58 protein-coding genes and 3 pseudogenes are annotated in these 57,671 nt (G+C 34.4%); 14 read left to right on the top strand and 47 right to left on the bottom strand.

Annotated elements, in window-relative coordinates:
* Positions 1–28: 28 nt before the first annotated feature.
* The 3 genes and pseudogenes from mmgD to BWGOE10_RS11125 form a co-directional block, all read right to left on the bottom strand.
* Positions 29–1,150, bottom strand: a complete 1,122-nt coding sequence (gene mmgD, locus BWGOE10_RS11130; RefSeq protein ID WP_002099992.1) for a citrate synthase — start codon at positions 1,148–1,150, stop codon at positions 29–31.
* A gap of 414 nt (positions 1,151–1,564) precedes the next feature.
* Positions 1,565–1,758: pseudogene (locus BWGOE10_RS33350) on the bottom strand (cytoplasmic protein); the annotation flags it as partial.
* Positions 1,759–2,005: 247 nt separating this feature from the next.
* A complete protein-coding gene (locus BWGOE10_RS11125; protein WP_070142514.1) occupies positions 2,006–3,151 on the bottom strand; it encodes an MFS transporter in 1,146 nt (381 codons plus the stop codon).
* A 234-nt stretch (positions 3,152–3,385) separates the two neighbouring features.
* On the opposite strand from BWGOE10_RS11125, the gene BWGOE10_RS11120 reads away from it, so the two are divergent.
* Positions 3,386–3,667: a hypothetical protein gene (locus tag BWGOE10_RS11120; RefSeq protein WP_070142512.1), complete on the top strand. Its 282-nt coding sequence runs from the start codon at positions 3,386–3,388 to the stop codon at positions 3,665–3,667.
* Between the two features lie 91 nt (positions 3,668–3,758).
* On the opposite strand, the gene BWGOE10_RS11115 is transcribed toward BWGOE10_RS11120, so the two are convergent.
* Positions 3,759–6,266: a transglycosylase domain-containing protein gene (locus BWGOE10_RS11115; RefSeq protein ID WP_070142510.1), complete on the bottom strand. Its 2,508-nt coding sequence runs from the start codon at positions 6,264–6,266 to the stop codon at positions 3,759–3,761.
* Positions 6,267–6,732: 466 nt separating this feature from the next.
* Here BWGOE10_RS11115 and BWGOE10_RS11110 point away from each other — a divergent pair, with 466 nt between their 5' ends.
* Entirely contained in the window at positions 6,733–6,942 is a 210-nt protein-coding gene (locus BWGOE10_RS11110; RefSeq protein ID WP_070142508.1) for a KTSC domain-containing protein, read from the top strand.
* 71 nt (positions 6,943–7,013) lie between these two features.
* Here the strand turns inward: BWGOE10_RS11110 and BWGOE10_RS11105 are convergent, their stop codons facing one another.
* From BWGOE10_RS11105 to BWGOE10_RS11090, 4 genes are all read right to left on the bottom strand, one after another.
* The gene (locus BWGOE10_RS11105) at positions 7,014–7,226 is read right to left on the bottom strand and encodes a YqaE/Pmp3 family membrane protein (protein WP_002065263.1); all 213 of its coding nucleotides are present in this window, start codon (positions 7,224–7,226) and stop codon (positions 7,014–7,016) included.
* A gap of 297 nt (positions 7,227–7,523) precedes the next feature.
* Positions 7,524–8,186 (bottom strand): DUF6944 family repetitive protein, encoded by a 663-nt coding sequence (locus BWGOE10_RS11100; RefSeq protein ID WP_070142506.1) that lies wholly within the window; start codon positions 8,184–8,186, stop codon positions 7,524–7,526.
* Positions 8,187–8,439: 253 nt separating this feature from the next.
* Entirely contained in the window at positions 8,440–9,147 is a 708-nt protein-coding gene (locus tag BWGOE10_RS11095) for an SDR family oxidoreductase (RefSeq protein WP_070142504.1), read from the bottom strand.
* Positions 9,148–9,463: 316 nt separating this feature from the next.
* Positions 9,464–9,790 (bottom strand): hypothetical protein, encoded by a 327-nt coding sequence (locus BWGOE10_RS11090; protein ID WP_070142502.1) that lies wholly within the window; start codon positions 9,788–9,790, stop codon positions 9,464–9,466.
* A gap of 212 nt (positions 9,791–10,002) precedes the next feature.
* Here BWGOE10_RS11090 and gerPF point away from each other — a divergent pair, with 212 nt between their 5' ends.
* Complete coding sequence (gerPF, locus tag BWGOE10_RS11085) at positions 10,003–10,218, top strand: spore germination protein GerPF (RefSeq protein ID WP_001141569.1); 216 nt, start codon at positions 10,003–10,005, stop codon at positions 10,216–10,218.
* Between the two features lie 277 nt (positions 10,219–10,495).
* Here the strand turns inward: gerPF and BWGOE10_RS11080 are convergent, their stop codons facing one another.
* The 4 genes from BWGOE10_RS11080 to BWGOE10_RS11065 form a co-directional block, all read right to left on the bottom strand.
* Positions 10,496–10,831, bottom strand: a complete 336-nt coding sequence (locus BWGOE10_RS11080) for a YolD-like family protein (RefSeq protein WP_070142500.1) — start codon at positions 10,829–10,831, stop codon at positions 10,496–10,498.
* 635 nt (positions 10,832–11,466) lie between these two features.
* Positions 11,467–11,688 (bottom strand): hypothetical protein, encoded by a 222-nt coding sequence (locus tag BWGOE10_RS11075; protein ID WP_002157948.1) that lies wholly within the window; start codon positions 11,686–11,688, stop codon positions 11,467–11,469.
* Between the two features lie 468 nt (positions 11,689–12,156).
* The gene (locus tag BWGOE10_RS11070) at positions 12,157–13,008 is read right to left on the bottom strand and encodes a peptidylprolyl isomerase PrsA (protein ID WP_070142498.1); all 852 of its coding nucleotides are present in this window, start codon (positions 13,006–13,008) and stop codon (positions 12,157–12,159) included.
* A gap of 144 nt (positions 13,009–13,152) precedes the next feature.
* Entirely contained in the window at positions 13,153–14,148 is a 996-nt protein-coding gene (locus tag BWGOE10_RS11065; protein ID WP_070142496.1) for a glycoside hydrolase family 25 protein, read from the bottom strand.
* Between the two features lie 566 nt (positions 14,149–14,714).
* Here BWGOE10_RS11065 and BWGOE10_RS29825 point away from each other — a divergent pair.
* Positions 14,715–14,909: a hypothetical protein gene (locus tag BWGOE10_RS29825; RefSeq protein ID WP_081338112.1), complete on the top strand. Its 195-nt coding sequence runs from the start codon at positions 14,715–14,717 to the stop codon at positions 14,907–14,909.
* Positions 14,910–15,264: 355 nt separating this feature from the next.
* Here BWGOE10_RS29825 and BWGOE10_RS11060 read toward each other — a convergent pair whose 3' ends face one another.
* Positions 15,265–15,768: a MepB family protein gene (locus BWGOE10_RS11060; RefSeq protein ID WP_070142494.1), complete on the bottom strand. Its 504-nt coding sequence runs from the start codon at positions 15,766–15,768 to the stop codon at positions 15,265–15,267.
* 219 nt (positions 15,769–15,987) lie between these two features.
* On the opposite strand from BWGOE10_RS11060, the gene BWGOE10_RS11055 reads away from it, so the two are divergent.
* Positions 15,988–16,200: a hypothetical protein gene (locus tag BWGOE10_RS11055; RefSeq protein ID WP_070142492.1), complete on the top strand. Its 213-nt coding sequence runs from the start codon at positions 15,988–15,990 to the stop codon at positions 16,198–16,200.
* A 92-nt stretch (positions 16,201–16,292) separates the two neighbouring features.
* Here the strand turns inward: BWGOE10_RS11055 and BWGOE10_RS29820 are convergent.
* The 3 genes and pseudogenes from BWGOE10_RS29820 to BWGOE10_RS11045 form a co-directional block, all read right to left on the bottom strand.
* A pseudogene (locus BWGOE10_RS29820) lies at positions 16,293–16,850 on the bottom strand (ABC transporter permease).
* Between the two features lie 776 nt (positions 16,851–17,626).
* Positions 17,627–17,812: pseudogene (locus BWGOE10_RS11050) on the bottom strand (hypothetical protein); the annotation flags it as partial.
* 516 nt (positions 17,813–18,328) lie between these two features.
* The gene (locus BWGOE10_RS11045) at positions 18,329–18,550 is read right to left on the bottom strand and encodes a hypothetical protein (protein ID WP_070142490.1); all 222 of its coding nucleotides are present in this window, start codon (positions 18,548–18,550) and stop codon (positions 18,329–18,331) included.
* A gap of 76 nt (positions 18,551–18,626) precedes the next feature.
* Between BWGOE10_RS11045 and BWGOE10_RS11040 the strand changes: the two genes are divergently transcribed.
* The 5 genes from BWGOE10_RS11040 (at position 18,627) to BWGOE10_RS11025 (ending at position 21,755) form a co-directional block, all read left to right on the top strand.
* Entirely contained in the window at positions 18,627–19,235 is a 609-nt protein-coding gene (locus BWGOE10_RS11040; protein WP_002012636.1) for a hypothetical protein, read from the top strand.
* Between the two features lie 291 nt (positions 19,236–19,526).
* A complete protein-coding gene (locus BWGOE10_RS33345) occupies positions 19,527–19,613 on the top strand; it encodes a hypothetical protein (protein WP_236735962.1) in 87 nt (28 codons plus the stop codon).
* 102 nt (positions 19,614–19,715) lie between these two features.
* Complete coding sequence (locus BWGOE10_RS29815) at positions 19,716–20,060, top strand: tyrosine-type recombinase/integrase (protein ID WP_236735961.1); 345 nt, start codon at positions 19,716–19,718, stop codon at positions 20,058–20,060.
* Between the two features lie 73 nt (positions 20,061–20,133).
* A complete protein-coding gene (locus BWGOE10_RS11030; protein WP_025150916.1) occupies positions 20,134–20,448 on the top strand; it encodes a thioredoxin family protein in 315 nt (104 codons plus the stop codon).
* A gap of 425 nt (positions 20,449–20,873) precedes the next feature.
* Positions 20,874–21,755 (top strand): cation diffusion facilitator family transporter, encoded by an 882-nt coding sequence (locus tag BWGOE10_RS11025; RefSeq protein ID WP_070142486.1) that lies wholly within the window; start codon positions 20,874–20,876, stop codon positions 21,753–21,755.
* On the opposite strand, the gene BWGOE10_RS11020 is transcribed toward BWGOE10_RS11025, so the two are convergent.
* The 5 genes from BWGOE10_RS11020 to BWGOE10_RS11000 all read right to left on the bottom strand — a co-directional run bounded on the left by BWGOE10_RS11020 (position 21,742) and on the right by BWGOE10_RS11000 (position 24,488).
* Positions 21,742–22,380, bottom strand: coding sequence for a phosphatase PAP2 family protein (locus BWGOE10_RS11020; RefSeq protein ID WP_070142484.1), 639 nt, complete (start codon positions 22,378–22,380; stop codon positions 21,742–21,744). The genes BWGOE10_RS11025 and BWGOE10_RS11020 overlap by 14 nt on opposite strands.
* A 77-nt stretch (positions 22,381–22,457) precedes the next feature.
* Positions 22,458–23,213: a sporulation protein gene (locus BWGOE10_RS11015; RefSeq protein WP_070142482.1), complete on the bottom strand. Its 756-nt coding sequence runs from the start codon at positions 23,211–23,213 to the stop codon at positions 22,458–22,460.
* Positions 23,195–24,016, bottom strand: coding sequence for a serine/threonine protein kinase (locus BWGOE10_RS11010; protein ID WP_070142480.1), 822 nt, complete (start codon positions 24,014–24,016; stop codon positions 23,195–23,197). The genes BWGOE10_RS11015 and BWGOE10_RS11010 overlap by 19 nt, the downstream gene beginning before the upstream one ends.
* Positions 24,016–24,198 (bottom strand): hypothetical protein, encoded by a 183-nt coding sequence (locus tag BWGOE10_RS11005; protein ID WP_000473368.1) that lies wholly within the window; start codon positions 24,196–24,198, stop codon positions 24,016–24,018. Before BWGOE10_RS11005 ends, BWGOE10_RS11010 begins: the two co-directional genes overlap by 1 nt.
* A 110-nt stretch (positions 24,199–24,308) precedes the next feature.
* Positions 24,309–24,488 carry a YozD family protein gene (locus BWGOE10_RS11000; protein WP_002012644.1) on the bottom strand — a complete coding sequence of 60 codons (180 nt, stop codon included), beginning with the start codon at positions 24,486–24,488 and terminating at the stop codon, positions 24,309–24,311.
* A 149-nt stretch (positions 24,489–24,637) separates the two neighbouring features.
* On the opposite strand from BWGOE10_RS11000, the gene BWGOE10_RS10995 reads away from it, so the two are divergent.
* On the top strand, positions 24,638–24,793 hold the full coding sequence (locus BWGOE10_RS10995; RefSeq protein WP_002018281.1) for a DUF3930 family protein: 156 nt from the start codon (positions 24,638–24,640) through the stop codon (positions 24,791–24,793).
* A 4-nt stretch (positions 24,794–24,797) separates the two neighbouring features.
* On the opposite strand, the gene BWGOE10_RS10990 is transcribed toward BWGOE10_RS10995, so the two are convergent.
* The 10 genes from BWGOE10_RS10990 to BWGOE10_RS10945 all read right to left on the bottom strand — a co-directional run bounded on the left by BWGOE10_RS10990 (position 24,798) and on the right by BWGOE10_RS10945 (position 34,234).
* Positions 24,798–25,460 (bottom strand): hypothetical protein, encoded by a 663-nt coding sequence (locus BWGOE10_RS10990; RefSeq protein ID WP_002119090.1) that lies wholly within the window; start codon positions 25,458–25,460, stop codon positions 24,798–24,800.
* Between the two features lie 177 nt (positions 25,461–25,637).
* Complete coding sequence (locus BWGOE10_RS10985; protein WP_070142478.1) at positions 25,638–25,853, bottom strand: YozE family protein; 216 nt, start codon at positions 25,851–25,853, stop codon at positions 25,638–25,640.
* Between the two features lie 72 nt (positions 25,854–25,925).
* Entirely contained in the window at positions 25,926–26,198 is a 273-nt protein-coding gene (locus BWGOE10_RS10980; RefSeq protein ID WP_002202113.1) for a YokU family protein, read from the bottom strand.
* Complete coding sequence (gene ablA / locus BWGOE10_RS10975; RefSeq protein ID WP_002148177.1) at positions 26,195–27,613, bottom strand: lysine 2,3-aminomutase; 1,419 nt, start codon at positions 27,611–27,613, stop codon at positions 26,195–26,197. The genes BWGOE10_RS10980 and ablA overlap by 4 nt, the downstream gene beginning before the upstream one ends.
* A gap of 210 nt (positions 27,614–27,823) precedes the next feature.
* Positions 27,824–29,209 (bottom strand): arginine utilization transcriptional regulator RocR, encoded by a 1,386-nt coding sequence (gene rocR / locus BWGOE10_RS10970; protein ID WP_098786551.1) that lies wholly within the window; start codon positions 29,207–29,209, stop codon positions 27,824–27,826.
* Between the two features lie 192 nt (positions 29,210–29,401).
* Positions 29,402–30,301 carry a putative beta-lysine N-acetyltransferase gene (gene ablB / locus BWGOE10_RS10965; protein ID WP_070142473.1) on the bottom strand — a complete coding sequence of 300 codons (900 nt, stop codon included), beginning with the start codon at positions 30,299–30,301 and terminating at the stop codon, positions 29,402–29,404.
* On the bottom strand, positions 30,298–31,566 hold the full coding sequence (locus BWGOE10_RS10960) for a peptidase (protein ID WP_070142471.1): 1,269 nt from the start codon (positions 31,564–31,566) through the stop codon (positions 30,298–30,300). Before BWGOE10_RS10960 ends, ablB begins: the two co-directional genes overlap by 4 nt.
* Positions 31,567–31,581: 15 nt before the next feature.
* Entirely contained in the window at positions 31,582–32,244 is a 663-nt protein-coding gene (locus BWGOE10_RS10955) for a CoA transferase subunit B (protein ID WP_070142469.1), read from the bottom strand.
* Positions 32,229–32,927 (bottom strand): acetate CoA-transferase subunit alpha, encoded by a 699-nt coding sequence (atoD, locus tag BWGOE10_RS10950; RefSeq protein ID WP_070142467.1) that lies wholly within the window; start codon positions 32,925–32,927, stop codon positions 32,229–32,231. Before atoD ends, BWGOE10_RS10955 begins: the two co-directional genes overlap by 16 nt.
* Entirely contained in the window at positions 32,924–34,234 is a 1,311-nt protein-coding gene (locus BWGOE10_RS10945; RefSeq protein WP_070142465.1) for an aspartate aminotransferase family protein, read from the bottom strand. Before BWGOE10_RS10945 ends, atoD begins: the two co-directional genes overlap by 4 nt.
* 802 nt (positions 34,235–35,036) lie before the next feature.
* Here BWGOE10_RS10945 and BWGOE10_RS10940 point away from each other — a divergent pair.
* A complete protein-coding gene (locus BWGOE10_RS10940) occupies positions 35,037–35,786 on the top strand; it encodes a DUF4397 domain-containing protein (RefSeq protein ID WP_070142463.1) in 750 nt (249 codons plus the stop codon).
* Between the two features lie 33 nt (positions 35,787–35,819).
* Here the strand turns inward: BWGOE10_RS10940 and BWGOE10_RS10935 are convergent, their stop codons facing one another.
* The gene (locus BWGOE10_RS10935; RefSeq protein WP_070142461.1) at positions 35,820–36,938 is read right to left on the bottom strand and encodes a BA2291 family sporulation histidine kinase; all 1,119 of its coding nucleotides are present in this window, start codon (positions 36,936–36,938) and stop codon (positions 35,820–35,822) included.
* A gap of 254 nt (positions 36,939–37,192) precedes the next feature.
* Here BWGOE10_RS10935 and BWGOE10_RS10930 point away from each other — a divergent pair, with 254 nt between their 5' ends.
* The gene (locus BWGOE10_RS10930) at positions 37,193–37,585 is read left to right on the top strand and encodes a YueI family protein (protein ID WP_070142877.1); all 393 of its coding nucleotides are present in this window, start codon (positions 37,193–37,195) and stop codon (positions 37,583–37,585) included.
* 35 nt (positions 37,586–37,620) lie between these two features.
* Here the strand turns inward: BWGOE10_RS10930 and BWGOE10_RS10925 are convergent, their stop codons facing one another.
* Together BWGOE10_RS10925 and BWGOE10_RS10920 are read right to left on the bottom strand one after the other, a co-directional pair.
* Positions 37,621–39,045: an aldehyde dehydrogenase family protein gene (locus tag BWGOE10_RS10925; RefSeq protein ID WP_070142459.1), complete on the bottom strand. Its 1,425-nt coding sequence runs from the start codon at positions 39,043–39,045 to the stop codon at positions 37,621–37,623.
* A 144-nt stretch (positions 39,046–39,189) separates the two neighbouring features.
* Entirely contained in the window at positions 39,190–40,545 is a 1,356-nt protein-coding gene (locus BWGOE10_RS10920) for a hemolysin family protein (protein ID WP_070142458.1), read from the bottom strand.
* Positions 40,546–40,908: 363 nt separating this feature from the next.
* Between BWGOE10_RS10920 and racA the strand changes: the two genes are divergently transcribed.
* The gene (gene racA, locus BWGOE10_RS10915) at positions 40,909–41,451 is read left to right on the top strand and encodes a chromosome-anchoring protein RacA (protein ID WP_070142456.1); all 543 of its coding nucleotides are present in this window, start codon (positions 40,909–40,911) and stop codon (positions 41,449–41,451) included.
* A 102-nt stretch (positions 41,452–41,553) separates the two neighbouring features.
* Here the strand turns inward: racA and BWGOE10_RS10910 are convergent, their stop codons facing one another.
* The 13 genes from BWGOE10_RS10910 to gntK form a co-directional block, all read right to left on the bottom strand.
* A complete protein-coding gene (locus tag BWGOE10_RS10910) occupies positions 41,554–42,150 on the bottom strand; it encodes a hypothetical protein (RefSeq protein ID WP_002085820.1) in 597 nt (198 codons plus the stop codon).
* Positions 42,151–42,468: 318 nt separating this feature from the next.
* A complete protein-coding gene (locus BWGOE10_RS10905; RefSeq protein WP_070142454.1) occupies positions 42,469–44,319 on the bottom strand; it encodes a hypothetical protein in 1,851 nt (616 codons plus the stop codon).
* Positions 44,309–46,126: an AAA family ATPase gene (locus BWGOE10_RS10900; protein ID WP_070142452.1), complete on the bottom strand. Its 1,818-nt coding sequence runs from the start codon at positions 46,124–46,126 to the stop codon at positions 44,309–44,311. The genes BWGOE10_RS10905 and BWGOE10_RS10900 overlap by 11 nt, the downstream gene beginning before the upstream one ends.
* Positions 46,127–46,233: 107 nt before the next feature.
* Positions 46,234–46,494 (bottom strand): hypothetical protein, encoded by a 261-nt coding sequence (locus tag BWGOE10_RS10895; protein ID WP_002085825.1) that lies wholly within the window; start codon positions 46,492–46,494, stop codon positions 46,234–46,236.
* A 76-nt stretch (positions 46,495–46,570) separates the two neighbouring features.
* Complete coding sequence (locus tag BWGOE10_RS10890) at positions 46,571–47,998, bottom strand: basic amino acid/polyamine antiporter (protein ID WP_070142450.1); 1,428 nt, start codon at positions 47,996–47,998, stop codon at positions 46,571–46,573.
* 212 nt (positions 47,999–48,210) lie between these two features.
* Positions 48,211–49,722, bottom strand: coding sequence for an ABC transporter permease/substrate-binding protein (locus BWGOE10_RS10885; RefSeq protein ID WP_070142449.1), 1,512 nt, complete (start codon positions 49,720–49,722; stop codon positions 48,211–48,213).
* Between the two features lie 3 nt (positions 49,723–49,725).
* A complete protein-coding gene (locus BWGOE10_RS10880; RefSeq protein WP_070142447.1) occupies positions 49,726–50,673 on the bottom strand; it encodes an ABC transporter ATP-binding protein in 948 nt (315 codons plus the stop codon).
* A gap of 102 nt (positions 50,674–50,775) precedes the next feature.
* Complete coding sequence (locus BWGOE10_RS10875) at positions 50,776–51,333, bottom strand: YdcF family protein (RefSeq protein ID WP_070142445.1); 558 nt, start codon at positions 51,331–51,333, stop codon at positions 50,776–50,778.
* Positions 51,334–51,396: 63 nt separating this feature from the next.
* Positions 51,397–52,626 carry an MFS transporter gene (locus BWGOE10_RS10870; protein ID WP_070142443.1) on the bottom strand — a complete coding sequence of 410 codons (1,230 nt, stop codon included), beginning with the start codon at positions 52,624–52,626 and terminating at the stop codon, positions 51,397–51,399.
* A gap of 1 nt (position 52,627) precedes the next feature.
* On the bottom strand, positions 52,628–53,164 hold the full coding sequence (locus tag BWGOE10_RS10865; protein WP_000780366.1) for an NADPH-dependent FMN reductase: 537 nt from the start codon (positions 53,162–53,164) through the stop codon (positions 52,628–52,630).
* Positions 53,165–53,308: 144 nt separating this feature from the next.
* A complete protein-coding gene (gene gnd / locus BWGOE10_RS10860) occupies positions 53,309–54,205 on the bottom strand; it encodes a phosphogluconate dehydrogenase (NAD(+)-dependent, decarboxylating) (RefSeq protein WP_070142441.1) in 897 nt (298 codons plus the stop codon).
* Between the two features lie 18 nt (positions 54,206–54,223).
* The gene (locus BWGOE10_RS10855) at positions 54,224–55,573 is read right to left on the bottom strand and encodes a GntP family permease (protein ID WP_070142440.1); all 1,350 of its coding nucleotides are present in this window, start codon (positions 55,571–55,573) and stop codon (positions 54,224–54,226) included.
* A 14-nt stretch (positions 55,574–55,587) separates the two neighbouring features.
* Positions 55,588–57,126, bottom strand: coding sequence for a gluconokinase (gene gntK, locus BWGOE10_RS10850; RefSeq protein ID WP_070142438.1), 1,539 nt, complete (start codon positions 57,124–57,126; stop codon positions 55,588–55,590).
* Positions 57,127–57,671: the final 545 nt, after the last annotated feature.

Genomic DNA, 57,671 nt, shown 5'->3' with positions numbered 1-57,671 from the left:
GGCGGCGCTAACAACTCCCCAGTTGTTTTTATTTACTAAATGCATGTCGCTCGCCAATATAATTTACACGTGGACGGAACAAACGATTGTTCGCATGTTGCTCAATAACGTGCGCACATAGTCCTACTGTTCTAGAGCTAAAGAAGATTGGTGTGTACAGTTGAATTGGGATACCAAGCATCCAATATACTGGTGCTGCATAATAATCAAGATTCGGATAAATGCCTTTTTCCTTCTCCATGATTTTCTCTCCAGCTTCACACATTTCATATAGTGTATAATCACCTTTTACATCACATAGCTGTTTTAAAGCTTCCTTCATCATAAGTGCTCTTGGATCCATTTTCTTCATATAAACACGGTGTCCAAAGCCCATAATTTTTTCTTTGTTATATAGTTTTTTCTGTAGTAACTCTTCAAACTTCTCAACATTGCCAGCCTCTAAAAGCATGTACATAACAGCTTCATTTGCACCGCCATGTAAGCTTCCTTTTAAAGATGCAACTGCACCTGTTAGAGCACCGTATAAATCCGATTGTGTTGACGCAATTACACGCGCTGTAAATGTAGAGTTTGGCATTTCATGTTCACTATATAAAACAAGGGAACGATCAAAGATCTTCTCCTCAAGTTCAGTCGGTTTCTTCCCAGTTAACATATAGAAGAAATTCGCACTATATGACAATTCCTGAAGAGGCTCAATTGGCTCCTCATTATTTAAAATATGATAGCTATTCGCTACAATATTTGGCACTTTACTTAAAAGCTTGTACCCTCGACTTTTATTTACTTCTAATGAGCGGTTTTCGATATCACTATCGTAACCAGCTAATGCAGACACACCTGTACGTAACCCATCCATAGGATGCGTTTCTTTAGGCAATGCCTTTAGCACATTAAATACACCTTCTGGCACTGCATATTCTTCTTTTAATTTCTTTTCAATTGTTGCTTTTTCATCCTCATTCGGTAGATGTTCTTCTAATAACAGGTGCACAATGTCTAAATACTCTTTTGTTTTTGAGAGTTCGATTAAATCATACCCTTGAATTACAATTTCACCTTTTACTGTGTCAAGAAACGAAATTTTCGTCTCCGCTGCTACTACACCATCTAATCCCGGGGAAAATTTTTCTTCAGCTTTCATCATTATTTCCTCCAATCCTAATAGATCTTCGTGCACATAACTGTAAGCCTTTACAATACTGTGAAACTACATTTCTATTTCAATGTATCAGAGTTTTTAGAAGATTTCAATTTATTTTATAATGATAAGTTTCCTATACTTTTACCGATGTAATAATACAATTTTTCAAAAATAACTTTCATCTTTTATAAAGAAAGGACGGACATCCGTTTGCAATTTTTTAAAACGAAATATAACAATTATCCATATAATCCCACTAAATATACCTTTAACCTCTTTTTCTTTAACAAATATAAAAAAACGAGCTGCATTCATGCACAGCTCGTTTTTTATAATATTTATTTCATATTCCCATAAATATAATTCTTATATAAAATTTATTTATTTTTAATAAAATTATTATTTTACATAATTAAATTAAATTTCTTCCGTTTCTTTACGATAGCTTACAACTAATTCATAGTTTTGAAAGTACGAAAGATCATCAAAATCTATAAAAATAAACTACCGTCTTTCTCAACTGACACTATTTCCCCATCTAGTTTCTCAGAAACAATTCCTAAAGAATCTCCGAGCTGAATTGAGCTATTTCCTCCGCACATTACAATAAAGTGAAAATTTAATCAATTGGAGTTTTGTTCATCCCCACTGATTATTAGCCTTCACCAATCGGGCGTTTACGGGTAGCAGGGCTTCCGCCTAACTTCTTTGCTCCAGCCGAATTTTGAGATGGGAGTCTTACTGCCCGCAAATAGCGGGATAAATCAAATCGATTCATCATACTTTTATACACAATTCTTCCTTAAACCATCGTAGAGCATCATGTTCAATTGAAATTTTCACCTTCGCTCTTCCTGTTTACGCAAAATCTTTTTTGCCTAATCGTTGTTTTACAAAAATGACAAATATAATTAAAGCTATTAATCCTGAAATTGCACTACCTGCGAATAAAATACGGTAACCAAACATTTGTGAAACAACTCCAAGTAAAATCGCACCTAATCCAATCCCTAAATCAAAAGCGGTAAAGAATGAAGCGTTAGCAACTCCTCTTTTACTAGGATCAACAATTGTCAGCATCGCTGCTTGTAAAGCGGGCTGTGCTGAACCGAATCCAACACCATATAATGCCGCTGCAATCATTACACCTGTCAAACCATTTGAAATAGTTAATACAACTATCGCTAAAATAGTAATACATAGTGCCGGGAGTATGATAAATACTTCTCCATATTTATCTAATAATTTACCTGAAATCGGCCTTACAATTGTTAAGGCAATTGCATATACAAGAAAGAATGTCCCAGGATTCACATCAATTGATGATGCAAATAACGGTAAAAACGTTGTAATTCCTCCATATGCAAATGATAAAAAGAATACAACAATCGTTATTGATAAAACGGATTTTTCAAACAGCTGAATTTTCCCATTTTCTTTTTGTGGCGTGAATGGCATTTTCGTTATTAATGATAATGCGACTGCCATAAAAGATAAAATCGTAGCTAAAAGGAATAGACCATGAAATGAATAATTTTGTACAACCCATAATCCAATCATCGGGCCAATTGCCATCGCGATTGTCATCGCCATGCCATACCAGCCCATTCCTTCACCACGACGTGAATCTGGAATAATATCAGTTATCGCTGTCCCAACTGCTGTTGTAGAAACAGCCCACGTCACTCCGTGAATAACGCGTAAAACAGCTAAAAGGACAATAGTCGCTGCTAAATTATACGAATACATCGTTATCCCAAAAAAGATGAGTCCGAAAATAATAAAAGATCTTCTACCATATTGATCTAACATTCCTCCAATAATCGGTCGTATTACAACCGCCGCTATTGTAAACACTCCCATCATCAGTCCAACTTGTGATTCACTTCCACCTATCTCTTTAATAAAGAGCGGGAGCGTTGGAACAAGTAAATAAAACCCTGTAAATAAAAATAACATCGCGATAGTCATTTGAATAAATGATTTCGTCCATAATCGTTCCATTTAAATTCCTCCATAAACACGTAAAATATTACAATCAACACATCAATTGTATATTTTTCATGTTCCTTGTCCCTCCGCTAATAGACGTATCTTTTCATAATAAATGGTCCACCATCAATTTAAGTTGGTCTTACGACTTTATACCTATGTTTTAAGCAAAAACCCTATATATGTACCTTTATATGTTCTAATAGAATATACTATTTTATTATTAAACTTAGGAGTGATCGTTTCATGTGGGTATCACCAAGAATAATTACTGCGGTTCCGTCAGTTCCTTCAATACATGTCCCCGCCGTTCATACAGCTAGTTCCGATGTTGGTATCGAGCTTCCTGCTGCTTGGCAACAATTCCAAACTCCTGGCCAATTCACCCCTTCTTATTGGAATCATGGTACACATCCTAGTAGTACTGGCTTTTATAACCCAAGCTATCCTCCAATACCTCCGACTCAAATTTTTTATCATTTCCCATCAATTTACTTTCAAAATTTCTATGGTACTTTTAATATTTAAAAAAATTGTAAGAAATCACGACCTTTTTAAATACAAAAGCACTTAAGGAACCGCTTTTTGCGATTCCTTAAGTGCTTTTCAAATACATTATTTATTGTCCATTATTGGCAGGGACTTCTCCTGTGTTCCCGCCAGTAGTTGGTGGCGTTGTTGCTGGTGGGGTTGGAGTTGTATTCCCTTGACCTCCTCCACCGTTATTCGGTGGCGTTGTATTCCCTTGATCCCCACCGTTGTTCGGTGGCGTTGTATTCCCTTGGCCTTCACCGTTGTTCGGTGGCGTTGTATTCCCTTGGCCTCCACCGTTGTTCGGTGGCGTTGTATTCCCTTGGCCTCCACCGTTGTTCGGTGGCGTTGTATTTCCTTGACCATTTCCATTATTTTGTTCATTTTGCTTATTTAATTCATCTTGTTTCTTTTGCTCTTCTTGCTTCTTTAGCTCTTCTTGTTGCTTAAGTTCATCTTGTTTCTTTTGCTCTTCTTGTTTTTTAAGTTCTTCCTGTTTCTTTAATTCTTCTTGCTTTTTCTCTTCTTCAGTTTTTTGCTGTTGATTTTGTTTTGGTTGTTCCGTTGTATCCGGTACGCTCGTATTTGGAGATGAATCACGTTTTTCACCTTTTATACGTAACTCACTACCTTCTTGAATAACACTACTTGGCATTTTAAAGCGTGATTTATCTGTAGCCATCTCGCTCATCATTTCTTTAAAGATCAACTGTGCAATTTTCGTATTTTTACTACTAATATACTCGTCTTTACCATCTTTCGTATATCCAGTCCATACTGCCATCGTATATTGCGGTGTATATCCTGCAAACCAACTATCACGAGTTGCACTTTCTGGAATTCCATATTGTGCTAGTTGTTTTGAAGAATAGTTAGTTGTACCTGTTTTACCAGCTACATCTAAAGAGGCCACATTTGCCGATGTACCAGTACCTGATGTAACTACAGAACGAAGCATATCAGTAATCATATATGCTGTAGAATCCGCCATAACTGGTTTTGTTTTTTGTCCAAAACTTTGTGACTTGCCATCTGGATAAACTACTTTCTTAACAAAATGCGGCTTTGTATACTTACCGTCATTCCCAAATGCCGCATAAGCACCTGCAATTTCAGTTGGTGACGCTTCATTTGTACCGATTGCTGTTGATTCTGTCGGTGCTACATTAAATGTAATACCTAATTTCTCAGAGAACTCTTTCGATTTACTAATACCTACCTCTTTAGCTGTTTTAATAGCTGGGATATTACGTGACTTTGTTAGTGCTTCACGCATTGAGATTGGCCCTAAATGACTTCTATCTGCATTTCTCACTTCTTGGCCAGTTGAATACTTAAATGGAGAGTCATCAATTTGATGATAAGTAGCCCATTTTAAATATTCAATTGCAGGAGCGTAATCAAAAATTGGTTTCATCGTTGAACCAGCTGCACGATCTAATTCAATCGCCATATTATGCCCTTTAAATACTGCTTTATTTTCACCGCGCCCACTACCTATAGCACGAACTTCTCCTGTTTTCGTATCCATAAATGTGAAAGCACCTTGGAATTTATCATTTGGGTAATCAATAATATTTGTATTTAAAATATTATCAGCCAATTTCTGTGCGTTCGGATCCAATGTTGTATAAATTTCTAAACCGTCAGAACCAATATTAGCATCTGGTAGTTCTTTTTCTACTTCTTTCACTACTGCATCCATAAATGCAGTATATGGCATCGCTTGTAGTTCAGCTGCACTCTTAATATTTTTATCCACTGGTACTTTCGATGCTTCTTCCATTTCTGCCTTTGTAATATAACCATGTCGATTCATTAAGTTTAATACAGTATTTCTTCTCTCTGTTGCCCTTTGAACATTTTCTGGTTTCGATGGATCATAGTTATTCGGCGCTTTCGGTAAACCAGCTAGCATCGCAACTTCTGGTAATGTTAAATCTTTCAATTCTTTACCGTAGTAGTTTTGTGCTGCTGTTGCGATTCCATATGAACGGTTACCTAAATTAATTTTATTTAAATACATCTCTAATATTTCATGTTTTGAATATTGTTGTTCTAGCTTATACGCTAAATATATTTCCTGAACCTTACGTTTTGACGTTTTTTCCATCGATAAGAAGTAGTTTTTAATAACTTGCTGCGTTATCGTACTTCCACCTTGTGAACCGTAATCTCCTTTAAGACTAACTAAAACTGCACGAGCAGTACCTTTAAAATCCACACCGCTATGTTCATAAAAACGTGCATCTTCTGTCGCTAAAAATGCTTCTTCTACTAATTTAGGGATTTGGTCATACGTAACATTCGTTCTTTTTTCTTTCCCATATTCATATACCAAATTCCCGTCTTTATCATAAATTTTTGAGGATAACGGATTAACAAGTTTTGCTTTCTCAAGTTTTGGTGCATCCTTTATCATAACGAAAAAGGTAGCAACCCCTGCCACTAAACCTACAATACCAAGTAGTAAACAACTGATTAAAAATTTACGAAAAAACGATGTTTTACCTTTTGGTTTTGTTTTTTTAGAAGTTGGCTGTTTTTTCTTTTGAACTTGTCGTCGCTCCTCTCGAGAACGATAATTTTCTGACATGTTACTTTCTCCTGCCTTTCAATTCTCCCGTTGATTTACTTGAAAATATTGAGGTCACTTTCCCAAATACATTTAATCAAGAAAGTATATTGACCTGGAGCATTCAATATTTTCCCAATTCACAGATTATACATTTTAGAATACTTCTTATACAAACTATTTTCACTTCTATTTTTTCTAATAATACTGCCCCTTAAAGCATAGAATGTAAGAAGTGAATTTTTAATACCTCGTATAAATAATATACCTTTTTTTCAAATGGTCAATATTTTCTTATTTATAAATCAAAGGTGAAATAAAAATAGCACAACGATATGTACTTCGTGTGAACTTCCTTATAATTACGTATAATGAACATTTGATATATTACATATAAATATAATACCTCTTTAATTATTAGGATTTCAACACGACAATCCCCTTATCTACAAGAAACCATCTAAAATGAAACATAAGGAGTTGCGTAATGATGAAGCTATCTCCCGTTATTTCAAAAAATGTAGTTGCTGTTGGCTATAATCCTTTTTCTATGATTTTACGTATTCAACTAAAGAATGGTATGTATGATTTCTTTAATGTGCCAGAAAGCATTTACACCGGTTTATTAAACGCACACTCTAAAAGTTATTATCATAATACTTATATTAAAAATTCTTACCGCTATACTAAAATTTAAACTTGATTGGCATACAAAAAAGAAAGGCGAATCAAATCCCCTTTCTTTTTTTGTATGTTTCCACTCGCAATTTACCTTCTATTTCTTTTATTAATTTCATCGTACGCTTGAACTTGTCTTTTAAGTCGCCTGTCGGCTTTTTTATCATGTACGACAAGAACTGCATGTATCGCTCCTGGAACCCAAAAAATTAAGGTTAAAATGAAATTAATAATCGCTTGAAACGGCTTTCCGCAAAATAAAACAGCTACCGGCGGAAGTAGAATTGCTAATAAGTACATCATGTCTGAAAAACTCCTTAATGTTTATTTTTCAATTCTTACCCATCCATCTCCTATACTATCAAACCTATGAAATCATGTTATTTCTAAAGACGTATATAAGAACTCATCATTACAAAAATCAAATATAATAGTATAACTAAATGAAGAGCCTCTCACTAACGTTAACAAGCTATTTTCACCTGTTCGTTTATATGTATATTCTACGCCTATATGAAAAAGCCTACAAAAAGAATTATCACATCAATCTTGTCCTACTTCTAAAATTGAAATACTCCAAACTTCATTTAAATGAGTATTTCATTGCCTTTTCTTAGATTCCAATCTTTGTTCCTCTACTATTTCTGTTAATCCAATTGCTGAAATTACAGTACCTATTGCCTGTATCCAAATACCTATTAGCCCTATTATACGTTGATCTTCTTTATCTATATTACTGTCTTCATTTCCCTCTTCTTCTTTTGATATATTGTGAATACCTTCATATGCTTGTAATCCTGCACCTAAACTTTGCATTGAATTCCCTAATACAATAATCCACTGTATTCCATTTATCTCATTCAATGCTACTTCTACTCCTAAAAAAGCTCCAATTGATTGCAAACTATTTCCAGTAATTATAAGGAAATCATTTTCTTTTATTTGTTCATTTAGATTAAAATACGTTCCTATTACATTAGAAATATTACCTAAAGCTAATAACTCAATCCCCGTTTTCGCTAACGCTTTATTTTTATTATCAATAGTTACATTTTGCTTCTCACATTTATCTTCATCTTTCACATCAATAGTTGCTATAATTTGTAATATATATCCGAGGGCTTGTAATGAACTCCCTACAATAACAAGATCCGACTCAATCTTTTCTTCTCCTGCAAACCCTCTAGTTGTTCCAATAGCTGCTATAAGATTTCCTCCTACTTGAAACCATGCCCCTGTCAATTCTAAATCGCGTAGGTTCATTTCGCATCACCTATATTTAAATTTTCTAGTACTTTCGAAACAAACAAATATCACCTTTAATTCATTATTTTATTTTTTATATGTAATTTTGTGCATCACATAATGTATTAATAATACAAAAGAGCACCTTTCAGGCGCTCTTTTTGACAAGGGCTTTCTCGATAAATGTCTAATTTGCAAATGCTTTTTACATACTTCAATATATGCTTGTCCTTCAAAAATGTGCATATTACATTTAATACCTATCTAAATATTAAATGTATACCGGACATGTCAATGAGTCTCCGTTTTTATCTATTGATATATTTAATATATAATGAATTGCTTTATGTGACCACATTTCAGGTGTAGGAGATTCTTTTACATATTGAGGTGCACATAAGTGAAGCATTGGAGTGCTAATACTTCCACCTGGATCTAAAGCAACTACGGCCATGCCATTTGGCAGTTCCATTGCCATTGACTGCGTGATACCTTCAATAGCAAACTTCGAAGCACAATATGGCGCAAGTTCAGCCTCGCCTTCTCTTCCCCAACTAGAGCTCATATTAATAATAATTCCTTCTTTCCTAGCTATCATCGCCGGGACGAACGCCCTAATGACATTTACTACCCCGTTCACATTTACACTCATTACACTTTCAAATTCTTGAGCGGTAACTTTCCATAGCGGTGCATTTTGATTAACAATCGATGCATTATTTATTAACATATCGGGAGCCCTATACCTATTTAGAATACGACTTGCCCATTTACTAACTTGGTGATGATTTGAAACATCAATTATTTGAAAATCATGTGAAGCACCGTAATATTTATTAAGCTCTTCAATTTTATTTTTTGAGCGTCCACACCCCGCTATGTTCCATCCCAATTCATGAAACCTATCAACCATTGCACGTCCTAACCCTTGCGTTACTCCAGTAATAATTACAAGTTTTCCAATGTCTTTTCGCTCCAACTTCATCTCCTCCTTTCAATTTAATATTACTCTTTTTATTCTTATTCAAATTCTCACTTAAGTATCAATTCATTTCATACTTTAGAAGTATTTTTGATACTACATATTACAAACAAAAAGAGTAACCATCATGATTACTCTTTTTGTTTATATCTTTATTATTTTTAAATTGTATCTTCTCTCTCCTACATTTCTCACATCGATAAATATAGGCTACACCTTAATGAAAATATATTTATGTTTATGGTTCGATTTATCCAAATACTTCTCAATCCACTTTTTCAACTTGACAGAGCCCAGCTCTATCCAAGCAGTTCTACCTAGTCTTAAACACGCTTTTATTTAAATTCTCAATCTCATTTTGCAACTTTTTAAATTGCTCAAAATGCATTGTTATAGATTGAATACTATTCCTTTCAACATTTTGCTTCACTAATAAAACGCCTGTATCGTGAAAAATCGCTTCAAGTTCTTTCCTTATAGATACTTTCGTAATATATGCTGTTTTAATTGCCGATAAAATTGCTATTTCATTAGGACAAAATGCTTTTTCGATCAATGTAACATCATTACTATAAATAAAAGCAACAAGTTTACTTGATTCTGCATCTGTTAAATCCACTGTTTTTACAACATTATCCATTACATTTTGCCTCCTTTAATTCCGTATATATTAATTATTCAAATTTATTCTTTTAAAAATTCAACTCTTCGTTAATTTTAACATACTTTTTGCTCGATTGATTAAACAAAGCTTCAACCATTTTTCTATTCCGGAATATTTGTCAAATGAACCAATTAGACTATACCTTCATATAGTAGTGCAAACAATTACTTATAAAGTAGGTGAAAATTATGCCCTCAGTTGTGGGGAATTTAGTTGTACAAAATAGTAACGGATCTTTCAACTTAGGTGATTTCTACAACGTCTCTCCAAAAGAGAATACGAAAGCTTATAACGGCTCTGGCGCATCTAACGTTGGTTTCGTAGTGAACACTTTTAGTGGGGTTAGCGCGACTAATACATTTGATTCTGATTTAGCAGATCAAAACCAAGTTGGTACGGCCTAACCAAGTCTGTAATCATTTTTGTATAACATTTTTAAATTTGTCTATACTATACTCAGGCTGATAAACAGCTATCGTCGATTTTTTGAGTACCAATCTTTTCTCCCTTTCCCTGGGACTAAGCAGCTAGCTTGCATCTAGCTGCTTTTTCATTTAGTTCTTCAAAAAAATTAGATTTTTACAGGCAGCCTGACCCACAGCCGAATTTTGAGGTGTGAATCTACCTGTCCGCAAATAGCTGGACAAATTAAAGAAGCTAAACTTCAAAATCCAGCTTCTTTTAAGTTACATCAATTATGTCCCTTGCAGCAAATATATATGTTTTATAAAATGCATCTGTACATTTTACAATTTGTTGAATTGGATTTATATGAACCACTGTCATATAACTTGTAAGTATGTATCCTTCTTCAAAATATGTCACTAACATCTCTTCTTCAGACAATAATGAAGTTAATAATTTGTCTGAAATACTTTCTTTCACTTCATTCGTTAATAACGGCCTTTTGACTTTTAATTTCTCTCCAATAATTTTTCTCATACTTAATAATTGTTCCGACATTACTGTAAACGGAACCCACTCTCTTCCTTTTTCCTGTATCTTTACATAATTCATTTTCTTTACTCCTCAATTTTCTATATCTATCCATTCATAAGAATAGAAATTTCACTTCTAAATACACTTTATCTATCTCTTATTTAATATGTAGCGTAGCTTTCAAATTCAAAACTATTTATGAATTTGTAGAAATCTCCACTTCCAAAAGAACACTTGTTCTAAATATACACGAACGAACGTTCTTTCGGAAGTGCAACATGTAAATTTTTCAAACAAAATGCAACTTTAATCTATGAAGTTTATTCATACTCATTGATTACTCCCTTTTATTAATCAACTTTCTTTGCACTTCCTATCGCACCATAGAATACATGCTGCAACAATAAAAGCGACTCCACCTAATGTGAAGTCGCTTTTATTGAACTAATTATATTTCTAATTTTACTTTTCTATCCTAACCATCGTTCTTTCTGGAATACAAATTTCAGCTATATCTCATTAACCATCCTTTAACAAAAGCATATACTTTTATTATGAACGAACTCACAAAGCTTTAGAAACTTATGATGTAAAACAATTCATTCCTCATAAGTTTCATACATATCGACAATTACTACCATTTATCCCGCTATTTGCAGGCTAATAATTAGTGAGGACGAACAAAACTCAAATTGATTAATATTTCACTTTCTTTATTGAATAAGTTTAGGTTGCATAATAATATGTAATTCTCTCTCTGTTTCTGTTTTTTTCGGATTTCGATAGTATTCCAGTTTATATTCTAATACTTCATACTCAACCATCCCAATCTTTATCCCTTTTGTTTCCTTTAATACAGCTAATAGAACGCTTATATTTTCATTAGATGATTCAAAAATTTTCCCTCCGCCTTCTCTCTTAAAAATAACTTTCATATATTCTCCCCCAAGTTAATTTAATAATCTAGTAAATATAAAAATATTCATCCTATTTTAATAAATAATTCATATCATCATTAAGAACATCCTTTTGTAATAAATGTTCAACATTTCACTTCCTATAAAGTTAATTTATACTCCAATAAATATGATATGTACCATTCTTTAAATTATGTCCTCTATTCAATTTCTAAGAAAATATATTTAGTTTATATTTAACAAAATTAATTAACTAAAACATTATCATTTCAACATTTTGCGAAGTAATTACTTATTCCTTTTTATTTACACCAAAATTTTCTATTGTAATTCTTAATATTTAAATGTAATATTGTATTGTCTTACTATCTATTTATAACTCACACACTAACGAGAAAAGGGAACTCTATATGAGTTCCCTTTTCTATTGAAAATTAAAAAACAGAAATATAGCACTATGCTAAATCTCTGTTTTTCTTCTAAACTTTACTTCTCATCTAAGAATTTAAATGTATCTTTAAATTCATTATCTGTTACTTTAATATCCGCTTCTTTCAATAGATCATTGATTACTTGTTGTTTCCATTTACCTGTCGCATCTTGTAGTCTATGTTGTTCTAAATCTTTTCGAATCGAATCTTTCACTTCATCAAATGGTTTCAATTCTTTTTTATCCGTCACTTTTATAATATGATAACCAAAAGATGTTTTTATTGGCTCACTTACTTGTCCTGCATCTAATTTATACGCCGCTTCCTCAAATTCTTTCACAGTTTGACCAGGAGCAAAACCAGCTATTTCTCCGCCCTGTTCCTTTGAACCAGTATCTTCCGAATATTGTTTCGCTAAAGCAGTAAAATCTTCACCATTATTTATTTTCTCTTTTACTTCTTTCGCAGTTTTTTCATCTTTCACTAAAATGTGACTTACCTTCATTTCTGGTTTATGGTTATCTTTCACATCTTTATCTGTGACAGTCGCTCTAATCGCTTTCTCAAGTGCAATTTCTGGCTTCATTCTCTCTTTTAATTCATCTTCATTTTTTAATCCTACTTGCTCTAAAGCCACTTTAAACTTGTCACCCATTTGTTCCTTCGCTGCTTCTACTTGTTTTTTAGCTTCTTCATCTGAAACTTCATATTTATCTAGCAATGCCTTATTTAACATCATTTGAGATAAAGTACTTTTTCCATATGTTTGCCTTAACTCTTTACTTAACTCTTTCTCTGTCACGTTTCCTACTTTTGATGTTGCAACATTTTCTGAGGAACCACACGCAGACAATGTTAGCGCCACACACGTAATAATAGTTCCCATAAATAGCTTTTTCTTTTTCAATTCAAATACCTCACTTTGATAAATGTATATTAGGAACTATACAGCGCTATTGTGAAATTAATGTGTTTTCCACAAGTATTTCTTTTCATGTCAGAGACAAGCTTTATTAAATACAAAAGCCGGCATGAAGCCGACTTTTTAACATCATTTAATCTGCACATGTTCTTCTTTGATCCATTTGTTTCCACCTATATCGACATATCCATCTTGACGATTCCAAATACGATAAGGGACCTTCCCATCGACCGCACCTGTATCATTCCCGTTTGGTCCATCGTACGTTCTAATTTCATATCCAGGTGTATATTTTGAATATGCATAAAACCATTGTACATTAAAATGCTCTAACTTAGCCCATTGTTGTTCACTACCTAAACAAATCATATCTTTTTCGCCACCTCCCCAATAACCTTTATAGATTAAATATGGGATTTTTTTCGTAACCCTTCCTGTAAACTGTGGATTCGCAGGATTTTCATATAAATTAATGCCGTATCCATCATCATATTTTGAAACTGCAATACCAATTCCATTTGGTTGCTTACTATCTCCAATACTAGATTGATTTGTTTGATTTGAACCTATAAACCAAGAAAGACCTTTATTCCCCATTAATTGATTCAAATCACATTTTCCAATACCAGGAACATTTCCTGAATCAGTATATTGCCAAATATCACAAGGATATGCTGGTTTATTCCCTCCGTAACGAGGAATCCAAATAAAATCAGCATCAATATTGCGAGCTCCAAATGATACATAAGTGTGATGTCCTACATATAAACCAATTTTTTTTGCACCTAATCGGCGTAATTCATCAATAAATGCTTGAGTCCCGCCTTCCATATCTACCATTGTTTGAACTTCTACATCTGCCACCCAAAATTTAGCGGTTTTATCACCACGATTCCAAAAATCTTGCGCTTCTTTTTTTGCATCTGAAATAGATATAAAACGGCAAAATGCATAATTCCCAAATGGAATACTACGTTTCTTCATTTCTTTCACATAACTTTGATACATAAAATCGGCCGTATTTGAACCATCTTGAACTCTAGCAATAACTAAATCTAGCTGAGACGCTGCAATATCCCAATTAATATTTCCATTCCATTTCGAAATATCTACAATATAACCCATTACTAATCAACTCCTTTTTATTATCTTATTCAAAGCTTGTATTATTGCTAGACCCATATGCCTAATAGCAAGCTTCTATAAGACAAATAAATATATTTTCATCATTTTTTAAAACTAAATAATTTCTTTTTATCCATAATAAACAAGTTCTTCTTTTTTGCATTTGTAAACGATAGACTTGCGTTTATTTCATACTAAATATTGGGATGAAATTACAAATAATGTGCATACTATATATAAGCAATTTTTGCTTATACTCATGAATGAGCTCCAAGATTTTTCAATCTCCCTGTAAAAAGGCAGCTAAAAAAAGCTGCCTTTTTACAATTTATTATATAGAGACAAGTTAATTAGCGCTTATTCCCTCGTATTAGTCTGTTTTAAAGCTTTTTATAAACATGATATATATTTTTTTACAACACTATTTTGATACGTACTAGAAATTACATCAACTCATACAGTATATGTAATAATCAACTACAATAAAAATTACATATTATATTAATATGTCTTCCTAATTAAAAGGAAATAAACATATAACCTCTGTTATGTAAGGAGTTTATTTAATGAAAAAAATCCCTATCGTATTCAAAGTTCCCCCGAATTCAAAGCTAAAAGTTACATTCTACGGCCCTTGTAACGAAGTAATTACAAATGTATCTTTAATTAATCAACTACTCACCCCTACCTGCCAAACTGTATCTCAATATCCAGACTTTAAGAAATATGTAACTGAAGTCCGATCATTATTAAATTGTTAATCGTATAATTTTATGATTTATCATTTCGAACGGTACGATAACAAAATAGTAAAAAGAGCCGCATCTTTCAAAAGAAACGGCTCTTTTTCATTTCACAAAAACATGACTTCATTAAAAAACTAAAATAATTCATTAATTGATATTCTATTGATATTTTGTTGATATTTTTCACATATTAATGAAATGAGCATATATTATCGTATGGAGATTCTCCACTCATAAAACCTATCTTTTTTTGAGCATACTTTGTTTGTATGCTCCTTTTTTATTCTTTACTTAACAGATTATCCTGTTAACATTTCCAAATATCCATCTGAACAAACATTGAATATTCCAAAAAATTTCTTATTATGCGCTATGAATATAAGTTTAATAGTTTATCTGTAGCTACATTTTCAGCATCACTTAAATCGACAAAATAATGAAGTTGCCACAATTGACTCTTCTTAGCTTGATTACTAGTAGGTTTATCCCAAATAGGGTAAACCCTCATAGCCATTTTTCCTTTTTGATTTTGAGTTTTTAATATTTTTTCTTTTAGAAGAATCTCTTTTGGAAAAATAAATTGTCCTAGTTTATTATCCGCTATACAAGTGATAACTAAAAGGTTAGGAGCCGAATCATAAAAAAATGCCTGATTGCTCATGGAGGCATTCTTCTCCCAAAAAGAAACAAATTGTCCAATCTTATTAGGCGTAATTTTTGATACCCTAAATCGGATGCTTCTATTATTTAGCTGGAATACCCCTCCTGCATATTCTGAATTTTGCTTTTCTTCTTTTCGTTTAGTAATTAATAGATTATTAGGTTTGTAAATCATTTCATCTAGTTTTTCAATTATATTACTAAAATTTGTCATGTAAACGCACCTTTTTATTTTCCAGTATACCAAGAACGTTCGTTCTTGTATATTAAACTTAAACAAATGTTGGCTTTGAATAGTCTTTCAAAGATTATTTTATCTACTCCATCCATAACTTCAAATTTACTTTTATAGTATTTATTACATTACTCTTCCAATTCCTTGTATTTTTCATTATTATATTAATATATTAATAAAAAACGAGGTACATATTACATGAATCCATCCAAAATTGACTTCGGCTCCATAGAGCAACCTTTATTCCTATTAATTTTATATCTTATCGCAATTCTTTTAACACTCGGCATTACATTTAGTATATGTCATTCCCTTTTACTAAATTTAAATGCACCGAGATGGCTAGCAAAACTGTTAGCTATCGTATTAACTCTAGGTGTTGCTTATCAAGTATTTATGAATTTATTCTAATACAAAACTTTCTAATTGCCTGCAGATAAAAGGCCCTATCATAAAGTAGGGCCTTACAAAAAAGATAGTCAGTAAATAGTCTTTTATTCTATTTATTTAATTGGAGATGGGAATCTCGCAGCTTCAAAATACGTACTAATGAAACCTGGATTTTTTCGGGAAATAAATCCATCTACATTACTCTCAGCAAAAATTCCAACTATATCTCTTGCCTCTAATTGAAGTATAGTAGAAACACTTACGACATTACCGAAATTTATTGGACCAAAAAGTCGTTATCTATAGCAATTTCTGAATTTCCATTCACCCGAACTTCTACACGCGCTCTATAATTTAAATTTGTATCGTTCAGAAAGAAACCAATCGTCCCAATTACGGAACAAACTCCTCTAGTCTTCGGAGTAAAATTTGATGTTGCTGGGTTATATTCGTTCGCTAAATCAAAATGTTACTGCAAATACTTTAACAGAAGTATTTGCAGTAACATTTTGATTTGCTGTACTAACAGCTCTAAACTCAGATAGCTTATTCTCCTTATGATCGCAAGAGCAGTCATCACATTTTTCACCGCACTTATTATAGTCGCTTCTTTTTTTACAACAATTATAATGCTTCTTTTCATTCCCATTACAATTGTAGTAGTAAGTCATAAAAATCGCTCGTTTCTAAGATACTACTGCATACCATGTATGCTAGACTTCGAAAGTTTGGACAAGTTGTTGCTGTTACAAAAATAAAAAGGCAGAGCGCTCATTTAAAATGTTGCTTATTTCATTAGTACTAAACAGTATGTTTCACCAACTCGGATTTTCAGGGGAAAATGCCTCCTCCACGCAATATTATTATTAAATAAATTATTTCGTCCAATGAGATATGCAATATTTCATATTTTATTATTCCAATATCCCTTTATTATCGTTAAGATGTAAACAACCTCTTAAAATCCCTTTAAAATCAACACTTCTTCTATGACAAATACTTTTCCACCCTTTACAATTTCTTTTAAGCATTATATTACAATATTATTATTGTGAATTATTGACCTATACAAACGTATAATTTTTGTGTATTCTATGGACAAGGAGTAAGGTAAGAGTTACTCTTTGCCATTTTAGGAAGGGTCCTGTTGGAGACAACAGGGCTTTTTTCATGAACTAAATCGGTAAGATCCCCTTACCAGTAAGCTTTCTTTACCTAAACATCATGCATTTCTTTTTGCATACACCGCTACTCTTCTTCGACTGTTTCGTTTACAATCATCAGACACTATTTAACAGTACATAGTTCATTTATCCAGCGCTTTCAAAACAGCTTGTACACCGTTAAAATACTTCATGCACTACAAATAAATTATCCGTTCTTGTACAGGGTGAGTATAAATTTTGGAATGTCCTGATATTAAATTACTTACAAGGTTTCATACCACTTATACTTTTGGAGACGGGAATCTTGCAGCTTCAAAATGCGTACTATCTTCTACATTACTAATAACTCCAGCTACGCTACTTTGTGCAAAAATCTCGACTAAATCCCCTGCACTCAATTGAATTATGGATGAAACAGCTACAACATTAGCAAAGTTTATTGGACCAAAAAAATCATTATCTATTTCATAGACACCATTTATCAAACATTCCATGTTTCTTCACCCCTTGAATATTTTTCAAATAAAAATACATACTATTTTCAAACCGTCGTATCCACGGCTAGTACTTCTTTCTTTTGTTACAGTAGTAAGCAGGTAGGTTCATCACTTATCTGCTTTCTCTGTATATTTTTTAAAATATCGAAAACACTACCTACAAGCTGTTTGAACTAGCAGCTTCACTCTTCTTGTAATGGGAAAGCAATTTATCACAATTAGCTAACTCATTCGACTCACAGGCAGACAACCAAAATTGTTGTCTGCTTTTTGTATGGAATTTTTCATTTTGCATATACTACTTTTGAGCCTGTTTACCAACGTAAGCCATTTTGTTGTTTTGAATTCCGACTAAGCTTTTATGTTGCACAGATTATTACATCTTTGACAACACTGGTTAAAAGCGCTTTTTCTGGTTATTCGTAGTTCTAGTCCAGAATAATTTTCCTCCTATAAAGGACAGCAGGTACGACTGCTCGTCCTTTTTTATTGCCCCAAATACTTTTGTAACAATTCCAACGCTTCATTAATGCTCCCATTTAAATCATCAAGTTCAGCATCTTCTGGACAATCCTGCAAAATCACTACCGCTCGACTTATAACATCTTGTAACTTTTGGATATCGATAGAAGTTGTAATAATTCCCTCTTGTTCTTGCGGATCAGCTTTGCCGTAGCCATTGTGCATGGACATCGGGTTTTCTAGCATCTAGCTCACCTCCTTAAAAAATGCAGGATTTTCCTTTCCATTATCGAATTAGTAATGTTTGAAAAGGGGGTGTAATATGGCAGAAATTAAAGTAGGACTTACACAATTTCTAGACTTCACACTGAAAAGTAGTGCAGCTAAAACAAACTTTGTAAAAAATCTAAAATCTCAACCGGAATACCAACCAGCTTTTGATTACTGGAAACAATTACGAGACACTGTTATTAAATTTCATCAAAACGAACTACCTTTTGAATGTTTCGAAACATTAGTGCAAACGGTTGATCAGAAGAAAAAGCAAAACTACATTGATGTCATAAAACAGTACAAAAAATTCATTAAAAACAAAGACGTCTCTTGGTTCGATCCAGGTAAATCACATTGGATATCAGATGATTTAATCGTCCGCTCATCACCTGAACTCGGTTTGCTCATTAATGATGAGCCGCATCTTATCAAACTGTTTTTCAAAGGAAAAAAAGAGCGAATTGATAAATACAACATCAACTCAACGCTGACATTATTAAACGAGTCAACATTTTCAAATGAACATAACGATGTGAATTATACGGTTCTTAACATTCAAAAGAACAGAATGTATACGAATAACTCTATTAATAATGATCATTTAATAGCTCTTGAATCAGAAGCTAACCAGCTTTGTTATATATGGAATAAGATGTAAAGGGTACTATTCATCTCTTTCAATACCTTTTTCATGCATAATTTGGGCACAATTTTCACAGATCCTATCCGTTTCGTTTAATTGAAGCTCACCTTCTTGTTCCTCACAAACAATGCAGGGTGGGCGTTTTTTCTAAAATAGTTTCTTTAACCATTTCCGCATCCTAACTCACCTCCTCCGAAAGAGTGATATAATGAGCTCTTTCCACTAAATCAGCGTTAACCCCCTGGCTTTTTAACCGATGAAGAAGTTCTTCGTTTTTTAGAACATGCAAAAGAAAGCCGTTATTATATCGCTTATCTTCTTGGTATTACATGTGGAATGCGTAAAGGTGAAATCTTAGGTCTACAATGGAAAGACATTGATTTTGAGAGATGAACGTTATCTGTTAACCGTTACCTCTCTCACATTACAAAGGGATTACATGAACTAAAAACCTCTTCAGGAAAGAGATTGCTGATTTTGCCTGACATTACTTTAATGGCACTAAATGACCATCTGCAAAAAATCTCTGAGGAAAAAGAGCGATATGGTGAAGGCTATAATGACTACGATTTGGTCTGCCGTTTCAGAAGTTTGACACAGCTCTGGAAAAAGCTTATAAAGAAAAGTGAGGTTCCTGATATTCGGTTCCATGATCTGAGGTATACTCATGCAACAATTATGTTAAAGCAAGGTATACATCCGAAGATTGTGAGTGAACGATTAGGACATAAAAGAGTAGGCATCACACTGGACACCTACTCACATGTTGTACCAGGACTTCAGGAAACTGCGGTGAATCAATTTGCAAACGAATTATTCGGAAAGAAGAACTTTCGTTAGAAGTTTTCGTTTCTGGGCAAAAACACCGCCTAAATAACCCCAAATATTATAAGTGAAGAAGGAGCAACAAAACATGAGAGAAATCAAGTCTGACAAGGAATTCAAAGACATCATTGCAAGCGAGGAGCCAGTAGTTGTTAAGTTCTTTACTACATGGTGCCCGGATTGCGTGCGTATGGACAACTTTATCGGAGATGTAATGGAAGAGTTCAATAAATTTGAATGGTATTCTATTAATAAAGATGAGTTACCAAGTATTGCTGAAGAGTATCAAGTAATGGGTATCCCAAGCTTACTTGTATACCAAAATGGAGAAAAGCTAGGTCACTTACACAGTGCGAATGCAAAAACTGAAGAGCAAGTTACTGAGTTTTTAGAAGCGTACTAAGAAATGAAAAAACCTCTGGATAGTTTTCCAGAGATTTTTTATTTGTTTTCACAATGTTTTTTCGTATTTTTTATGCAAATGAACATATATTAATGCTTTTCTCCACTTCTACTCCAAGAAATTATTTTTTATATATTCTTCATTTGAAGAATTACAGACCATCATTTTGAGAAAAATATATACGAATGGCATTAATACGAATCATTTTGAACACCCCTCCTTCCCTTCCTTATGCCATATCGATCGTTAATTGTTTAACAACTTTCCACTTTGCACTTTACAACATATTTTTCCTTCACGAAACTTTGTTATCCCCTTCTTAAAAAGCTATAAAACGTCAACAATGTTTGTATAGACCCACACGAGTTTCGTTTGATACTCTATTTATAGAAAGGAATTCCTTTAAAGAAAGGTGAGTGATTAAATTGGATACTCTTTCTCATAAAGAAGCTGATAAAGGTGCTATTGTCAGCATTATGGCCTACATATTTTTATCCTCTATGAAAATCATCATCAGTTATATTACCCTCTCTAGTGCATTACGTGCTGACGGTTTGAATAACTTAACGGATATTGGTGCTTCTTTAGCTATATTAATCGGTCTCAAAATTTCTCGTAAGCCTCGTGATCCAGATCATCCATATGGGCATTCGCGTGCAGAACAAATCGCATCACTTGTTGCTTCCTTTATTATGGCAACGGTCGGATTAGAAGTTGTGATTAGTGCAATTCAATCGTTTTTCAATCCGAAACAAGCAGCACCTAATGTACTTGCTGCATGGGTGGCTTTATTTTCTGCTGTCGTTATGTACGGTGTATACAAGTATACGAAAAAGATTGCAATGCGAACAAAAAGTAAATCATTAGAGGCTGCTGCAAAAGATAATTTATCAGATGCTCTCGTAAGTATTGGTACAGTAGTAGGTATTGTCGGAGCACAGTTCCAAATGCCTATTTTGGACCCTATTGCTGCTTTACTTGTCGGTCTTATTATTTGTAAGACTGCATGGGAAATTTTCGTAGAAGCTTCCCATATGCTAACGGATGGTATTGATCCTGATAAAATGGATGAATATGCTGATGCTGTAGGACATATTTCAGGTGTAGAACATATTGTAGATATTCGCGCTCGTATGTATGGGAATCAAACGTATGTAGATATTACAATTGAAGTAGATGCTCGAATGGATGTTAGCGAAAGCCATTGTATTACTGACAATATTGAAGATATGCTTCGAAAGAAATTCGGAATTTACCATGCTCATATTCATGTGGAGCCCATGCAAAAAGAACCTATTTTGACATAGGTTCTTTTTTAATGAACGCCTTATGAAATATAACACATAAAACGAGCCAGCTACCGCCCGCTGCCCATCCGGCTAATATGTCAGATGGATAGTGCACGCCAAGATAAATTCGGCTAACTGAAATAGATAATACAACGAAGCTTGCTATAAAAATAATCAGCAACTTTTTATGCAATGAAATACGATCTTCTGTAATTGTGACGTATGCAATAAATCCTAAAAAAGCAGTAGCGTTCATCGTATGACCGCTCGGAAAGCTATATCCAGTTGCTGTAACAAGCTGCGTCACATCAGGTCTTGCTCGTTCGTACCATAGTTTGAGCATACTGTTCAAATAACGTGATCCGTAATAATTAATTGTTAGAAGTAATGCACTTAATATTTTTTTTCTAAGGAGAAAATACATTACAAGTATAATGAGTAACGGGAAATATATTCTTTTTGAACCGATAAAGGACACCCAAGTAAAATAGGTTGTCAAATACTCGTTTCGGAAACTTTGAATAAAGTGTGCGACTACATTATCAAATTTTTCAATACAAGCGGTATGATACGAAAGTGATAGTGCGACAAAACAAATGAGTAGTGTACAACTTAACAAGTATAAATGTCGGTATCGTTTCACATACATAACCTCACTATGCAAAAAAATGGAGCGGTTGTTTTAGTTTTCCTCTCCATTTCTTTTTTATGCATAGTTTATTAAAAAATATTATTGTTAATTTTTTGCTGCATCGTTGGAATATCTTCGCTTGTTACTGTAAAGCGAATAACCTTCTCATCAAGATCAAGCGCTTCTGCGAATAAACCAGCCAAGCCACGTGATTTTCTATCTACTTCCATAATAATTTCTAATCGATCGTGGGCACTTGGCAAAAATAATAATTCTAATTCATCTAATTTCCCATAATATTCTCCGGAAACTGGAATAAACTCAAATTCTTGCGCGAATGGAACTTGCTTACGTAATCGATACGGTAATTCTTCGCATTCTATATGACGCGCTTTAAAACCTAATTGATTTACACTATTTAATACACTGTTCAATAGCGCATTCGGCAATACTTGAATATAATCACGGTCACTTGGATCAATACTACGTTTAATATCAAGACCTGTATGAACCCAAACCGTTTTCATTCCAAGTGTTAGTGGTGCTTCAATCGGCATTAAAAACGAAAATGGAATTTCCACTTTTTCATTTGGCTCTACAGAAAATGGATCTGTTAAACGAACTCGCTCTAAATCATACGATGCAGTTACTTTTTTATCATCTACTTCTCTTACATATGACGTCGACAACGTTAAGTAAATGCTTTCAATTTCTTGGCTAACTGAACCTCCAGTTATATGAACCTTCCCTACTATTTCTTCTCCAACTATATACTCATCTTTTTCAAGAACAGTATCTACTTTTGCACTTCCAATTCCAACGCTTGCTAAAAACTTTTGAAACATGGGGTCTCCATCCTTTCTAAAGCGTAAGCTACATCTTTTTTCAAATCTTGTACATTTTCATAGTATGGCGCTTTCATTTGTAACATTCGCATTAGCATGTCGCGATTATATTCTTCCAGCACTAACTCTTCATACCAAGGTTTTTCCTTTTTTTCAGTCGATTCATAACCAGCATACAATAAAAATAATACGAAATGACCGAGCGCATAAAAGTCGCTACGAAAGTGAACTTCTCGCATCAAAGCTTGTTCACCTTCATAAGTTATAGCTCGCTCATCACCCTCACCTTTCAATTTAGCCAATCCAAAATCAATAATACTAATCTGATGTTCTTTCATTAATATGTTTGGAATACGTAAATCTCGGTGAATGATACCTTTACTATGAAAATACGAAACAATTCCTAGTACTTCATATAAAATTTCAAAAACTTCACGTTCATCATATACTTGCCCATCTAAGAAAATATAATCTTCAAAATTTTCTCCTGGCATATACTCCATCACAAAAAAGTTCTTTTTCTCCCATATGAAATGATCATGTAGCTTAGGAATTGACGCATGATTTAATGTTTGTAAAATCACTTTCTCTTGCTCAAATGATTTTCTACCAGACTCATATCTTTGTTTACTTTGCCTTAATTGTTTTAAGACTTTATATCTATTTATTTGTAAATCATTAACGACATATGTAATCCCATAACTGCCCATTCCAATTACTGATTCAATCTTATAACACTCTGCAACGATTGTATTTTTTCGCAGTGGTCTATCAAATAAAGCTAGTATACGAGGCCATTTCATCAGCTACTTGAAAAGAAGCTACGGCTTTTACGTTTTCTTTTATAATGCTGATGCCCATAACCAGATGAACGTCGTTTATAGTCGCTACTTGAATAAGAGCGCCCTCTATGGCGATAATCACTACTTGAATACGAACGATGTTTTTTCTTTCCTAGTAAAGAATCAATAATTTTTTTGAACATCCCTTCACCTCTTGTATAAAATTTTCTTTTAATTATACCAACAATTCTTGTCTATATTTGTGACAAGTTTGTAAAGAGTAAAAAACGACGAGTTAAGCCCGCCGTTACTTTCAATCTTCCTCTTCATCAAAAACTTCATCAATCATGCATTTCTCTAATAAATACTCAAATGTAATATCTGCCAGGTCCTCAATTTCTTCTCTTTTTGGAACGTACCCTCTTTCAATTAGTCGCTCATAAAAAAACTCCGCAATCTCTTCCGTGTCAATTACGACTTCAATTTCCTTCATGAGCATCACTCCTTTATTTCTGTTTTATGAAAAAATCTCAAAATTATGTATATGAGATTAGAAAAATAGTTTTTCTTTTTTTATAAGTCATATCATGTAGGCAAAGGGCATACGATGTTAGTACAAGCTATCCAAAGGGGGAAATAATAATGGAATACCAATACGAAGTAGAGCAAACAAAAGAAGAGTTCATGCATGAAGATCAATGGGCAGACTCTCTTATTAAATGGCTTTTTATTTTTTTAATAATTGTAGGCATACCTTATACTGCATATGTTGTTGTTCAATTTATTCTCTCTTTCTAGTTAACTATTTTTTCTCTGTCAATTTAACTAAATAATTTTGAACAACATCCATAACAATTTTATATTCTTCATCTTTAAATGTATCGAATAATAAATGATAATCATTATAAATATCTAATAACCCATCAATAATTTCTTGGCGATTCGTCTTTACACTTACTTTTTTCGAATTGTTAATTGACTTCAATTTTCCTAAATCCAATTTATTCATACCAGCTTTATCTTGTTTCATTTTCTTCAAAATTGCATTTGCCGTTTGTGCATTGGCAAGTAATGTTAAATCAGATTCATCAGCTTCTAACCATTCACCATCAGTAATTCGTGACAATTCATATATAGTATCTTCCCATGCATCATTTTTATATCTCCATACTTCTGTACGAAAACCAACAATACGAAAAACATCTTTATCATATCCAGTTACTTGCACGAGATCACCAAACGTAAAGTTATAATTTAATTCAATCCACTCTGTGTCACCCTTTTTCATTTCTTGCTCTGTAACATGCTGCAAAGTTTGTTCTACATAAAATCCATCGTGATTATTTACTTCGTATACGTAAACTCCATCTAAAATTTTCATATTTGTAATTTTCCCAACGGTTCCATATAGCGTAATCACGACTATGTCCCCTACGTTATATTTAGGTTGTTTTTTCCTTGCCATCTATATCTCTCCTTTTTTAAACGTCGTGATTTTGATAACAGTATATGCAACCTACATAAAAACGCTTATCACAGAAGCTTATATTCATAAATTTTTTCAATAAAAAAGTAGAATTTGTATATAACTCAAAAAAGCTAGTAGTTAAACTAGCTTTCATTTTCCTAAAACTTCATATCGTTATCTCTCTTGTATATATAAAGCCCATGCATCATCAAATATAGACATACTTTCTAGCATTCCACTTAACTCTAAGTATGAACTAATTACATCATAGTCTTCAGATTGCTTCGGAAAACTTAAATCATCATACATCGCCTCTGCTAAATCTGATATTTCATTTTTAAATAAAGCTGCACGGTGCTTCATCATATAATGGTAAAATGTCTTTTTCAAAAATATTCCCTACCTTTCTAACTTGGGTACATTATACAAGGCGAAAAAGAAAAAAACCAGCATAAAAGCTGGTTAAAAGTCGAAATAATTCCTTTTTAATAAACGTGGTCTTCCCATCAACTCTTCGAATGTTAGTTGTTTTGGCAAATCTTTCGTATAAATTAAAAACAACTGATCTTCAATTTCTTTTACAGTATGGTCTGCTTGATAGTCCATTCCACATGAGGAACAAGTAATACATGGTGTCTCTTGGATTTCAATGGCTTTCGTACCATCTGGTAATTCCCAATATACAGTATTCAAGCTTTCTTTCGCTTCTGTACTGTCACACCACATACAATTCATACTACGTCACCCTCATTTTTTTTGTCGTCATCTAACTTTGCCATTTGTGCTTGATATTTTTTATCTTTTAATTGATCACGCTTATCACGTTTATCTTTTAAAGAAGCATGCGTTTCATTGACTTCATAATCTTTACGGCGATTCATACGTTGTAAATCATCTGGAACAAGATTAAATTTCCTATCACTCATCAATCCTGCAACACCGATATCAGAACGTTTCTCTTCATAAGTCGGATAAATTTCTTTAAAGTAGCCTTCTGCTCTTCCTGGGATATAGTTTTCTGGTTCTGGATACGTTGTAATAACCCCTTCAAAGTTACGAAGAACAACTTTATCCGCACTTTGTGAAATTAAATAGTTTGGCTGAAGCGCAATTTTTCCGCCTCCACCCGGTGCATCGACAACGAAAGTTGGTACTGCATAACCAGACGTATGTCCACGTAAGCCTTCAATAATTTCTAATCCTTTAGAAACTGGTGCACGGAAATGACCGATACCTTCTGATAAATCACATTGGTAAATATAATATGGACGAACACGAATTTTCACTAAATCATGCATAAGTTTTTTCATAATTGGAACGCTGTCATTAATTCCAGCTAAAATTACAGCTTGGTTTCCAATTGGAACACCTGCATTTGCAAGCATTTCACATGCTAGTTTCGATTCTTCTGTAATCTCAATAGAAGTATTAAAATGCGTATTTAACCATACTGGATGGTATTTTTTAATTATGTTACACAGATTTTCTGTAATACGCTGTGGGAATACAACTGGTGCTCTCGTTCCGATACGAATAATCTCAACATGCGGGATTGCTCGTAAATTCTTTAATACATATTCTAAAATTTTATCATTAATTAGAAGTCCATCACCGCCAGAAATTAAAACGTCACGTACTTGTGGTGTTTCACTAATATAAGCAATCGCATCATCTAATTGCTTTTTCGGTACGCCCATTCCAATTTGTCCACTAAAACGACGACGTGTACAGTAACGACAATACATAGAACATTGATTCGTTACTAAAAATAGTACGCGGTCTGGATAGCGATGCGTTAATCCTGGAACTGGTGAATCTTCATCTTCATGAAGCGGATCTTCTAAATCATATTTTGTTTTATATAACTCTTCCGAAATCGGTACTGATTGCATCCGAATCGGACAGCGTGGGTCATCAGGATTCATTAGCCAAGCATAGTACGGTGTAATGTTTAACGGGATCGTTTTCGTTGAAATTTTAACACCTTCTTCTTCTTCAGGTGTTAAGTTAATTATTTTCTTTAAATCATCTAAAGTTTTGATCGTATTCGTTAATTGCCAAACCCAGTCATTCCATTGTTCTTCTGTAACATCTTTCCATAATTCAATATCCTTCCAGTGACGATTTGGTTTGTATACATCATGTAACATTGCTATTCCCCCTTTTTATACGCTCATCCTTTATATAAGCAATAATTATGCCAACTTCATATTCTTGATAAGTAAATGCGAGAAATACCCTATTATATAAGAGAATAAATATTTTTAAGTGCTGTACTAAAACGATATTTACTATCATATTCATTACTTGTTATATATGTAAACGCTCTTTTATTGGTGCAAACACACAAAAACCGCCGATTATTCGGCGGTTTTGTCGTACTTGCTCAGTTTATATTGAAGCGTTTGACGCGGAATACCTAACATTTTTGCTGCTTGCAAAATATTCCCTTCCGTTTCAATTAACGCTTGATCTATTAATTCCTTTTCCGTTTGATGAAGAGCTTCCCTAAGCGGTAATATACTTTTCTTCTTCGGAAGTTTCTCTTTCCGAAATGTTCGTGGTAAGCAATTTGCTGTTAACGAATTCCCTTCCGTAATAATGACAGCATGTTCAATCGTATGTTTTAACTCACGAACATTTCCAGGCCATTGATAAGCTTGTAATCTTTCTTTCGCTTCCTTATCAATTTGAAGTACACCTTTTTTATAACTTTTATTATATTCTTTCAAAAAGTAAGACGCTAATAACAGTACATCCTCAGTTCTTTCGCGAAGCGGCGGAATATATAATGAAAACACATTTAATCGATAGTATAAATCAGTGCGAATTTTATTTTCTCTTAAACATACTTCTGGAGGCTGATTCATTGCAGTAATAACGCGAACATCTACTTTTCTCGTCTTATTATCACCAATGCGACGAATAACTCCATCTTCTAATACACGTAGCATCTTCGCTTGTAAATCGAGTGGCATTGAATTCAGTTCATCTAAAAATAATGTTCCTCCATCTACAAGTTCAAATAACCCTGCTCGTTCAATTGCCCCTGTATAGCTTCCTTTTGTAGTTCCAAACAATAAACTTTCTAATAGCGACTCTGGCAAAGCTGCGCAGTTTTGTGCAATAAATGGCTTATTTTTCCGTTTAGAAGCTTCATGAATTGCTTGCACAAATAGCTCTTTCCCTGTTCCTGTTTCACCATATATTAAAACATTTGCATCAGTTGGGGCTACTTTTTGAGCTAACTCTTTCGTCTGTTTAAACCGAGCATCATTAGTTACTATCGTCTCAAACGCAACATGCTTTTTTATCGCTTTTTTGCCAGATGATCGCTTTATTTTTGACTGTAAATCGACTATTGTATCAGTAAGTTTTTGAATTGTAGAATAGTCCTTTGCAATTTCAACAGCACCAGCAATATTTCCATCTATAAAAATAGGTAACGTCGTATTTACCGTACAAACATCTTCTCCATTTAAATTTTGATAATGCTGCACTTGATGTACAATTGGTTTTTTTGTATCTAACACCTTCATCAATGTACTCGTGTCCCTAGATAAAGAAGGGAACGCTTCTAACAAATGCTTTCCTAACACTTTTTCAATTTTGGATCCATCATGTTTTGCTGCAACGGTATTGTAAAAAATTGTAATGCCATTTTCATCTACTGCGTGTATAGCCTCATCAATACTGCCCAAAATCGCTTCAATGACTTCTTGTGTCGAAACTGCTAGCAATATCATCCCCCCTTTTGCCGAAAATCTGGCAAATGCATGCCGGATTTTTGGCATCCCTCTTTGCGATTATAAGCATGGCGATTCCGTTCTATTATTTTGATGAAATTTGTATATATTTCTATCGCTTATTTATGGTTAAGTGAAACTTTAATCAGTGGGGCTTTATTCATCCCCACTGATTATTATCCCGACTCCCACCTAACTGCTTTGCTTTACAGCTGAATTTTGAGGCGGGAGTCTTACTACTTTCGAATAGCTTGATAAATCTTTCACCCATATATTCATATCTTCCAACTTATCAAAAATGTAGCAATTATTCGCGAGCCTTCCCGTATATGTATAGCCTAATTGATGAAAGGCTGCATTCATACCGAAAGATAGCGAACGAGCAATTGTATAGGAACAAAAAATAGATCTTTCTTTAAGTTCTTCCTCTAACTTAATTAGCAAACTTTTCATAAAACCATGTTTTCGATATTCAGGTAATGTAGCACAATTCGTTAATTCTGCATTACCCTCTTTCACGTTCATTTCAGCAGATGCTGTACTAATAATTTTCCCTTTGAATTCATAAACATAGTAAATTGTATCGTCTTCCTTCATCGTCTGTTTTACATAATTCGATTCATTTAAAGGTGTCGGATAAACTTCAAATACTTTCCCAAAGACAATTGCTAATTCTTCCGCGTCCTCTTCTGTCGCTTTTCTTAATACAAACTCCTCTGGGACTATTTTTTCTTTCACTTCTTTTGCTTTTACACCACTTAAAATGCTATCTTCCTCATTCCAATGAATACTATTTCGTCTTTCATTGGAATGATATTTCACGAAGAAGTACGCATCGTGTCCTTGAAAATAATGAGGTATCGTTGCTTCCAATAAGAAACCGAAAGAGAGCCATGTTGAAACATGCTCTCCCTTTCCTTTAATAATACATTTAGTGAAAGAATGTTTCTCTGCTAATTCATCGATTGTTTGTATAATACGTTCAACATTTCCTGTATAGTGATCAACTCTAACACGTTTATTAAAATAGTCTAATACCCCTTCTACTGTGTAATGCTTTGTCTGTTCACTAAAAGATTCATAGTATTTCATTTCTTCACCTCACACCAATCTAGTAATGTACATGCAATTATTTTTGCGGCAGCAATCATTTTATCAACTTCTATATATTCATTTGGATAATGTGCTACTTTCGTCTCTCCTGGACCAAATACTATCGTGGGTACGTTAGCGATTTGGGTGAACAAACCTCCATCTGTTCCCCATGGCGAAGCTTCTATAATCGGTTCGTTCCCTTCGATTTCAACAAAGTTATGTTGAAGCGTTGTAATAAGTGGATGATTTTCTTCTAGTTCACCAGGAACCCATCTCGCTCCAAACCATTCTACTTCTACAGGATTTTTTACAAACCAACTATCCACATCTTTTAATTCACCAATCCAGCCTTCAAACTCTTCTTTTGCTGCCTCTATAGTCTCATTCGGCGCAATACCACATCTTCCTTCTAAAATTAATGAATCGGGAACAGAACTTGGCCAGCTTCCCCCTTCAATTTTCCCAACGTTAATTGGAATTGGAATCGGAATCCCCTTAAATAACGGATCTGTAATTCGACCATTTCTCTTCTCTTCTAATTTTCTCAAATGATCTACAACAAACATACTTTTTTCTATTGCACTTACTCCTTCATAACGTGTACCACCGTGTGCTGCTTTGCCTTTTATATGTAGACGAAACCACATTGACCCTTGTTGTTTCGGAAAAAACTTCATATTCGTCGGCTCAGGGATAATAACGCCATCTGCCTTATATCCTCGTAAAATAGCTGCTAATGTTCCTGCCCCACCGCTTTCTTCTTCTATTACACTTTGAAAATGGATATCACCTTTTAGTTCAATACCAGATTCAATAATCGCTTCCATCGCAAGCATAAGTGAGACATTGCCGCCTTTCATATCTGTTGTTCCACGTCCATATATGCGGTTTCCTATTTTCTCTCCACTATACGGATGATGGTCCCACTGATTTACGTCCCCTTCTGGCACGACATCAATATGCCCATTTAAAATCATAGATTTCCCTTCGCCACTTCCTTTTAAAGTTGCTACAATGTTCGGGCTATCTGTAAAGCTTGTACGAGGTGATACGAAATAAGGGTGATCTTTCATTTCATTAAAAGCAGGCTCCCAAATATCGAGGTCTAGACCTAACTCACGCAACTTTTCAATAACAATTGCCTGCGCACCGCTTTCATCACCAGATACGCTCTTTTCTTGAATTAATCGTGTTAAAAATTTTACACTCTCTTCTTCATGACTCTCAATATAATCACAAACTTGTTTTTTTAATTGCTCCATATATTACAACTCCCCTCATTCAATTACTAGTAAATTTGAGCTTATATGAAAATCAACTGTCGTATGTCGTTTTACATCTTCTACAGTGTACGGACTCATTAATTCTTGTAAGACAAGTCCTCTTGGAGTCACTTCCATGACAGCCATGTCTGTAATAATTAAATCTACACATTTTTTCGAAGTTAATGGCAATGTACATTCCGAAACAATTTTTGCATTTCCGTATTTATCAACATGATTCATCACAACAACAACCCGCTTCGCTTTTTGCGCTAAATCCATCGCTCCTCCAATACCCGGAACGCGTTTTCCTGGTACAATCCAGTTGGCTAAATCACCATTTTCACTTACTTGTAACGAACCAAGTATCGTAACATCAAGTAAACCTTTTCGAATCATGCCAAACGCCATGCAGCTATCGAAATAACTTGCTCCTGTAATAAGAGATGTTGGTAAACCTGCTGCGTTACATAAATTCTCATCTTCATTCCCTTTACTTGGCGTTGGTCCCATACCAACAATACCGTTTTCCGCGTGAAACATTACATTCATATCTTCTGGCAAATGATTCGGTACAAGCGATGGAATTCCAATACCTAAATTTACAAGCATACCATTTTGAATTTCTTTCGCTGCACGTCTTGCAATCTTATCTCTTACTTCTACGCCCATACCCATTTCCAATTCACTCCTTCCGATGGCACGATATAATTTACAAATACACCAGGGACGACAATTTCTTCTGGATCTAAACTTCCAAGTGGAACAATTTCTTCTGCTTCTACAATCGTTATGTCCCCAGCCATAGCTACGTGCGGATTCATATTACGAGCGCTTTTATCAAATACAAGATTGCCAAACGGATCCGCTTTTTTCGCATATACAATTGCGACTTCAGCCGTTAAAGCTGTTTCAACTAAATATGTCTTTCCATTCATTTCAACTGTACGTTTTCCTTCTTCTACAATCGTATCAACACCAACGTCAACTAAAATACCACCAAGTCCTACACCACCAGCGCGAATACGCTCTGCTAGTGTTCCTTGCGGAGAAAATTCAATTTGCAATCTTCCTTCATTTAATTGTCTTCCCGCATTTGGATTTGACCCAATATGAGAAGTAACTAAAGATTTAACCCTTTCATTCGTAACAAGACGACCGATTCCTACATCAGGAAATCCAGTATCATTTCCTATTAAATTTAAATTTGTAATGTCTTTATCTAAAATAGCTTGAATTAAAGATGGAGGGGACCCAATCCCCCCAAATCCCCCAAACATTAATGTCATATCATCATGGAACAAAGAAATTACTTCCTCTATTTCTTTTAATTTACCGAATGTATTTGTAATAGTTGTCATGCGATACTATGCCCTCCTTTTTGCATCATCTCTTCCACGCTCTTTACAAAAATTGAAAGTAATTCATCTAACTCGGAATATGTAGTTGTCATTGGCGGTGCCACAAGCAGTGCACTATCCTCTTTTCCTGCTTGCCCTGAAACAGCTTGGTATAAGAGCAGTCCATTTTTAGCCGCGACTGAAATAAGCTCCGACGCTTTTGTAAACGATTGCAATTCTATTCCAATTAGCAATCCTTTTCCACGCACATCAGCAATGATTGTAGATTGTTGCTGAACTTTCTGTAAACCTTTTATTAAATACTCACCCTTTTCTGCTGTTTTTTCAGGTAGATTATGTTTCTCCATATATGCAATAACAGCTAAAGCCGTTGCTGCAGACAATGGATTTGCACTTAACGTATGCCCACTCATAACAGAACGTGATCCACGTAAAATTGGCTCCATAACACGGTCACTTACAATCGTCGCTGCCATCGGTGTATACCCAGCTCCTAATCCCTTACCAAGCGTCATAATATCTGGTTCTACACCCCAATGCTCCATCGCAAACCATGCGCCAGTACGACCAAGCCCAGTCATTACTTCATCAGCAATAAATAAAATATCGTAATGACTACAAATATCTTTAATTACTTTATAATATTCTTTAGGCGGAACAACCGCGCCTCCAGCCGCTCCGATAATCGGCTCAGCGATAAAAGCTGCAATATGCTCTGCACCTATTCGTTCAATAGATCTTTCTAGTTCAGTCGCACAAGCAAGCTGACAAGTTGGATATACTTTTTGCATCGGACATCTAAAACAATATGGAGCTGGAATAGTCGGATAATCTTCCAAAATTGATACGAAACGTTGTCTACGTAGCGGATGCCCCGACATAGATAAAGCTCCCATCGTAATACCATGATAGCTCATCCATCGCGACAAAATTTTGTGTTTCCCTTGAATGCCACGCTCCTGAAAATGCTGAATTGCAATTTTCATAGCTGTTTCATTTGCTTCCGTACCACTATTTACAAAAAAGCTCCAGTTCAAATCTCCTACACTTAAATCACTTAACTTCTTCGCTAATTTTTCAGCCGGTTCACTTGTAAACTGTGATCTATAAACAAAAGCAATCTCCTCTGCCTGCTTTTTAATAACTTCCGCAATCTCTGTTACGCCATGTCCAATACCTGCCGTAATCGCTCCTGACGAACCATCAAAATATTTATTTCCGTTTTGATCATATAAATAAACACCTTTTCCATGTGAAATCATTGGATACGGCTGACCAACAAGTGGCTTAATTAAGTAATCGCGCATAGCGCTCCCCCATTTCTCCAATTTGTATATGTATATGAAGAAAATTGACGTTTCTTTCATAAAAAAGAATCCTCTGCGAAAGCAGTGAATTTATCAAAAAACTATTATAAAATATACAAATGAGTGCTAAACATTATTTTAAAAACAGAAAATTCAGAACTTAAAATGAAGACCAACCCTTACCTGTACGCTTAAATACCCCTTCCTGATTTAAGATAACAACAAATTGAATATTTTTTTTACATAATATCAGCTTCCCTCAATTGCTGACATTGTGTAAACTTCGACGGAACTCCCGTTATTCTCCTTCCTATTATCCTACTTTATATTGCATATTTTCAAACAAAATTCGACATTTTACTTCGCCACATTTATCGTAACTATTACTTAACAAATAGTACCACCTGTTTAGAACAATAAAAAAAGAACCGATTAACCACATTAATCAGTTCGGCACGACGCTCTTTTATCGGTATTACCTTTTCCAACGCATCACTAAAATTAATAGAAATACTCATAATGCAAATCCATAATTCGTCCCACAACCTATAGCACCAAATCCTCCATAACTTCATTCCCAATAACTATTGGGATATCCACATCCCAATGGTTCCACTCCTTCCATCAAAGTCAAACTACCTTTCCTTTATAATTTATGTAGGACAATTATCGATTTGTATGTGTGTTTGCCTATAAATAAAAAAATCCCCATTTTAACTTTTCCTTCTAGAAAGGCAAGTTTTTTGCATAACCTCTTTCTAGCTTCGCATATATTTATAATGATGATAAAGGAGGAATGTTCATGACTCAATCCGAAATTGAAAAATACGGACAAGAAGCTGCACGTTACGAACAACTCGCTCGTTACTATCAATATAGAAATCCTAAAAGATATGTAGAACTCTATATGAAATACCATGATGCAATTACAAAACTTGTACAAGCATATGAAAAGAGAGACTCACAAGAAGCGACTTTACCGTCACATATGAGAATTTTCCACACAGCTCCCCATACACCAGCAGTTGATATTATAATAAACGGACAAAAGGTTATTAAAAATATTTCTTTTAAACAATTCAGTCCTTATTTATCATTAGTGCAAGGTAAATACCGTATTGATATTGTCCCTGTCGGAAACGAAACTCCAATATTCTCAGCATTAGTACCAATAATGGGGAATCACACTTATACCCTTGCAGCGGTCAATAGCGATAACCATCTTCAATTACAACCTATTCTTGATAATACTCATTTACCATCTGGTCAAGCAAAAATACGGTTTGCACATTTTTCACCAGACACTCCAGTTATAAATGTAAATTTAAAAGATGGGGATCATTTATTTGAAAATGTACTCTTTAAACAAATAACAGATTTTTTACAAGTTAGCCCTGGTACAGCAGATATTGAAGTTTCACTTGCTGATACAAAAAAAGTACTATTAACCATTCCGAAATTCAACGTTGAACCAAATACAATTTACACGATTTCAATAGTAGGTTATTCAACTGAGGATCCAAAATTAGAGGCCGTTATACTTACAAATTAAAACAGTCTACACCATTCGTATGGTGTAGACTGTTTATTTTTGAAACGCAATTTGAAATTCTGTCCAGTCGTTATTCGAACGACACAATATGGATCCGTTATGTTTTTCTACAATTTGTTTACATACAAATAATCCAATACCAGTTCCTAGCTTTTTAGTAGTTACAAATGGCTCAAAAATGGTCTCTACATTGTCTGCTGGAATCATGGGTCCATTATTTTTTATAACAATGCGAACAGTCTGATCCTCTTCAAATACATCAATGATAATTTTCCGCTCTTCTTTTACCGATTCAAGAGCATCAATCGAATTCATTAAAATATTTAAAACTACTTGCCTCACTTCACTCCGGTAACCAACGAGTGGAATAGGATACGGCAAATTCTTTTCAATCAAAACATTTGCATTAACTAAACTTGGATACAAGAATTGTATAATATCTTGAAATAAGTCATTTAGCCAAAAACGTTCAGATTCATTCCACATTTCTTTTTTCGATACAAGTAAAAATTGCGAAATCCTAAAATTTAATTGCTCTAATTCATGTGAAATAATATCTAAATACGATAGATTAGGATGGTCTGTCTTCAATAACTTTACAAATCCCATAATCGAAGTTAGCGGATTACGAAATTCATGCACAAAACTAGCCGACATTTGCCCTAGAATCGTAAGCCTTTCTTTATGTGTTTCATTTATATATTGCTGTTTTTCTTCTAAATTCTTCGATATAATTTCTGAGTATTTTAAAACGGTATAATAAATTAATTTGTCAAAACAAGTATGTATTTTGGCCATAATCGGTTTCAGTTCACGAGCGCTTACATCCAATTCGCACATTGCTTCAAAAAGTTCATTTCTTCCCACATTTGCATTGTAGACAAAATCTCCAATATTCGCATCTGCCCCTGCACGCTCAATAGCAATTTTTTCACATAACGGTTGAAGATAAGAAATGTCTTTATCTTCCATAATGAGTTCGATAATTAACTCTAATAAATTTTCTCCATTTTGAGCAACTTCTTGCTTAAATGGGTCTTTTTCGGAAATTATCATTTTGTTTTTCCAGTTCTCTACGAATTGGTGCCTGTTGTTTTTCAAGTGCGAACAAAATACTTCTTTAATATCCTTATCGATTGGAAAAACCTCCATTCACTCCATTTCCATACGACGAATACCCTTTATATTTTGAATATTAACACAAAAAATGCATTTCGTTAATAGATTATTGTCACATTTTGTTAATTTCTGTTGATAAAATTTATTTTTTCTTTCTTATTTAATACTTTGTGTTCATATAGCCCTTTTTCCTTCTCACTTTTTCAATTTTTTTTCGCGTTCAAAACGACTTTTTTTGCATCCTTTTTAATTCTTGCGTACAATAGGAAGTGAAAGGTGTGAAAAATATGGTAAATAAAAATGTGGAAGACTATCTCCAAGAAGGCATTTATGGCCAAAAGCAAAACAAACCAGAAGAACGTAATATGTACTTAACTACATTACGTGAGCGCGTAGAAATCGCTTTAACAATCGGTCAAGTAATGCAAAGTAATGTGTATACAGAAGTAACAGGTAACATACGTTCTTCTCAATCATTACAACTATTCCTAAATGGAAGCATTGCTTACCCACATTTATCAAAATACATTAAATTAGCAACTGAAAAAAATGTTCCTTTTACAATTGTTCAAAATAAAGGTACTGAAACACCAATCGGTTTAGTACTCTCTCATAGCACTGCTGTAGATAAAGAACACATTTATGTCGAAGATGCTATTTTCAAACAAGAAATGAAGTAAAATAAAAGGTACACTTGATTAAAAAAGTGTACCTTTTATTTTTTAATACATATTAATTTCATTTCTGTCATTTCTTCTATTGCATATTTAATCCCTTCACGGCCTGTGCCACTCTCTTTCACACCACCATAAGGCATATGATCTACCCTGAACGTTGGAATATCATTAATCATGACACCACCGACTTCTAATTCATCAATTGCACGCATTGCTTTACATAGATTATTTGTAAATACACCTGCTTGTAATCCATAACGTGAATTATTTACTTGTTCTAAAGCCTCATCAAATTCTTTAAATGTATTTACAGTCATAAGTGGACCGAATACTTCTTGACACTGAACAGATACATACTCTGGAACATTTGTTAATACAGTCGGTTCAAAAATCCTTGCATCACGTTTGTTACCGCCGTATACAACATTTGCTCCTTCCTTAACTGCCTCTTCCACCCATGCATTTATACGTTCTACACCGTTTTTTGAAATAAGTGCCGATACATCTGTTTCTTCATGCAGCGGGTCTCCTACTACAACGTTTTCCATTGCTTTCGTTAATTTTGTAATAAACTCATCCATTTTGTGTTCATTCACAAAAACACGTTGTACTGAAATACAAACTTGTCCATTATTCACAAACGCGCCCCATTTTACACGTTCAATTATTTCGTCTGTCAATTCAACATCTTCATCAATAATTACAGCAGCGTTCGATCCTAATTCTAACGTCACTCGTTTCAATCCAGCTTTTTCCTTAATTCCAATACCTACTTTCGGACTTCCTGTAAAAGTAATACAAGCAACGTTCTCATCTTTTACTAATGCCTCACCTACAACAGATCCAGGTCCAGAAATTATATTGAAAGCTCCCTTTGGTAAACCAGCTTCTTCAAATAATTCTACCAATGCATACGACGAAAGTGGCGTTTGGTCGGCTGGCTTTAGCACAATAGTATTTCCAGCCGCAATTGCTGGGCCTACTTTATGTGCTACTAAATTAAGTGGAAAATTAAACGGTGTAATAGCACCAATAACCCCGATTGGTTGTCGAATTGTATACGCTATACGGCCCTCTGCTCCTGGCGCAGCATCTAATGGTAACGTCTCACCATATATTCGCTTCGCTTCTTCAGCTGCAAACTTATATGTTTGAACAGTGCGATCTACTTCTCCCCGTGCAGCACGAATTGGTTTTGCAGCTTCTTTTGCGATAATCTCTGCAAACTCTTCTCTTCTCTCGTCCATTTTTTGTGCAACCTTTTCTAAAATAGTTGCGCGATCATATGCAGATAATTTTTTCATTTCTTTCATTGCATTTTTAGCCGAAACTATTGCTTCCTTAACGTCATCTTCTGTACCTTGCGCAATCTCCGCTAATGTTTCTTCAGAATATGGTGCATACAATGGTTTATATGTCCCTACTGATTTCCATACTCCATTTATATATAAATGCTTTTTCATAGTGGTTCTCCTTCCGAATATATGTATACAATAATACATTACACTTATTTCACCTGGTGAAAGGTCTGACTTATGTAATTGTATCATAGCCCTACTACACCAAAAAACATTTTGCTCAAAAAAAACTCTGCTACAAAGCAGAGTTTACGAACTAATTTGTTCTTGGAGCGAAATCTTTTTTTCATCTCCTACAATAACAATCGATTCTGAAGGTTTCGTTACTTCTAACCTCTTAATATAGTGTCCATCTAATTCTTTCACACAAAACTTATAATTTTCAATTTCAATGGTATCGCCTTCGGAAATCTCAATATTTTTTGTTAGGATCCAACCGCCGATCGTATCGACATCATCGTCGTCAATAGTCAAACCTAATAATGCGTTCACTTCACTAACAAGTACTTTTCCCTCTAAAATTGTTTTCGTCTCACTAACTTGTTGGATTTCCGGTTGTTCATCAGTATCAAACTCATCTTGAATATCCCCTACAATTTCTTCTAAAATATCTTCAACAGTTACAAGACCTGATGTACCACCATATTCATCAATTAATATAGCGATATGTGTCCTTTCTCTTTGCATTTTTAAAAATAGATCATGAATTGGTATAGATTCAATAACTAAAATAATTGGCCTCATATATTGCTCCACTGTCTTTTCACTAACAACTCGATGCTTCACAAAATCTGTAAATATATCTTTAAAATTAACAAAGCCTATTACATGGTCCTTATCACCATCAACAACCGGATACCTCGTATATTTTTCATGAGACATTTTTTGTAAAGCCTCTTCAGCAGGCATTTCTTTATTTAAAATATTCATCTCTGTTCGTGGTACCATTATTTCTTTCGCAATACGATCATCAAATTCAAATATTTTATTCACATACTTATATTCAGATTGATTAATCTCACCCTTTTTATAACTTTCTGAAACTAACAACCGCAATTCTTCTTCTGAATGCACTTCATCATGCCCTTTTGGTGGTTTCAACCCAAAAAACTTTGTAATTAACCGAGCTGATCCATTTAAAATCCAAATGAATGGGAATGCAATACGATAAAACAACATGAGTGGCTTAGCAACAAAGAAACTCACTTGTTCTGCTTTTTGAATCGCGAATGTTTTTGGAGCTAACTCTCCTACTACCACATGGAAAAATGTGATAAACAAAAATACTAAAATTATAGCGAAAATGTCTGCGAGTTGAGTAGGGACGCTCCAATTTGCAAACAACACATCAAACATGTGCTTTAGCGCAGGTTTACCAGACCACCCAATCCCAAGAGCTGTAACAGTTATTCCTAATTGACAAGCTGATAAATATTCGTCTAAGTTTGTAATGATTGTTTTGACAGATATTGCACGATTATTTCCTTCTGCAATTAAATAGTCAACTCGTGAACTCCTCACTTTAACAATTGCAAATTCTGCTGCAACGAAAAATGCCGTTAAGGCAATTAAAACAATCACTATACTTATACTATATATGTCCAAATACTTTTCCTTACTTACAGTGTAAGCAAGGAAGCCACCTCCTACTTAAATTTATTCAAGTGAAGTAAGCATTCTTATACTCTAATAAAATTCTACATTAGTAACCACCTTTTTATATATTATATGCATACATAAAAAAGATATTTATAATTATGATAATCTAATTAACTTATTATCGTCAAACTATAATAAGCCCAATTTTCCGATAATTGAAAATGATTTATATAAATCGTATGTGCTAAACAGCTGAACTTCGTGAAAAAACACTTTCTTTGCCGATTCCACACTTCTTTTGTCACACCTGAAGGGAACTTGCTACATAACTAGAAATCATTCAACAGGATATATATAGGAGGGATTATTTTGGAATATAAAACACCATTTATCGCAAAGAAATTAGGTGTTAGCCCAAAGGCTGTTGTCCGGATTGCACAACAATTAAATCTTACCATAAAAAAAAATAAATATGGCCATTTTATTTTCACACAAGGTGATTTAGATCTAATGTTAGAATACCATCGTTCTCAAATGGACCAGCCTCAAAACTCTCAAACTACTCAAAAAACATCTTCAAATGATGTAGAAAAATTAAAAACTCAAGTAAACACAATTGTTCAAAACACATCATCGAATGATTTTAAACAATTAACAGCTCAATTAACCACAATTACGAGAAGACTAGATCGAATGGAAGAACAAATGCAAGATAAAGCAAATGATGTCGTTACATATCAACTCTTACAACATCGCCGCGAAATGGAGGAAATGTTAGAGCGAATTCAAAAACTAGAAGCTACCCTAAAAAAAGAAGAACCAATATACATTACTCCTGATGCAAAACCAACATATGAAAGAGAAAAGAAACCGAAGCGTCGTAAAATGATTTTTAGTATATTTGGACTATAACCTTGTAGACCCTTATTACAAAAATAAGGGTCTACTTTTTCGTATGAAGAAAGATGACCGTAATATGACACCCCTCTTCATACTATACATATTCATATTTTTTCATTTTGTTAACATAATATTTTTACTGTATTCTGCAATAAGTGCCTGCGCATGAGCATTCCCTTGAATAATATCACGGAATTCTTTCAAAGAATACAAATGTGTAGCCCCTTTTCGAGCATGAATCCGTACTGGTACACCTTGTAAAGTATCATGAAACTGGAATGGACTATCTATCGGCTCAATTGGAAAACCGAGTGTAAGTAAATACATATACATTCTTTTTGTAACTGCTGCAATATACCATTCAGCTTTCGTCTCTAACGCATGCATAAATAAAATAGCTGCCAGCCTTTTAAAATGTCCTCTCCCCCGAGACGTTTTCGCAATACTTAACTTCCCTATTTCATACACATTTTTCAAATCTTTCACTAAATCATTTTTAGAAAACGGATAGAAAAACTCAGAATTTGATTGTTCAGGTACTGTAAACTTAATACATTCTACTGTACCAATATGATGTTCATCTTCTATTAATAAAAATCGTGATGGATTTAAATTACGTTCTACAAACATTAAGTTTCTTTCTTCACAAAAATCTCCCCACAGTTGCTCGAACCAAAAATGTTCTTCCTTTGTTTGAACACGCTGGAACATATTTACCCGCCTTTCCCATCGCCGCTCCGTTTTTTGATAACGCTTTCACTTACTATCATATAAGAACAAATCTTCGTATGCAACTAAAAATATTTATGTCTTATTATATTCTGCAAAATGAATTAAATTCCTATTTATTAGTCATTAATACACATGCAAAACCCCTTAATTTCCCATACTGTTACAAACATAAAAAGATCCAATTACTCTAATAAAAAAATGATAATCACTATCAAGTTCGAACCGTATAATATGTCTTTCCGTACTGCATATAATTCTTCTTAACCTAAAGAAATCCTTCATTTAAAAGGATTTCTTTTACATTTTATTACTTTTTAACCATTTCTCAAAAATTTGAATCATCCCATGCTTCCCAGCCAACTTCTCTTCTCCTTGTTTCGTTTTATATGGATATAGTTGCAAAAACACTCCACACCCAGATTCAATTTTTTTACTATGCATATGGCTACCTGGATATACACAAATCACTTCATAAATCGCTCTTCGCTTAAAAATTCGTTTACCATTCTGTTCTTCTACATACTTAATAGACCAGTATTTATACATTTGCTCCGTTGCTTTCGTATTACCGACAGGCTGAAAAATATTGTACATAGGGCTGTATTTCACTTCGATAATAATAGAAGATTTATATACATACTTCTCTTCTTCCTTTACATAACAATCTAAACGAATATCCGGCTTCTTTGTGTCCTCTCCGTTATAAAAATTACTTCCTTTGCTTAGTGCAATAAGAGGGTGTGTTTCAATTAAATCATTAAACGCGACGTGCACTTTTATATCATCTCGATGTAAAATCACTGTCGTTCCATCTTGTAATCCGTCTAAATAAAAATGTTCTTGTATTTGTTCACGAATAGGATTCTTATCTTCAAATCCGATTTGTTCTAATATAGAAATAACGATAAAAAAAGCGTAATACTCATACACTAAAAACGTTGGTTTATATACGAATAATAAAGATGGGGGTTGCTCCGTATGTTGCGGTAACAATTCTAAATGGTGGATTAATTGTTGATGTGGTATAGATAAAGTGTTCGAATTAATGGTAGCTGTTTCAGAAACTTCCCTCCAAAATGGAGAATACAATAAATTTCGAAAGTATTGCACGCTTTCATATACGATATGAGCTAATATTTTATATTCTTGTATTTTCACAGAACTTTTCCGTAAATCTGCTTCTTTCAGTAAATGTAGATTTCTATATTTTTGTTTTTCCCTATCCGTCACGGATCCATTTCGTTCAATCGTTTTCATAATTGTTTTAACAGCTTGAAATTCATCTGACTTTTTCTTCTTTTCTCCTTCTAGTATTTCAATGGTTTTACGTACAAAACTTTCTGCTTCAAGTAAATAATAATAGAATTGCATCGTTTTAAATTTAAGAAATGCATTTTCAATACTATTTTTTTGCTCCTTAAATTTACGGTTGTAATATTTTGCATAATGCTTTCTTTCTGTCATAATGGCAGTTTTTCTCGTTGTCTTCCGTGCTTTCGTTTCCCATTCATATTCGTGTACAAATTCCGCATTCGATTCTACTTTCTTAAAAATTTGTTTTATTCTTTTCATTTTTTGTGGCAACTTTCTTAACAATACCAAATAAGAAGAATCTTCAATATCGCTAAGTGCTGAGAAAGTTTTCTTGTAATAACCTCTATCTAAAATTAACTCGTTTAAAATTGACTTCACATAATCTTGAATCATTTCAAATTGGTCATCAAAAAAGTTTTTAGGAACAACTTGAAACGCACCATAATAAGTTTTATCCTCTATACGCACTTCAAAATGATATAAGCCACAGCGCCACGGATAAAAAAATTCAGTTTTTCCATGTTCATAAACTAATACTCTTTGTTTTTTTTCATTTAATTCATATTGTGACTCTTTTATATTCTTTTGTCCCTCATATACTTTATTCCATATGAATGTAATATCCATTGGATTTTGATAATGGAAATGCAATTTCAGTGGTTTTAATTCCTGTACTTTATAAATACATTGAACTAATGCTGTAGTAGACGTACAAAGCCGGTTTAAAAGGATAAAATCGCCTTTCCCCTCAGTACCAATAATTAGCTTCAATACAAACGGGAGCGTTTCTTTCGTATCGACGATTGCTGTTTCATAACGCTCCTCATTTTGCATAGCCATACAGCTCCAGTTCTCTACGCTTTTGTCTTATATAAGCTAAAGAATGTTCAAATGTAGATACACGATTTGCAAGCTGAGACTGTAAAAGCGGTATCAATGTCGCTCCCCTTTTTGCTTCTTCAGAAAGTAGAGAGCCCACTGTCATTTCTGTCCCCCTTAATTTCGTTAATACACGCTGCTTTATTTGCAAATCAAAACCTTCTTCCCTGCTAATCATATAGGACTGATTATTTTGGAACGGTATATTTTGCAAATACGTTGCGATTGCGCTTGCACATCGGAAAGAAATTCCTTTTGATATATCGTGTGATGATAATACATCATGTAACTTATCCAATAACTCTAATTCCTCTTCAGTAAACACTTCGATCATCTCTTTATTCCTCAACCAATTGAGTCGAAATTCTCCCGTTGTTACTTTCAGCGGGGGTTGCTGAACAACTTTCTCTTGTTCTATACTCATCTCGCAAAACGGAATTTTTTGTAATGTAATCAAATTTGTTCGATCTAATAATCGATCGGAAAGTTCTTTCGTCGTTTCATCAAAATTTACAGTGCCTACGAAAATAACATTCTCACCAATTTCCACTGAAGGTGGAATTGGATTTTCTATTTCTTGTACTTTCTCATACAAATTTAAAATACGATTTTTCTTTTCAAGTTGAAGAACGGATAGAAACGGAGTAAACCAATGCTCAATATGTGACATGTTCATTTCATCGAACACAATTATATACAATTGATTTGGATTTTCTTTAGCCTTCAATAATGTCCGAACTAACTTCGTTTCACTTTCAATAAAATTACCATTCGGATGAAGGTAACCGAGAATATCATGTGGTTCTTGATACGATGGTGAAATCGGAATCCAAATCAACTCTTCACCATAACGTAATCCAAGTGATTCTGCATAAGCTTGCACAAAGCGTGATTTCCCAACACCTGGTATACCACCAACAATTGTTAACATATTGGTTTTAACGCTAATGTGAAAATTATATATATCTGTATCATCTAAATATAGCCCTTTATTACGAACCATACTTTGTACATACTGCAAAAAAGAGGATTCACGCTCATCCCATTCCCAGTCCTCCTTTTGTATTTTAATATCTTCTACTTCAACTAACTTACCTTCTTCAACAATTCGTTTATTTAGTTGGTCATACACATTTTCACTTACAAAATATAAATGATCGTCTACTGCTATTTCTACATGTTTCATCCAATCGTTTATTTCAATATATTTGCATTCTTTTCTTTGCTCAAAATATGAAATTGAACTTATTGATGATTTTAACGATAAATTTCCATATAGCCTTCCTTCATGCCACAATAATTCTGGAGGCTCAAAGTCTTTTGGTAATTTAGGCATAAGAAATGATAAGTAACCGTTGCTTAACTTCCGTTCCAAAGACGCTCTCTTTTTATAATTTGAGACCTTTGGTGAAGGAATCAAATTATATGAAGATGCTATTTCCCGAGGCTCTTCTGTACATATTAATTCCAGAAGTAAATTTCCACGATCATAATAAAGACGAAACATAACCAGTTGCTTTTCTAATTTACGCTTCTTTAAATCGGTAAAAATTTTTTCATTCTTTTTATTACTGCATAATCCTTCAAACAAATATTTTCCAGCCGGAAATAACTCTTGTAAAGTTAAAGGTATTGGAGAAAGACATTGTACAAAGAAATTTTCTCCATTCTTCTCTCCCTCAGCTTTTGCAAACCTCCCAATAAACCTCATATAATACATTCGCTTTATAAAACTTGGATGAAGAGCTTTATGTAATTTCAACGTCGTCACCTTCTTTTTTTCATACTATTCTTAGTGTATGAACTACAATCTAAAACTAGAAATAAAAAACCTGACGTCATCCGTCAGGTTCAAAATTAAAACGTATATTAATGAGAAGGAAATGCTTTTTTTTCTTGTAAAATGGCATTATGAGCGATTTTCATTTTAGCAAGTACATACCGCAATCGATCTTCGGCATTTTCATCTTTATTTTGTTGCAAACTCGCCAAATTCTCTACAGAACTCGCTAAATTTTCAATCACGCCTCGAAGTTCAGGATGATGATTAAAAAAAGATTCTTGTACTAATACTTTCCTTAAATCACTAGCTAAATCCATAATTCTAGACAACTGTTCTTTTTCTTCCATTTTCATCCCTCCTGAATATCTTATGTATTAAATATTCTCTAGACAAGGAAAAAAGCCCTTTAAATTAAAAGGACTTTTACATTTTTATATTTCCTGTCAGTAACATACAAAGTGATGTGATAGCTGCAATAACAATTGCCCACATCACATATCTCTCTACACCTACAAAACAACGATTCCCTTTTTCTTTTCTTGCAAACATGTACACGATAATCCCGATTCCATATACAATCGAAACAAGTAATAAATTCTTTAAACCAGCTGCATAAATTAACCATACAGAGTATAGGGAAGCAATTAATGCTAACAATCCATTTTTTACTCTCGCAACTTTCAGCTCTTTCGTGATGACTAATTTCAATTGAAATAGCGCTGATAATAAATACGGTAATAAAATTGATGTTGACGCAATAAAATACATAATTTGATATGTCGATTGTGAAAACAGAACGATTATAAATATAGTTTGGGCAACGATATTTGAAATCCATAATGCCATATGCGGCGTTTGCTTCTTATTTGTTTTCGTAAAGACTTTCGGAAATACTCCATCTTTTCCTGCTACGTGAGAAATTTCAGAAACAAGTAAAAACCAGCCAATTAATGTACCTACAAGTGACGCAACTAATCCAATATTAATTGCCATTGCACCCCATGGCCCAACAACATGTTCTAATACATGTCCCATTGAAGGAGTTTCTAAAACCGAAAGTTCATTTCTCGTCATAGCTCCCATTGACAGAACTGAAATTAAAATATAAATAGACATAACTAAAATTAACCCAAGTACTGTCGCTTTTCCAACGTCTCTGCTATTTTTAGCCCTACCTGATAATACAACTGCTCCTTCAACACCAATGAACACCCAAAGAGTTACAAGCATTGTATTTTTCACTTGACCTAATATAGCGGAAACTGAGATTGTTCCTTCGCCCCAAAAGTCATGTGTAAATGTATCCCAGCGAAACGCTGTTACCATCACGACAATAAATAATAAGATCGGAACTAATTTCCCAATTGTTGCGATAACATTCATAATGGAAGCTTCACGAATTCCAAATAAAATAAGAAAATGAAGTGTCCATAATAAAAGAGAGGCACCGACGATAGACGCAATATTATTTCCTCCTTTAAAAATTGGGAAGAAATAACCTAATGTGCTAAATAACAACATAATTGTTGCGACATTTCCTAAAATTCCTGCCAGCCAGTACCCCCACGCACTGTTAAAACCAATATATTCACCGAAACCGGCTCGTGCATAACTATAAATTCCGCCCTCAAGCTCCGGTTTTTGTCTTGCTAACGTTTGATATACGAGCGCCAGTGGAATCATTCCCATCGCTGTAATACACCAACCAATTATTGTTGCACCACTATTTGCTCCTACTGCTAAATCATGCGGTAAGCTAAAAACACCGCCACCAACCATCGTTCCAACTACTAATGCGATTAACGGAAAAAAACCTAACTTCTTTTCTATTTGTACCACCCCATCTGTCATTCTAGGTGTTATGTTCGTTCAACTATTAAAGTCACCTTTTCTCTAATAGATGTTTCTCTTATATTTTTTCAGGAAAACATTACTTATTCTAAAAGAAAATGAAGAAAAATGGAATACTTTTTTGAAAAATTGTATAAGTATGCATGAAAAAACCGTTCATTTTGTAATGAACGGTCATTTCAAACATATAAAATTGTATATTTCTTGTAAAATTAACGAAGTAACTTCTCTTTTTGTAAAAATTGTTTTGCTACTTCTTCACTACTTTTCCCATTCACATTTACTTCGTAATTCATTTTTCGCATTTCTTCATCTGTAATCTTTCCAGATAATTTATTCAATGTTTTTTCAAGCTCTGGATATTTCTGTAACGTCTCTTTTCTTAATAATGGCGCTCCTTGATAAGGAGGGAATAGTCCTTTATCATCTTTTAGCACTTTAAGTCCATATTGCTCAAGTTCACTATCTGTTGAATATGCATCGATTACGTTAACATCACCCGATTGAATTGCGCTATAGCGTAGTTTCGGTTCCATCGTTTTAACATTTAAAAACTTATAGTTATATAATTTTTGCATACCTTTATAACCATCTTCACGATCAGCAAATTCTAATGTAAATCCTACCTTAGCTTCCTGTGCAATATTTCCTAAATCAGAAATTGTATTTATATTATTTTGATCTGCTATTTTTTTCGGCATAGCTAGTGCGTATGTATTGTTATACTCCATTGGCTTTAACATAACCATATTATATTTCTTTTCCATTCCCATACGTGCTTGTTCATATACTTCATCACGATTTGTACTTTTCGGTCCTTCTTTCACGAAAGTAGATAAAGCTGTTCCTGAAAATTCTGGGTATATATCTACTTCACCTGATTTTAACGCTTCAAATACAAATGCTGTTTTCCCAAGGCCTGGCTTTAATTCTACTTGTAAATCTGTATCCTGTTCAATAAGTTGCTTGTACATTTGAATTAAAATTTCTGGTTCAGATCCAAGTTTGCCAGCAATAACTATGTCTTTCTTTTGTGTATTCCAAAGAAATGGCGAAGCGATCATTACGACAACTATACATATCGTTAATATAACGCGCTTATATGAGCGTTTGGGCCTCTCAAGCATGCGAAGTACTATATCAAAGAATAAAGCGAGTAACGCAGCTGGTACGGCCCCTAAAATGATAAGCGCATGATCATTCCGATCGATACCGAGTAGTATGAGCTTACCGAGTCCACCAGCGCCTATTAAAGCAGCTAGTGTAGCCGTTCCAACAATTAATACCATCGCTGTCCGAATACCAGCCATAATAATTGGTAATGCGAGAGGAAGCTCTACCTTCCATAATCTTCTCCAACTATTCATTCCCATAGCTCTCGCCGCTTCTATAAGTGATTCATCTAATTCCCGTATTCCTGTATACGTATTTCGCAAAATAGGTAATAGTGCATACACAACTAATGCGATAATGGCTGGAAGTTTTCCGATTCCTACTAATGGAATTAAAAGTCCAAGTAATGCAAGTGATGGCACAGTCTGCATAACAGCAGAAGTCCCTATTATAAATTCAGCCATCCGTTCTTTTCTCGTTAATAGAATGCCAAGAGGTACTGCAATAATTACTGCAAAAAATAATGAAATAAGCGATATTTGTAAATGCTCACTTAACGCACTTAGCAATTCTACTTTTCGTTCTTGGAACGTTTGAATAAAATCAGTCACTGTTTAGCCTCTCTCCTTCATTTGTTCAACAATGTAATTGACAATATGACGACTTGTTAACACTCCAACATATTGACCATTTTCTTCAACCGGTACTGACTCTTCATTTTGTAAGCGGACTAGTGCTTCTTGTAAAGTCGAATGTAAAGATAAAGTATTCCCTTCTACTCGTATACCATTGTCTAGCGGCAATACCTCTTCTATACTCTTCCCCTCATACCAAGGTCGTCCACGATTTCCAATGAACTCCTCTACAAACTCATTTTTCGGATTATGTATAATACCTTCTGGTGTATCTAATTGAACAACTTTCCCTTCTTTCATTACACAAATGCGATCACCAAGTGACAAAGCCTCTTGCATATCATGCGTTACAAATACTATCGTTTTTTGAATCTTTTTTTGCAATTGCACTATATCCTGTTGAAGTTGTTCCCTACTTAATGGATCTAACGCACTAAATGGTTCATCCATAAGAACGATTTTCGGATTTGCAGCTAATGCCCTAACGACACCTACACGTTGCTTCTGTCCTCCCGACAATTCATCTGGCATACGATCACGATATACATCTGGTTCTAATCCAACCATATGTAACAGTTCATCAACACGCGCTTTTATTTTCTCCTTACTCCACTTTCTCATTTCAGGGACAACTGCAATATTTTCAGCAATTGTCATATGCGGAAACAAAGCAATCTGCTGCAACACGTACCCTATATTCCAACGCAGTTCGTTTATGTTATATTCTTGAATATCTTTTCCATCGATTAAAATTGATCCTTCCGTCGTTTCAATTAAACGATTAATCATCTTCATTGTCGTTGTTTTCCCGCAACCACTCGGGCCAATGAGAACAAAAAATTCTCCTTTTTTAATCTCTAAATGCAATGAATCCACTGCTTTTGTGCCATCTTCATACGATTTTGACACATGATTAAACTGAATCACAAACACAACTCCTTTATTGTTGTTTCCTTTATTTTGATGGAATATGGAGTTCATTTCAAATGATACGCATTATTCTATAAAAAAAGAGCTCACATTTGAGCTCTAACGGTCGAACAATATTGTTTTCATAATTGCAGCATATTCACGCACATACGCTTTTTTCTTAAAACGACTCGGTGTTTCAGCAGCCAAAGCTTCCATCTTTATGCCTAAACGCTTTGCAATTATTTTCGTTCGATATAAATGATACGTATTACTTACAACTACCGCATGCTTTACATCATATAAATCCATACTAAACTTTAAATTTTCATACGTATTTGTAGATTGGTCTTCAATTAAAATACGATTCTCATCTATACCGTGTACCATTAAATAGTTTCTCATACTGTGAGCTTCCGGTATATCTTCATCTTCCCCTTGACCACCTGAAACGATTACTTTCACCTCAGGGTGAGAATATAAATATTCCAACGCCACATCCAAACGATTTTGAAGAGATAAAGACGGTCTATCTCCAAATAACTTTGCACCTAATATAAGAACGTATGGAGAGTGATTACTCAATTTTTCACGAGCAACTTTATTCATTCGAAACGTCATATAAATGATGTATATCGGCGGTAGTAATAAGATTATAAGCAAGATCCATTTGTTCATAAATAAGTTTGCACTCCCTTTCTTTTTATTATATAGAAAAAGAAAGGAAGGCAGAAGTACTTTTTATACGATTGATTTATTAGAAACATTCGTCCCTACTTTACGTTGTGATAGTACATAATGAATAGCGATTCCTAATGAAAAGATCAATATACAGCTTAATACGTAAAATGGGAGCATTACCCCAGCTTTAGATACACCGGCTGTAAACAGCATTAATAATACAATTCGTATTCCTGTACCAATTAAGCGAAATAAGCTATCTACACGGCCCATTACTTCATTTGGGATTTCTTCCATCATCAATACATTTCTCGCCACTCGTGTTCCAGCATTTCCACTCGCATGAAAAATCGCAAGTCCATATAATAACATAATGGAAGGCTCAATAATCATTGCGGTAATTGAAATTACATAAATAACCATCGTCATAACGATTGAAACTTCTATTTTGACATATTTCATCATGATTGGAATACTTATTCCCGCAATAACAGCCCCAACACCATACATCATACCTTCTATCGCGTATACAGAGGCACTAGCTTTGAGTATATCTGAAATATAAACTGGGATTAAATAATTTGCCATCATAACACCGATAAACGGCATATAAGTGGCAAGTAAAAACCAAAAGAACTTAGGACGCTTTTTCATAAAGTGAATTCCTTCGAACAATTGCTTCTTAAATGTTGCTTTCCGTTTTACTTCTTTTTTCTTTACATACGGTATACATAAGAAAAGAAAAAATGCTCCTGCAAAAGTTAACATATCTACTAACAAAATCCATTTCAAAGAAACGATCTCAATTAGAAAGCTAGCAGCCGCTCCTGAAATAACTTGCGTTAATTGTCCTTGTATTTCCATCGTGCCACTTAAACGTTTATAATGTTCAGATTGAAATATTTCTTGGTTGAATGCAAAAATTGTAGGATAGAATAATAGATAATAGAAAGAACCTGCTATATAAATACTAATGTAATGAATAGAATTGTATGATTGCCCAGCAAATCCCCAAATAGCCATCATTCCTATAATCGCTATCCCAATACCTTCGTTACATAACAACAAAGATTTTCTTGAAAAACGATCTATACTTTGCCCAATAAATGGCGTTAATAAAAACATTATGAGAGTCGCAACAATAGAAACATAACCAAACGTTGTCTCTCCTCCACTTTCCTTAATTAACAACCACGGAATCGTTATCATAACAATCCCGGAACCAATAGCGGATAAACTATTGGCTCCTAGAATGTAATACAAGCGAGAATCATGATAAAGAGAGGACATATCACTCAACTCCTAATTGTTTTTTCACCTCTTTATATACACTCATATATGCTTTTAATTCTTTAACTAAATCATGAATTAATGGTTTTGCATCTTCTCCAAGTTCACCATCTTGCACATGTAATCCATCAAGCACGACTTGTTTTGGAATTGCGTTTGCGTAAACGCCTCTAGCAACAATGCGCATACTATTTAATGCGTTAATTCCCCCTTTACCTCCTCCTGCAACCGCTAATAATGCGACAGGCTTATGGATGAATTCACTGCTACTTAAGTAATCTAACGAATTTTTCAGCGCTCCGCTCATCGCATTATGATATTCTGGTGTACATAGTACTACTCCATCCGCAGCTTTCACTAAAGCTTTTAATTTTTTTACTGCCTCTAATTCACGTTGTGATTCTTCTCCATTATATAAAGGCAATTCCGCTACTGCTAAATCGTATAACTCCCCTTCAAATTGCTCTGCAATATATTTTGCCACAACGCGAGTTCTTCCAAACTTTCTTGGTGTACCATTAATTACGACTAGTTTCATAATCATTTCTCCCCTTTGTTTTCAAATTCTACCTTTATATTATCAGAAATTTCTATACAAAATACAGTAAAAAGAGGTAAAAGCTTTCATAAAATAGTATGAGAAATAAAAAAGAACTCATACTTTCGTATGAGTTTCACAAAACTAATTTTTCACAACCTCATGTCCACCGAATTGATTACGAAGAGCTGAGACAACTTTCCCATGGAATGTATCATCTTCTTGAGAACGATAGCGCATAAATAATGACATTGCGATAACTGGTGCCGCTGCTTGTAGTTCAAGCGCAGTTTCAACAGTCCATTTTCCTTCCCCGGAAGAGTTCATTACACCTTTAATACCATCAAGTTTCGGATCATCTGCAAATGCCTTTTCAGTTAAGTCCATTAACCAACCACGGATAACTGATCCATTTGCCCATACTTTTGCAACATCTTCATAATTGAAATCAAAATCACTTTTATCTAACACTTCAAATCCTTCAGCGATTGCTTGCATCATTCCATATTCAATACCGTTATGAACCATTTTTAAGAAATGACCACTTCCAACGCGGCCTGCATAAGAATAACCGTTTTCTACTGCTAAGTCTTTAAATAAAGGTTCTAATTGATCATAGATTTCTTTTTTTCCACCAACCATTAAGCACGCACCGTATCTAGCTCCTTCTACACCGCCTGATGTACCGATATCTACGTAATGTAAGCCAAAGCTTTTCGCTTCTTCAGCACGGCGCAACGTATCCTTATAGAATGAATTTCCACCTTCAATAACGATATCGCCTTCCTCTAATAATGGATATACATCTTTTAGTACTGACTCAACAACTTCTCCTGCAGGTACCATTACCCAAATTGTACGAGGTGCTTCTAGTTCAGCAATCATTTCTTTTAATGTATGACGTGCAGTAATCCCTAATTTCCCTGCCTTTTCAACAAGCTCATTATTTACATCGTATACAACTACCTCATGCTTGTCTTCATGTAAGTGTTCAGCTAATGGGAATCCCATTTTTCCTAATCCAATTAAACCTAGTTTCATATTAATCAATCTCCCATTCTATACAAATATATTTAATAACGAAATTAATCCAAGTGCTACAACAGATAGTATCGTCTCCATTGCAGTCCATGTTAATAATGTTTCTTTCACAGTCATTCCGAAATACTCTTTAATCATCCAAAATCCAGAATCATTCACGTGTGATAAAATTAATGATCCTGCGCCTGTTGCAAGTGCCAATAGTTCAACATTTACCCCTGGTGTACTTGCTGCGATCGGTGCAACAATACCAGCTGCTGTCATCATAGAAACAGTAGCAGATCCAGTTGCGATTCGGATAAGTGCCGCAATTCCCCAGCCTAATAATATTGGTGAAATATGTGATTCTTTCGCCATTTCTGCAATTGTAGTACCAATTCCTGAGTCTAATAACACTTTATTAAATGCACCACCGGCACCAATAACTAACAATATGTTCGCAATAGGTCCTAAGCAATCATTTGTAAATTTTAATACTTTGTCTTTAGAAAATCCTTTTGCATAACCAAGACTAAAGAAAGAGTATATCGTTGCAATTAATAAAGCAACTACAGGATCTCCAATAAAGTGTAGCACTTGTGCAAGTTGACTCGTTTTATTTAACGCTACTTCTGCTATCGATGCACCAAGCATAAGAAATACTGGAAGCAAAATAGTAAACAATGTATTTCCAAAGCTAGGAAGTTCCTTCTTCTTATCTCTTTCAATAAATTGCTCCGCTATATCTAACGGTACTTCTTTATGTATACGAGCACCGATCCATTTCCCGTAAAGCGGCCCTGAAATTATTGCAGTTGGAAGTCCGACAATTAATGCATATAAAATTGTCTTCCCCACATCTGCTTTAAAAATACCTACCGCTGCCATCGCTGCTGGATGCGGTGGAACAAGTCCGTGTACAACTGAAAGACCTGCTACTAGCGGAATACCAATTGTAATAAGTGATACCCCTGTTTCTAACGCAATTGTAAATACTAACGGAATTAATAGTACAAATCCAACTTGGAAAAATACCGGAATACCTACTATAAATGCAACGAACATCATTGCCCAGTGAACACGCTTTTTCCCAAAACGTCCAATTAATGTGTTAGCAATTCGTTCAGCACCGCCAGATTCAGCCATCATTTTTCCAAGCATTGTTCCTAAAGCTAAAACAATCGCCAAAAACCCTAACGTATTACCAAGACCTAATTTAATAGAATCGATAATCCCCGGATGTTGTGGTGAAGTTGCAACCAAGGGCATCCCCATTGCCAGCCCAACTCCGATTGCTGTTAAAATTAACGCGACAAATGGATGCCATTTTACTACCGTAATTAGTAAAAGTAATATGACAACAGCCGCTAGTACGATCCCAACTACCATTTCTCCCAATCCCCCTATTGTTTACGTTGGAAAGCAGCTATACAATCAAATTCTTCTTTCAAACGATTGTAAAGTCGTTCATACATATAAAACATCTCTAAATATAAAGCCGTATTTTCTTTATTAGGTACATGGTGATGGACAATTTCGATCCAATCCTTCACCTCTTCAAGAGAATTAATTTTCCCTACTGCATATAAAGCAAGTGCCGCTGCCCCAAGCGCAGATGCTTCATGACTTTCAGGAACAAGCAATTCTTTCCCCATCATATCGGATAGCATTTGTCTCCAAAATGCAGACTTTGCAAAACCTCCTGAAACACGTATTTCAGTTAGAGGCCCCGTACAATCACGAATTGCGAGTGCAACTGAATACACACTCATACAAACTCCTTCCATGACAGCTCGTATAAAATGTTCTCGTTTATGCTGAAGGTTTATACCGAAGAATGTACCACGAGCATTTGCATTCCAGTAGGGTGCACGTTCTCCAGATAAAAACGGTAAAAATAGCAATCCATCTGCTCCAGCCGGTACACTTTCCGCATACTTAATTAATAAATCATAAGGATCAATCCCAAGCTTCCTTGCTACTTCTTGCTCTGGACTACCGAATTCATCGCGTAACCATCTAAGTAATATTCCACCGTTATTCGTTGGTCCACCGATAACCCAGTGCTGATCTGTTAGTGCGTAACAAAAAGTTCTTCCTTTTTCATCTGTATTAACACTTGATGAAATTGTTCGAACTGCACCACTTGTTCCAATCGTAATTGCAGCTGAGCCAGGCGATATTGCACCCACACCTACATTTGCAAGAACACCATCACTCGCACCAATAACAACTGGAGTATCTTCACGAATCCCCATCTTTTGTGCTAATTCCGGCTTCATTCCCGATAAAATATATGTAGTTGGTACAGGTGTTGATAATTGTTCTGGTAACATATTTAACATAGTTAAAACATCTTCATCCCAGTTTAATGTTTCTAAATTAAATAACCCTGTAGCAGATGCGATAGAATAATCAACTACATAGCGTGAGAATAATTGATAAATGACATACTCTTTAATGGAAATAAATTTATGAGCAGTTCTGAATAAATCCGTTTCTTCTTCTTTCATCCACAGTAATTTAGAAAGTGGTGACATCGGATGAATTGGTGTACCAGTTCTTCTATAAATGTCATGACCATTCATTTGTTGTAATAGTTTTTCAGATTGCTTTGTACTTCGATTATCTGCCCAAATGATAGAGCGCGTTAAAGGTGCACCGTTTTCATCTACTGCAATTAAGGCGTGCATTGCTGTACTAATCCCAATAGATGAAATATTTTCTGGTAACACATTCCCCTTCTCGATGGCAACGCTTACAGTTTTGTATACAGCAGCACATATTACATCAGGATCTTGCTCCGCCCATCCGACTTTCGGCTGAATGATTGGATAATCAATTGCATGTGAAGCAACGACTTTTCCTTTTTCAGTGAATACAACCGTCTTCGTACTTGTGGTACCGATATCAATCCCGATTACTCTCCCCCTTGTTTCCATGCGAATCTTCCCTTCGTTTCTAGCAAAATACGATCTAGTAAACCGTTTACATGAATTAGTATATAAAATATTTTTTCATAAATCAAGTTTTAGAAAGAAAATTTTTTTAAAAAAAAAAAAAAAAAAAAAAAAACCCCTTCATTCCATTTCATTTACATACTAAAATTAGCTTTTCAGTGCGGTAAAGTTGCATTATATTCGTTTCGCAACACACTCTTTTCCTCTCATTAACAACACATACATAGTCCTTCCATACTTTCTACTCATTTGCATGAAAAAGGAGTTGAAAAGCAATATTCATTATTAGGGGTCACATCACATGCCCATCAAGCTAAGGTTGGGCATGTATAGTGACGAAGGTCCTTGCGTGAACCTACTTACACATGTCTTTACGAACGCAAAAGAACAGACTATTGAATGATATTATCCCCTTTAAGTAGACAGTGTAAAAAGACCATGTACATACATGGATGTTACACTATTACTTGGAGGGGATTTTTCATGACTAAAAAAGGTTCAATATTTATTACATATTCAGAAGAATT

Origin of the sequence: Bacillus mycoides, assembly GCF_001757995.1 — a bacterium.
Classification (GTDB): domain Bacteria; phylum Bacillota; class Bacilli; order Bacillales; family Bacillaceae_G; genus Bacillus_A; species Bacillus_A mycoides_B.
Note: the sequence above shows the minus strand (reverse complement) of the source record. Positions and strands in the feature narration are given on the sequence as shown.

Excerpts from the sequence above, each read along its gene's own strand:
- mmgD (WP_002099992.1), bottom strand. The coding sequence starts at position 1,150 with ATGATGAAAGCTGAAGAAAAATTTTCCCCGGGATTAGATGGTGTAGTA.
- BWGOE10_RS11125 (WP_070142514.1), bottom strand. The coding sequence starts at position 3,151 with ATGGAACGATTATGGACGAAATCATTTATTCAAATGACTATCGCGATG.
- BWGOE10_RS11120 (WP_070142512.1), top strand. The coding sequence starts at position 3,386 with ATGTGGGTATCACCAAGAATAATTACTGCGGTTCCGTCAGTTCCTTCA.
- BWGOE10_RS11115 (WP_070142510.1), bottom strand. The coding sequence starts at position 6,266 with ATGTCAGAAAATTATCGTTCTCGAGAGGAGCGACGACAAGTTCAAAAG.
- BWGOE10_RS11110 (WP_070142508.1), top strand. The coding sequence starts at position 6,733 with ATGATGAAGCTATCTCCCGTTATTTCAAAAAATGTAGTTGCTGTTGGC.
- BWGOE10_RS11105 (WP_002065263.1), bottom strand. The coding sequence starts at position 7,226 with ATGATGTACTTATTAGCAATTCTACTTCCGCCGGTAGCTGTTTTATTT.
- BWGOE10_RS11100 (WP_070142506.1), bottom strand. The coding sequence starts at position 8,186 with ATGAACCTACGCGATTTAGAATTGACAGGGGCATGGTTTCAAGTAGGA.
- BWGOE10_RS11090 (WP_070142502.1), bottom strand. The coding sequence starts at position 9,790 with ATGGATAATGTTGTAAAAACAGTGGATTTAACAGATGCAGAATCAAGT.
- gerPF (WP_001141569.1), top strand. The coding sequence starts at position 10,003 with ATGCCCTCAGTTGTGGGGAATTTAGTTGTACAAAATAGTAACGGATCT.
- BWGOE10_RS11080 (WP_070142500.1), bottom strand. The coding sequence starts at position 10,831 with ATGAATTATGTAAAGATACAGGAAAAAGGAAGAGAGTGGGTTCCGTTT.
- BWGOE10_RS11075 (WP_002157948.1), bottom strand. The coding sequence starts at position 11,688 with ATGAAAGTTATTTTTAAGAGAGAAGGCGGAGGGAAAATTTTTGAATCA.
- BWGOE10_RS11065 (WP_070142496.1), bottom strand. The coding sequence starts at position 14,148 with ATGGGTTATATTGTAGATATTTCGAAATGGAATGGAAATATTAATTGG.
- BWGOE10_RS29825 (WP_081338112.1), top strand. The coding sequence starts at position 14,715 with ATGAAAAAAATCCCTATCGTATTCAAAGTTCCCCCGAATTCAAAGCTA.
- BWGOE10_RS11060 (WP_070142494.1), bottom strand. The coding sequence starts at position 15,768 with ATGACAAATTTTAGTAATATAATTGAAAAACTAGATGAAATGATTTAC.
- BWGOE10_RS11055 (WP_070142492.1), top strand. The coding sequence starts at position 15,988 with ATGAATCCATCCAAAATTGACTTCGGCTCCATAGAGCAACCTTTATTC.
- BWGOE10_RS11045 (WP_070142490.1), bottom strand. The coding sequence starts at position 18,550 with ATGCTAGAAAACCCGATGTCCATGCACAATGGCTACGGCAAAGCTGAT.
- BWGOE10_RS11040 (WP_002012636.1), top strand. The coding sequence starts at position 18,627 with ATGGCAGAAATTAAAGTAGGACTTACACAATTTCTAGACTTCACACTG.
- BWGOE10_RS29815 (WP_236735961.1), top strand. The coding sequence starts at position 19,716 with ATGGCACTAAATGACCATCTGCAAAAAATCTCTGAGGAAAAAGAGCGA.
- BWGOE10_RS11030 (WP_025150916.1), top strand. The coding sequence starts at position 20,134 with ATGAGAGAAATCAAGTCTGACAAGGAATTCAAAGACATCATTGCAAGC.
- BWGOE10_RS11015 (WP_070142482.1), bottom strand. The coding sequence starts at position 23,213 with ATGTTTCAAAAGTTTTTAGCAAGCGTTGGAATTGGAAGTGCAAAAGTA.
- BWGOE10_RS11010 (WP_070142480.1), bottom strand. The coding sequence starts at position 24,016 with ATGAAATGGCCTCGTATACTAGCTTTATTTGATAGACCACTGCGAAAA.
- BWGOE10_RS11005 (WP_000473368.1), bottom strand. The coding sequence starts at position 24,198 with ATGTTCAAAAAAATTATTGATTCTTTACTAGGAAAGAAAAAACATCGT.
- BWGOE10_RS11000 (WP_002012644.1), bottom strand. The coding sequence starts at position 24,488 with ATGAAGGAAATTGAAGTCGTAATTGACACGGAAGAGATTGCGGAGTTT.
- BWGOE10_RS10995 (WP_002018281.1), top strand. The coding sequence starts at position 24,638 with ATGGAATACCAATACGAAGTAGAGCAAACAAAAGAAGAGTTCATGCAT.
- BWGOE10_RS10990 (WP_002119090.1), bottom strand. The coding sequence starts at position 25,460 with ATGGCAAGGAAAAAACAACCTAAATATAACGTAGGGGACATAGTCGTG.
- BWGOE10_RS10980 (WP_002202113.1), bottom strand. The coding sequence starts at position 26,198 with ATGAATTGTATGTGGTGTGACAGTACAGAAGCGAAAGAAAGCTTGAAT.
- ablA (WP_002148177.1), bottom strand. The coding sequence starts at position 27,613 with ATGTTACATGATGTATACAAACCAAATCGTCACTGGAAGGATATTGAA.
- rocR (WP_098786551.1), bottom strand. The coding sequence starts at position 29,209 with ATGATATTGCTAGCAGTTTCGACACAAGAAGTCATTGAAGCGATTTTG.
- ablB (WP_070142473.1), bottom strand. The coding sequence starts at position 30,301 with ATGAAATACTATGAATCTTTTAGTGAACAGACAAAGCATTACACAGTA.
- BWGOE10_RS10960 (WP_070142471.1), bottom strand. The coding sequence starts at position 31,566 with ATGGAGCAATTAAAAAAACAAGTTTGTGATTATATTGAGAGTCATGAA.
- BWGOE10_RS10955 (WP_070142469.1), bottom strand. The coding sequence starts at position 32,244 with ATGGGTATGGGCGTAGAAGTAAGAGATAAGATTGCAAGACGTGCAGCG.
- atoD (WP_070142467.1), bottom strand. The coding sequence starts at position 32,927 with ATGACAACTATTACAAATACATTCGGTAAATTAAAAGAAATAGAGGAA.
- BWGOE10_RS10945 (WP_070142465.1), bottom strand. The coding sequence starts at position 34,234 with ATGCGCGATTACTTAATTAAGCCACTTGTTGGTCAGCCGTATCCAATG.
- BWGOE10_RS10940 (WP_070142463.1), top strand. The coding sequence starts at position 35,037 with ATGACTCAATCCGAAATTGAAAAATACGGACAAGAAGCTGCACGTTAC.
- BWGOE10_RS10935 (WP_070142461.1), bottom strand. The coding sequence starts at position 36,938 with ATGGAGGTTTTTCCAATCGATAAGGATATTAAAGAAGTATTTTGTTCG.
- BWGOE10_RS10930 (WP_070142877.1), top strand. The coding sequence starts at position 37,193 with ATGGTAAATAAAAATGTGGAAGACTATCTCCAAGAAGGCATTTATGGC.
- BWGOE10_RS10925 (WP_070142459.1), bottom strand. The coding sequence starts at position 39,045 with ATGAAAAAGCATTTATATATAAATGGAGTATGGAAATCAGTAGGGACA.
- BWGOE10_RS10910 (WP_002085820.1), bottom strand. The coding sequence starts at position 42,150 with ATGTTCCAGCGTGTTCAAACAAAGGAAGAACATTTTTGGTTCGAGCAA.
- BWGOE10_RS10905 (WP_070142454.1), bottom strand. The coding sequence starts at position 44,319 with ATGCAAAATGAGGAGCGTTATGAAACAGCAATCGTCGATACGAAAGAA.
- BWGOE10_RS10895 (WP_002085825.1), bottom strand. The coding sequence starts at position 46,494 with ATGGAAGAAAAAGAACAGTTGTCTAGAATTATGGATTTAGCTAGTGAT.
- BWGOE10_RS10890 (WP_070142450.1), bottom strand. The coding sequence starts at position 47,998 with ATGACAGATGGGGTGGTACAAATAGAAAAGAAGTTAGGTTTTTTTCCG.
- BWGOE10_RS10875 (WP_070142445.1), bottom strand. The coding sequence starts at position 51,333 with ATGAACAAATGGATCTTGCTTATAATCTTATTACTACCGCCGATATAC.
- BWGOE10_RS10870 (WP_070142443.1), bottom strand. The coding sequence starts at position 52,626 with ATGTCCTCTCTTTATCATGATTCTCGCTTGTATTACATTCTAGGAGCC.
- BWGOE10_RS10865 (WP_000780366.1), bottom strand. The coding sequence starts at position 53,164 with ATGAAACTAGTCGTAATTAATGGTACACCAAGAAAGTTTGGAAGAACT.
- gnd (WP_070142441.1), bottom strand. The coding sequence starts at position 54,205 with ATGAAACTAGGTTTAATTGGATTAGGAAAAATGGGATTCCCATTAGCT.
- BWGOE10_RS10855 (WP_070142440.1), bottom strand. The coding sequence starts at position 55,573 with ATGGTAGTTGGGATCGTACTAGCGGCTGTTGTCATATTACTTTTACTA.
- gntK (WP_070142438.1), bottom strand. The coding sequence starts at position 57,126 with ATGGAAACAAGGGGGAGAGTAATCGGGATTGATATCGGTACCACAAGT.